The sequence below is a fragment of the Maribacter sp. 6B07 genome, assembly GCF_002700155.1.
Lineage (GTDB): Bacteria > Bacteroidota > Bacteroidia > Flavobacteriales > Flavobacteriaceae > Maribacter > Maribacter dokdonensis.
Map to the genome: position 1 here is coordinate 576,713 of NZ_PDUT01000002.1, position 57,671 is coordinate 634,383.

Sequence of the window (57,671 nt, forward strand, 5' to 3'; positions counted from 1 at the left end):
TTTTGAGCCATTTTTGCTAACGTGTTTGTGTATGGAAAGTTGCGGTTTTGTGTGCGAGGATTTTCCGAAGGAAAATCAGATGTAACAAAACTGCAACTACCTTTGGTTAAGCACTAAACTACGCAATTTTATATACACGGTGTTGCCAGTAGTTTTTATTTCCATTCTAGTTTAAATTTCTTTAATAATGCATCTGTCATAAATTCTTCTTTTAGTTTAATAAAAGAAAATGTCTTGTTACCTAAATCTTTCATTGATGCACCAATTTGATAGAAATTTATATTATCAATTATTATAAATCTATCGTGAAAAGATTTTGAATATCTAATTTCAAGACCTTTGTATTGTTTATTGAATTTGTCTTTTAAAACTTCTAATGATTCTGATTTAGCTTTTGGGTCAGTTAAAATTTTCACTTTAACATTATCATTTTTAGAAGTTAATAATTTGAGAGTAGTTGAGTCAATGTATCCGTCAATTAAGATAATTTCATTTTTAGCTTTCTCAATTAATGTCAATATTTCAAAACTAGCGTCAAACTGCGTTTTTTCGCTAAAAATCTTTTCTTGATAGTCTTTTTCTATTATTGAGTGTTCAATGTCCAAAAGAATGTCAATCAATTGCTGTTTAATTTTAAATAACATACTAGGAAAAGAAGTCAATGAATGAGACCACCAAGCTCGTGTTAATTGCCAATTTTCATTTTCGGTTAAAATGTGCGAAATGTAGTTACCAACGACTTCAAATTGTCCTGGTGTAAATAGAATTTTAAAAGTACTCCCTTTATTTTGTTCTATTATCTGCTCTATTTCAGAGACTGACATAAGAACTGGTCTATAATTTGTTGATTTATTATTAAAATGTTTTGATTCAGGAATTGGAATGTTTCTAATGTCAGTAGTTCCGTTATATTTATTTTTAAATTCAAAAGTCGGTTCTCCCCAAATTAGTCTGTATTCAGGAAGCGTATCATCATTGTATTTTTCGTTAACTTCTCCATCAATGAAGTCTGTTAACTTTTGACTTTTTACTGATTTGTTTAAACTTTTTATTTTACTAATTGCTTTAGAAACTTTGATTTCGTCTTCAGTCAGTAATTCAATCAGATTTTGTAAGTCGTTTTTTATTCCCATTATGGTTTTTTCAAATTACTGGCAACGTGTTTGTATATGGTTTGTTGCGTGGTTAAGCACGTAATTTAGCAAATAAAAACCGAATAGAAAATCCGCGAGGATTTTCGTAAGTAGACTAGAACTAGCAATAAATTATATACGGTGTTACCCAACGTTTTTTAATTCTCCGTACCTTTTATCTATAACTTTTATTAGCTTATTGAAAAAGGCTTGAATTAGTTCAATTATTTCTATTATATAATTTTCACTTTCTATTTCAACAATATTGTCTGTTCCAAATTTTCTCGTTGTCAATCCTTTAGTTCTTTTTATAAAAGTTAATTTATTATCATCGATTTCAGAATTATTGTGAGCAATTTTATTACGAATGTATTTATGCTGTCTTATTAGATTGTATTCCTTCTCCACATCTTTTGATTCTATTTCATAAACCTTAGTGAGATAAATCCAGTATTTATGAATATAATCACTTCCAGTAATGTGTTTTATTTTTACACTAAACTCAAAATTAGTTTCAATTAAGTTTGAAAGAAGTTTTAATTGTCCTTCCAAAACTGAAAAGATTGATAGAAGTGATGCTTTTCTATAATTTTGGGGTATTTGCTTTAGAAACTTTTCTGTGTGTCCATAATAATGTCCATAATATTGTGCTTGTAATGAACCTTCTTGCTCATTGGTTGGCTCGATTTGTAATTCAGAATCATTTTTAATCTTATTTCGAAATTCCTCAATTAAAGTTTTACTGTATTTTTCCGAATTTTCAATTATTTTTTTTTCTGCAATTAACAGATTATCTAAGTCATCATCATAATAATATAAAATTCCCCAATGATTGATTTTGAATTCAGGATTATTTAGGTCTATCATTTTTTCTCAAATGTTGGGTAACGTTCAGTGTATGATACGTAGCGTATAAAAATACACTATATTTCGGTGTAGTACTGAGCCGAATTTTTATATTTTGTTTTAATTTTTCAGTTTAAAGCCAAATTAAGAATTTGGCGGTTTTTGCCAATAAGCACAAACCTTTGAGTTTAGCACTTACTAGCGATGTTTTATACACCGTGTTAGCAACTGCCAGTTTTACACTCTAAATGTTAGTGGATCGATAATTAAATAATTTCCTGTATTCTCTATCCATAATTCAACGCTTTTAAATAATTCCTGAATACATTTAACCCATTTCATAAAATCATCACTATTAATACTCATATAATTAAGTCCATTTTGAATATTATACTTTCGAATCGTTCCAAAATCAATTACAACTCCTTGACTTTCTTTATTCAAGTTTTTAAGTAAAATGTAACCATCCTTAGGGTTTTCAGGATTCATTTCTTTTCCATCGACTATTTTAAATTCGCTGGATTTTTCGCCAGTATTTTCGAAAAGATTATTATGCTGAAAAAGTGTTGCCATCATCTCAAGACTTCTTAAAACTTTAATTAAAGCACTAATATATTTTGGTTCGGCATTTTGAGTAAAAAAAGGTTGGTTCATTATGGTTTCAATTTTGTCCATATAGTCTTTCCAATCTTTTAAGACAGTAAAGCCTAAATGTTTTTTCTCAAATAACACATAATTAATATCATCTTCTGTTAAGTTCAACATTTTCCATATTTCTTCTAAAGAATAATTGTTATCATATCCATAAAATATCTTGAATGAATGATTACATATTGTCAAAATCTCTTTATCTACTTGTTGCTTGATATAATTCCTAATTTCATCTTTTGCTGATTCTTCTTGAATTATTGAGTTTATAGCAGTTTTTAGTGATTTTGTGAGATATTCTCTGTCTTTGGATTTGTTTTGTTGATTCTCAATTTTGTAAGTTAGTGGACGTCTAAATCTTAAATCAAAAGGTAGGTCTTCAATTTTTCCGTACTCAGCATTAAAAACACATATGATGTTTTTCCATCCCAAAGTTTTTGCTGCATAGCCTAGCTCAACAAGAACATTCGGGTTTGGTGTTTTTCTTCCTTCAGATGTTGGGTTTATAAAACTAATGTCAGCAATAAAAATAGATGTGTTGTCTATCTTTGAGAAAATTGTCGAGACAATATCTGGAGTTCCTCCGACATTCATTGTATCTCTATCAATTGCAATATCTAAATGAAGATTATCAGATTTGATATCTCCGATAGCTTTTTTAATACAACCTTCGATGAAGCTTCGATTCTTATTATTAGGGGAATCTGATTGCCAAGAATAGAAGATTGTTTTTTTCATTTATTTTTTTGGTTGTTGCTAACGGTCTCGTATATGAAAAGTAGCGCTGAAAATAAGCGATAACTTTTCGGATTAAACACAAGCCGAATTTTTAAGTTTTACCATTTATTTTATTTTTGGGAAATCGTCAAATTTAAAAATTTGGCGATTTCATAAAAATGCCCAAGCCTTAGTGTTAGCAGGGACTTTCGCTATTTTTTATATACATTGTTAGCAAACGTACTTTATTCAATTCCGTTTTCGGCAAGCAATTTATCTAATGCTTTTCCACCCCAATCTTTGGTCAAATTTTTATTCCGTTTTCTAGTTTTTAGAATTCGCTGGTTGATTTCTTTATTATCGTACTCAATTAACGTTTTGATTAAATCCAAATAAATGTGAGCATTCCAAGCGTCTTCTAATCTCTCAAACAGAGGTTCAATAAAAATATTCTGTTTGTTTACTTTAGATGTATATAATGATAAATTGTGAACGTTTGAATTTAGGATTTGTTCTGCAATTACTTTATTCGCAAGGTCTCTATCATTTGCAATTAAAACATTTAACATTGTTTCATAAATACCTTCCGTAAATTCAACTCCTTTAGCAGAAGGTACAAAATCAGATTTCTGTGGTTGATAGTTTTCTATCATTTCCTTTTTAGTCAGTCCGTAGGCTTTTGAAGGGTTTTCATTAAAAAGATATTTATAAATTTCTGGTGAAATACTGCCTTCATCTTCCCAAATTTTCCAATAAAGTTCATTGTATATCAAGTCTTGAAACTCTTGAATTGCTGCGTAAACAAATCTTATGTGGTATTTTTTTATATTTTGATGTTCAACTTTTGAAAATGGTACTTTAAGTAATTCTACTGCTTTTTTGTTTTTGTAACTAGCAATAGCTTTATATAATTCACGCCATTCGTTACTATAATGAGTATTGTCTAAAGTTTTGTTCAGGTTGGTTTCTAATAATGGAATAAATTCTGGTCTTGGAAACTGACTTATAGCGACATAAGTATGATAATATCCGCTTTCAACTTTGTCATTTTCAGAACGATTATTTTTTATAATTTCAATGTCCTGTTCTTTTTGGTATTTCGCCAATGTAACTAAAGCACTCTGATTTTTCTCTTCTATTACAAGTTCTCTAATTTTTGGATAAAGCTTTTCTGTTGGGGTTGCTCGATTTATTGCAGAATATCTTGATGATAAATAATTTGGTTGATATATGAGTAAACTATCCAATTCTGTTAATTCTGTAGAATTCATTTTTTCTGAATCTAAATCAACATACTGAGGTGTTAATACATCTATAAAGAAGTCTCCAACTTTATCATTGCTAATTATACATCCAAACATCGTACTTATTTCTTCATCATCGTTTATGTGTTCTTTGGCAATGGAAAATAAGTCAACATTTTTTTTATGGGATAACGCCCAAAAAGAATAACTTCTAACAACTCCATTTGGGTGATTTGTCAGTTCAATTAGTTCCTCTTTTGTTGCGTTTTTTTTCAGTTCTTCAAAATTGTCCCATTGTTTAGGACGCATTCCACCAGCTCCGACTGCTGAACTCATTAATTGATTTACTTCCTCAATATTTTTCACAGCCTTAATGGTTCGTTTTGAAATTGAACTTTCATCAAAAGTTGTCTGAGCACACGAAATAAATGTAGTAAAAAGAATTATGATGGTAAGCAGTATCTTCATTTCAGTATGTTTGCTAACGGTTCGGCTATGATACGTTGCGGAAAACGTCCGCAGGACTTTTCCGCCTTGGCCCGAAGTTAATAAATAAGCGCTGGAAATTCCATTTGGAATTTCCGCCCGCAATGGATTATAGGTATTGTTAGCTTTAGTGTTTTTTTAGTTCTTAATACTTTACAAATATGTAAACAACAGAATTATTGGTATTAGAAATGGAAGTCCGCACGAAAACCAAAATCCTATGTTAAAAGTCCGATTTCTATACAGTTCAATATTTTTCGGTTTTATTAGGTCCTCCGAGAATGCTCCAATGTTGTAGAATATATTAGCAATTCCCATCATTATCAAATATCCAATTCCCTGAAAAATAATTGTAAAAAGGGTAATTTCAACGTCTGGAGCTGGAGGAATAACATATTTGACTACCAATGAGTAGACGAAGAATGCAATTAATCCACTTACTATTAGTCCGACGTTGTATTTTAGTCTTTTCTCACTCCACCACTTTTTTCGTTCCTCTTTTCCTTTGTCCCAAGTGGTGTTTTCCATTTTTTTTTCAACATTAAAGCTAACGCCAAAGCTATGAGTAGTGCGGAATTAAGTAGGTACTGTACTTACTTCAAAACACCAAGCCAAAGCATTTTGTTTGCGTTTATTTTTTTTGTTATTAAATGCCAAATCAAACTGATTTGGCGACATTATAAATATAGACAAACCATTTTATTAAATCACAAGCCTAGCATTACACATAGGTATTGTTAGCGGTATTAAGCAACCCGAACCACAGCTGTAAAAGACAGACGAAACTAACGATCCGCGTGGATTTTGCCGCATTTTCCATCCGGCGACCAAACTTGGCGGGCATAAATAAAACAAGTTCAATTTAAAAGAGATTTGGCAAGTAATGTCGAACCAAAAGTCCGTCTGCGTTATGTTTGCGTACAGATTGCGTGCTGGCGGCAAAAGGGCATGCCCCGAAAGCTGCTCTTTTATTCAAACCCGAACCGAACAATCAGGACTTGCTTAAAATACTAAAACCTTGGATTTTTTGCTTTTGCCGATAAACGTATTACTTGCGAAAAAAAATGTCCATTTAGCACGTAAAAAAGCAAAAAAATGGGAAGCCCCGAAGTTGCTCTATTTTTTTTAGAGCTTATTACCGTTAACGTTTATGTATAAGAATAGTTGCGGGTTTGTATGCGAGGATTTTCCGAAGGAAAATCAGACGTTACAAACACGCAACGACCTTTGATTAAGCACTAAACCGCAATTATTTTTATACGGTGTTGTATGCCGTTATTGTTTCAGTCCTTTAAATATTTCGGTTAATACATTAACATCTGACGAATTTTCAACTAATCTGTATTTAGTCGCCTCGTCAAGTTTTTCCCATTCTGGATTTATTTCAATTCCTTTAAATTTCATTAGTTCTTCAGGTGTTCTTGTTATAAAATTGAATTTTAATTTTTTAATTTGTGAATTAGTATTTATTTCATAATTCATAGTCATTGTAGGTTCCAAAATTTTCAAAATTATTCCACTAATTATGGTGGAAATATGTTTATATAAAATTAAGCAAGTTTCATTCTCTGTAAAAGGAAAAGTTATTTCGTTTCCAATAATTTCCAAGTCATATTTAGATAAATTTGCGTGTGCTAAAATGTTCCTTATTTTTCTAATTCCAACTTTTTTGTCGTTTAAGAATTTAAGTTCTAATTCGTTTATAAGGTTTTTCTCTTTTAGTCTTAAATTCAGATTGTAAAAAGTGTCTTCAAAATCATTTAGTGTTGATTTCATTATGTTCTCAAATAAAGCCAAAAGATTAAATAAGGCTAAATGTCCTTTTTGATTTTCAAATAATTCTTCACACGCTATATATTGTCCGCAATAATATTTAGAATAGTAATTTAATAAATGAATTGTTTCATTCTTAAAATCTTCTTTCTTTATTTCCATAATTTTGGTTAATGGCATACAACGTCTCGGCTAAGCGTAGTGCGGTAGTAAGGAAACTTTTTGTTTCCGTCTGCGCACGAAGCTAAAGCTTATTGTTTTGCTTTTTCTTTTCTTGTTCAAAGCTAAATCCATAAGATTTAGCGACTTCATAAATATACACAGACCTTACGGTTTCGCCCTAAAGTCCGCATTACGTTTAGGTATTGTTGTAAACAGTTTTTATTCCATAATCCATTTCATCAACTCTTGTTTGTCTACAATAGACCAACTATGCGGATGTCTATCTCCGTTTTCTCGATAACCTTTATTTACTGATGGCAAGTATTCTACTTGGTTAAATCCTGATTCTTTTAAGTTTTCAAAGAGTCTTTCGATGTAGTAGGAGTTAATCTGGTCATAATCCGCCATTCTATTCTCTTTCCACCAAAGTGTATCTGGCTCAGTATAAAGTCTGATTTTAGTGTTTTTCAAGCCCTTTAGGTTCTCAGTAGTGTTTGTTTCTGATGTATAGGTAGCGTACTCTTGATATTTTGAAATATCATCGTTAGGATTTCCAAATCGATTTTTAAGAGTTTCTATTATCCAAGTACTTTCTGTAACTGATACTTCTGAAAAATTTCGTTTTAGATTCTTTTCAGAACTCTTATAAAGTGCGACCAAATCAATTGGCGAGTCCACCATAAAAACTCCTTTGGGTTTGAACTTAAAGTTTTTATTTTCATTTAGAAATGAACTGATTAACAAAGAGACATTTCCTCCGCTTGAATACCCACCAAGATAAACATCATTTAATGGAAGTTTATTTTCAAGTAATATGTTTTGTAGCTGTTCTGCAAGTTTTTGTTTCTCATCTTTTTCAAGCCATAATTTTTGATTGTAATTCATGTAAATTACTGCAATACTATTTTGCTTTGCAATCTCAATTACTTTGAATTCCCGCTTTGTGTCTTCGGCTTTATGAGGAAAACCAGGAAAAAGTACTAAAACTCCTTTTATGTTTTCAGTCGGTTTACTTAATTCGTAAAAATCGCTGGCTATTTCTACAAACTCTGTTTTTGAAGGAGTATCAGAATTTTCTTTTTTGGCGTTTTTACAAGAGACTAAAACCGCAATTATCAATATTATTCCAAAAATTTTATTCATTGGAGAAATTGTTTACAACGGTCTCGGCTATGAGTAGTTGCGTGGTTTAACACTTAACTTTACAAGTACACACCAAACTGAAAATCCGCGAGGATTTTCAGAAGTAGGCGATAAAAAGCAATTACTTATAGCCATTGTTGTGCAACGTTATTTTTAATCATCTTTTTCCATAGCTCGGACAAATTCATAATATCCACCAACCCAACCGAAATCACCTCCATATTCGCTATCCAGCTTATCTAAAAAAGCTTTAACTGCTTTTCCACTTGCAAGCATTAATGTAGAGTCATTTTGGTCGGTTTTAATAAATAATCTACCATTATTCTGTGAGCAATTAAATCCGCCCATTTGAGTAACTCCGACTATGCTTTCATATAAGCAATAAATTTCTTCGATACTTGTTTCATCAAGATTATCTAACCATTCTTGAAAGTCTGTTGTTGTAGCCATATTTTAATACCATTTGTTTGTCCATTCTGGACGATTATTTTTTGCAAATTCAATTTCTTTTTCTGTTGGTGGGTCACTTAAATCAATGTCTTTAAGTTCAAGTATTTCCATTACAGATTCGTTAATACTCAATGATGTTTTCATTCCGTTCATAATTGAGCTGTTACCAAATTGCCTGTTCATTACTAAAATACCTTTGTCTAATAAGCCTGAAACAGAAGAATTGTCTATAGGCATATCAATTGATTTTTGTCCGATTAAGATGAACTCTCTTAATATGGATTTCTCAAACCTATCCAAGTTTTTTACTCTTTCTGTAAATTTCTTTTTCCATTTTTTTAGTAAAATTTTCCGTTGAATTGATTTGAAAATCCAAATCACAAAATTCACTAAAACAAGTCCAGTTGAAAGGATAAAAACAATTCCTAAAATCCATCCATATTTTTCTTTTGCATTATCAAGAAAGAGTTTTTCATTCAAAAAACTTTGGTCAACAAATAGTATAAATCCTGAAACCACCGATAAAAGAAAGAAAAATTTTGTCGGTAGTTTTGTTAAATCAAATATGGCTTTTAAATATTTTTCCAAGGTCTGTTTTTAATGTTGCACAACGTGTTTGTATATGGTTTGTTGCGTGGTTTAGCACGTAATTTAGCAAATAAAAACCGAATAGAAAATCCGCGAGGATTTTCGTAAGTAGGCTAGAACTAGCAATAAATTATATACGGTGTTACCTGCTGGCTTTTATTATTTCAGTTGTTTGGTCTGTTATACTTTTCGTTTGTAATTCAATGCTAAAAACTTCTAATTCAGTTTTTAAATTCATTTCCATTTCCAGATAGAATTTGGTAAAGAATTGTTTTTCGATGTCATAGTTTATTTGTCCTTTTCCAGTTCCGTCCAATTCCATTTCGTAATCTTTAGTAGCTGATTTTATAGTATAAACTTGGTCAAGGTCAAAATATCCAATTCCGTTTTCTACTTTTCTCAAAGTGTAAATTGAATTAATTTCCATTTCTATTGTAACGTCTGCAATTGGCATTGACATTGGATTTTTTTGCTCAAAACTTTCTCCAACTTTAATTTTTCTGTTAGGATATTTGATTTGATTCATCATTGATTCCATTGCAGGAAGTAATGTTCTCTTTTTTTCTTCTGTCATTGTCGAAGAAGAAATAGAGTCAATTTTAGTCTTTCCGTCAATTGATTTTCCGAAAAACTTTGTTCCGCTTATTAAAGTTGGATTATTGGATTCTAACAATTCTATGTCAATCGGAAATTCGTTTCCTTTGAGTTTCCCTGTTTTAGAAACACTTTTTAAAAGACTTGTATCTTTCGTTATAGTTGGGTTTTCAATTCCGTTATTTTTTAAATTTTGCAGTATTTCGTCAGATGCAATATATTTTACATTGTTTTCTGAAATCTGTTTTTGGGTTAACGTGTAATTGTAATTTGGTAAGTAACCAACTTTAAAATCAATCTCTTCTTGACTTTTGCAAGATGTAATTGATATTGTCAATAAAATAAGTAGGATTGTTTTCTTCATTCGGTTTTTTCAGCTTGCAGGTAACAATTGTGTAAGGTAACAAGTTACTTTATATCTATTTTAGAATCACTAATCTAATGGATTTTTAATTTCTTTAAAAGTATTTGTAGCGACATGAGTGTATATTTCAGTAGTTTTACTAGAGCCATGTCCTAAAAGAACCTGAATTTGCCTTAAGTCAACACCAGATTCTAATAAGTGAGTAGCAAAACTATGTCGTAAAACATGTGGTGTAACGTTTTGAGTGATTTTTGCTTTAATGGCAGCGTTCTTTACTATATTTAATACACTAACGGCAGAATATTTTGAGGCTTTACGACCTTCAAACAAATATTCTTGAGGCTTCCATTCCTTAAAATACATCCTCAATTCTTTAAGTGCATTTTTTGATAAAAGAGTAAGTCGGTCTTTATTGCCTTTAGCTCCTTTAACTCTTATAAGCATTCGTTTGCTATCAATATCATTTATTTTTAGGTTCAAAAGCTCGCTACGGCGCAAACCAGAACCATACAGAAGTTGTACGATACATCTGTGTTTTATGTTGTTGGTATGTTCAATAATAGCTATTACTTCTTCTTTTGAAATGACTTTGGGTAGTTTATGTTCTTTTCGTGGTCGTTCTATTTCATAAAATCTATTTGGCATTCCCAATACGGTTTCGTAGTAAAACTTGATTGAATTGATGACTTGATTTAAATAAGAGTTAGAAACATTTTTACGTATCAGTATCTGTAAATAGGCGCGTATGTCGCTTTCATCTAAGGTTTCTAGTTTTCTCTCTTTATAATGGTTAATAAACATTTCAAAGTAGGTCACATATGTTTTAACTGTACTATTGGCGTACTTTTTCAATTCTAGTTTTAATAAGTACTCTTCAGGGCAAAGTCTATATTCTGGTACATTAGTCCTATTTCTGAACCATTGAACATCTACTGTTTCGTTGTTAGTATTTATAGGTTTATTTGTTAAGAATCGATTATAATTTATCCAAACAATACCTTTGAATGTTGTAAAGATTATACCCAAGTTTGTCTTATTATTAGGTATATATGCCATGTTATATTGTTTGCTCCACTTGGGGTCTGGGAGTCCTTTGATCAAGTTTTGTATCAGTTTATCCGGGCTAAACTTTATACCTATCATCTTTTGATTTTTAATCATTAGATGGTAAAGTGTTATTGATTTTACATAATTCATTTTACAAGATTAACATATCTATAATTTTTAGCGGTATTTTATGCGTATAATATACGTTTACAAATGGATAAGGAAAGAAAATGCTTAATCTGTTCAATACAGATTTCAGGAAGAGTAGATAAATTGTTTTGCTCGTTAAAATGTAAATCTATAAACCAGTATGAAAAACGTCAAAAAAGTGAACAGTTCTTTTTTAAGGTTGATAGTCATTTGAAAGTAAATAGAAAGATTTTAAAGAGTTATAACAAATCCGGCTTAACTACTGTTCGTAGAACTGAATTAATTGATATTGGTTTTAATCCTAAATTCTTTACTCACTACTGGAAAAATAAAAAGGGTGATGTCTATTTTTTTGTCTACGAATATGGATTTCTAAATATTAAAAAAAATGGTGTTAAAAAGTACACTTTAGTAAAGTGGCAGCCATATATGGAGCAATCGTAAGTGTTCTAGTTCTACCTGTAATCTTTTAAATAGACGATGTACTTAGTTTCCATGTCAAAATAGGGAAGAGTACCATCCGGTTTTCTTGGCAAATTAAGAACTCTCTGATAACGTTCATAGCTTTTTTTTAACGCTAAGATATCACCTTTGGTAGCAGGTTTATTATGATTCTTAGTTATCAGACTTTTAACAACATCAGCTGCAAGTACACCAGCCGCTGCATTTCCTATACCTGCAGCGCTCATTTTCTCTATTTTATTTTGTGTTCCGGTTACAGGTAGGCTTGTTGATTGATTCGTTATCTTATTTTTTTGATGATGTGCTTTTGATCTACAATTATCACAACAGTACTTTTGCACATACCTTCTTTTTGGAAGAAAATCTTCATGACAATATTGACAACTATAGTACTTTGTATCCATTATGCGTTAAATATACGTATGTTTGACGTATATTTAATGAATTTTCCGAGATATTTTGATAGGGGTAGCTAATTAACTAACCTTAGTTAATATAGGGTAGTTGTTTCTAATTTGAATTAAAAACAGTTTCTAAAAGAAATTTAATTGAATCTTCATCGGTAATTAAAACCGGCTTTTGCGACCTTGTTTTTTTTAGACCTTTGGGTGTAGGACTAGCTTCAATTGTATCTAACTTTTCTTGGTGTTTAAAGACATTTTTTAATAGCAGAACATTGTCATTCTTAATATAGGTTAGAACTTCAGCGGAATTAAGATTTGGAATTATTTGAATACTGAATTTGTTTTCAATTTGGACTTTGTGATATTGAAAACAATCTGCTTGAAGCTGAAAGTATCCCTTGATTTTTTTATTGGCATCGCAATGAAATGTCACATTTTCATTCATCCATTTAGTAATGAACGTATAAAACCGTAAATGCATTATATAACTTTCTAAAAGCGTTGAAAATTGTAATGAACTCGCATCTTCCTTTTTGTCTATTAACGTTATTGTATTATAATTGAGAATTGACGCCTTTTCTAATAATGGTGTGCAATCTTTTATAGCTAGCACTTTTTCTGCTGCATTATTTTCAGAAAGTAGAACAATGGTATTAAAAAATTCTTCTGTTTTAATATTTCTAAATTCACTTAGTTCACTTAAAGGGATGATACTTTTGGGAATAAAAAATAGAAGAGGGGTATAGAGCTGATTTATTAAACGTTTTAATGTATTGCTTGTATCCATTCTATTCTTTTAAAAGATTGGAGTAATCTTCGGCAAGCTCAGCATCTATATCACGTAAATATTTTTCTAAAGCGGACATTGAACTATGACCCGTTATCAACATTAATTTACTTTTGGCTTCAAATGGTGTAGCATCTTTTAATATTACCCGATATAGTTTTGTGATATACGTATGTCTGAAGCTGTATAATCCGAAATCTTCGTTTAGATTAAAATGTTCTTTCACTTTTTGTTTAAATCGTTTAGAGAAATAATTTCTTCTGTTAGTTTCTTTAGTATCCCAAGCTCCGCCAATTTCGGTAGGGGTAAAAAGTAAATGATCTGGATTCAAATTTGATAAGTCTGGTATTTCATCAAATAGCATTTGGGGTATTATTTTCTTTTTTAACTTACTGTTTTTAGCTTGGAAGGTAAGTGTTCTGTTTACTAAATCTACGTCTTTAATGCGAAGCCTAGATACTTCTATAGGTCTTAGAAAGTTATATGCAACGAATTTGATATATAGTAATAATATCGGGTCTTCTTTCGTCAAATGTTCAAATATACTTTTTTCTACCTCGAGAGAAAATGTTTTATTCCGATTTGGGACAGATTTTAAAACCTTAATCGTTTTTATAAAGTTGAGTTTTATAATTTCATTTTCTTCTAAAGTCTGTAAAAAAGTACCAAGGGTCAATCTGAAATTATTTCTATTTCTTGGGCTTGTATTGATGACTATTTCGTTTAAAAAGTCAAGCAACATTTTTTTAGTTAATTGATGGCAGTATTTGATATTTGGATAATTTTCTGATAGCCATTTTAAAAAGGCTTGACCTTTAAGTCTATAATCTTGAACTGTTCTAGCTTTAACTTGATTTTTCTTCAACTTTAAAACGTAATCGAAGGCATCTTTTAGGGGCATTCCTAAATCCTTTGTTTCCGATTGAGTCGGCAATTCTATATTCGCTTTGTTGTTAGATTTTTTATGTTCGGTTTTAATTTTTTCTATTTTATTGTCTACCCTTACTTGCTTTAAATTCGGTTCATGAATTTTATCGGCCGATTTATTTTCAAATGGACTGTACCCTGCTCTTAATAATTTTAATAGATTTTTACGGTACGAGGTGAGAATTGTTAATCTATCTGCCTTTGTCTTATAATTATTTGCTTTGCCGTAAATATTCTTCATTCGTTCCAACTTATTAGTTTTTGGGTTCCTAAATGAAAAATAGACGTACCATCTTTTTGAAAGATCACCTTTAGCGGTATAAATTTTGGGTGCTGAAAAATTTGGTTTTGTAGACAAATCGTGTTCTAAATCGTGTTCACTTTCGTGTTCAATTGTAATTGCAAGCTGAAATATAGACATAAAAAAACGGTTTAGAGTGAACTAAACCGTTGTTTCCGTACGTTTTACTAGTGTAGCGAGAGGGGGGCACGATCCCCCGACCTCCGGGTTATGAATCCGACGCTCTAACCAACTGAGCTACCTCGCCATATTATTTTTAAACGGCTGCAAATATAGTGGTAATTTATTTGTTCTTCAACAAAACTTCATGAAAAAAATTATACTGATCATTTATTTTTTTATCATTTAGAAATATATATATTGCTCGGCATAAAGTAGCATGACAATGAGCGATAAAATAAAATTTGAAATAGAGTTTGTAATTCAGTCTTCACCACAAATGTTATATCAGTACTTAGCAACGCCTTCAGGACTGTCTGAATGGTTTGCGGATAATGTTAATTCTAGAGGTGAAAAATTTACCTTCATTTGGGACGGGGCAGAAGAAGAGGCTAAACTGTTAAAAAGAAAAACAGATGAGTTTGTACGTTTTGCTTGGGAAGAAGCAGACGATGATAGCTTTTTTGAAATGAAGATAATAGTTGATGAAATAACAAAAGATGTTTCATTGTTTATAACCGACTTTGCCGAAGAAGATGAGATAGACGAGTCTAAAATGCTTTGGACCAATCAAGTATCCGATTTAAAACAGGTATTGGGTTCAGCTTAAAAATATTCTTATTTACAGTATCTTTGAGCCTTAATTTTTTAAGGCTTTTTTTATGTTCAATTTTAATGGCGGACTACTAGAGGATAATTCATCTTTTCTAAATGAAAAGAATAGGGGAGTACAGCTGGGTGATGCCGTTTTTGAAGAGTTAAGGGTGGTGAACGGTGAAATAATTTATCTAGAAGATCATTATTTACGCCTAATGTCGTCCATGAGAATATTGAGAATGGAAATTCCAATGAACTTTACTATGGAGTTCATGGAAGCTGAAATTCTTAAGATATTCTCTGAAAGTGACCTTAAAAAAGCAAAGCGGGTTAAATTCAACGTTTTTAGAAATAGTCAAGAAGATTATTTAGATTCTGATAATAGTATTTCTTATTTTATTAACAGTAGTACATTAGAGAATCCTTTTTTTGTATTGAACAATAGCATTTATGAAGTAGAACTTTTTAAAGACTTTTATAAAAATTCTACGATGCTATCTAACTTAGATACCAACAATAAAATTTTAAGTGTTGTAGCTGCGATTTACGCCCGCGAAAATGATTATCAGGATTGTCTGTTGCTTAATGAGAGAAAGCAGGTTATAGAGGCTATAAATGGCAATATTTTTGTTGTAAAAGGTAGTCAGGTTAAAACTCCGCCCATAACCGATGGTTGTACCAATGGTATTCTTAGAAAAAAATTGGTGGAACTGATTTCTAATTTAAAAGAGTTTGAGTTTGTGGAAGACAGTGTTTCTCCTTTTGAGCTACAAAAAGCAGATGAACTTTTCATAGTCAATGCAATTGACGGAATTATTCCTATAACCAAATACAGAAAGAAGGATTTTGTTAATATCGTTTCTAAAAGTTTATTGGGTAAACTAAATGCTGCGGCAAGAATGTCTTTGAGTCCCGGGAGTTAATTTAAACTGGGGTTCTCTGGAGCATTTGACCATAATAGATAATTACCGCCTAATTGAATCATATTTTCTTTCCAAATGGCTTTTGCGGCCCTTTGAATGATTCTGCTTTCATGTTCATTTTCTACAACTATCCACGATTTTGAGGTAAGCTCTTCGTCCAGTTGTAAAGATGACCAACCCGAGTATCCTAAAAAGAATCGAATATCATCTTCTGATATAATTTCCTTATTGATCAATTCTACAGTGGTTTCAAAATCTCCTCCCCAATATATACCATCAGAAATCTCAACACTGTTGTCAATTAAATGCGGAACCTTGTGTATAAAATAAAGGTTGTCTTGCTCTACGGGACCGCCATTATATACTTGAAAAGGTAATTCTATTTCAGTAACCAATTCATTGATTTGGTACTCTAATGGTTTATTTAAAATAAAACCAACTGAGCCCTCAGTACTGTGTTCTGCTAATAAAACTACAGACCGGTTAAACGAAACATCTCCGGTTAAAGATGGTTCGGCCACTAGTAATTTTCCTTTGGTTGGCTTTAAAGCTATCATAAATTTGATATGATTATATTTCTAAAGTAAGACAAATCCTCTTAAAAATCAAAAACATAGAAATAAAAAAAGCGCCTTTTAAGGCGCTTTTCATAAATTTATCAGTGTAAAATTAGTTTACAGCTTTACCTAAATCAGCACCTGCTTTAAACTTAACTACATTTTTAGCAGCGATTTGGATAGTTTTTCCAGTTGATGGATTTCTACCTTCTCTTGCATTTCTTTTAGATACGGACCAAGAACCGAAACCTACTAAAGAAACTCTATCTCCTTTTTTAAGAGAATTTTCAACATTTCCCAAGAAAGATTCCAATGACTTTTTTGCCGCAGCTTTTGTGATGCCAGCGTCAGCTGCCATTGCATCGATCAATTCTGTTTTGTTCATAATGTGATAATTAATTGTGATTAAATAATTTATACCTACTAACAAATTTATATGGATTTCTGGGCAACGCAAGTAAAACGGGCGGAAATCCCTTATTTTGTTGATAACTCAGCGTGTTTGTTGATAAAGTAGGTTTTTTTCTACGTTTCATTCAGCCCAATAATAACGGGGCTTCAGCCCATTTTTGCATTTTCTTCCAAATTAAGGCCGTTCAACAGGTCTTTTACTTGCATTCTTTTCTTACCCTGTAACTGTATTTCTAGTAGATTTATATATCCCTCTTTAACGGCTACTTTTATCTCTTTCTTATTAGAAACTAGCGTTCCCACTGCAAGGTCATGTGTTTCGTTTTCGGTTTCTACCTTATATATTTTTGTGATGATATTTTGGTCACCATTTGTAAGTGTGGTCCAGGCAGCTGGGTACGGACTTAAACCTCTGATGAAATTATATATGGTAACGGCAGAATTGTTCCAGTTTATTTCACAAGTTTCCCTATGAATTTTATGTGCATCTTTTAAACTTGGTAAATTAGGCTGCGCATGGGTAGTAAAATTCCCTGATTCAATTTGTTCTACGGTTTTTAGTACGGTGTTTGCTCCTAAATGCATTAACCTATCATGTAAATCTTCGGCATTATCGGTTTCTTCAATCACTGCCTCGTCTTGCATAATTATTTCACCAGTGTCAATTTTTTCGTCAATAAAAAATGTGGTAACTCCTGTTTTTGTCTCTCCATTAATAATTGCCCAATTGATAGGGGCCGCACCACGGTATTGTGGCAAAAGTGAAGCATGTAAGTTAAATGTGCCATATTCGGGCATACTCCAAACTACTTTGGGTAACATTCTAAAAGCAACAACAATTTGTAAATTGGAATTTAGCGATTTTAGAGTATTTAAAAAGTCTTCGTCTTTTAGATTAGTAGGTTGTAGTACTTTAAGATTATTTTCAACGGCATATTTTTTAACTGCAGATTGATTAAGTTTTCTTCCTCTGCCCGCAGGTCTGTCCGGTGCTGTAATGACGCCAACAATATTATATTCATTTTTAACCAGTTTATCTAAAATGCCTACGGCAAAGTCCGGTGTTCCCATAAATACAATTCTCAATGCTTCCATATTATAATAGTTGGTATTCGTTAATGTTGTTTAATGTAATATAATTATCCTCCAAGAGCTCTTGTATGGCTGCAATGGTTATCTCTTGAGTGGTATTGAGTTTATTTTGTAATTCTCGTGAACCTGCATTTTTCTCTTTTAATATTTGGATGATTTTTATTTTGGCGTGAACAATAGGTGTGTTTCCTATTGACTGACTAACGCAAACATCACATATTCCGCAGGGTTGTTCTTGTTGTTCTCCAAAATAATGTAAGAGTTGTATGCTTCTACACATAGTATCATTTTCAATGTAAGTAAGCATAGCATCAACTTTTGCTATTTTAAGTTGGTTTTGTTCTTCAATATTTTTTGCAAATACATTTATAGTCCTGTCATCATCTCTTGGTACCAAGAAATACAATTCTAAATCGCTAGATGCGCTTGTGTAATCTATAATCTCATCTTTTGCCAATTGTTCAAAATTTTGATGGATCATTTTTTCTGGTAGAGCTGTTTTTTTGGATAATACATAGGTGTTAATATGTGTGTCAAACTCAAATAACCCACCATAGGTTCGAAGTACAATTTTTATGAAATCACCCAGTTTGTTGTTCTTATCTATATATCGATAAAGGGTGTCCTTGTCCGTTATAAATTTAATGGTAATTTTTTTTGAAAAGTTTTCAGAAAGTGAAATAACCGAATTTCTGTCCAATAACTGTAAGGTATTATAAGTAACAAAGGTATTGAGCTTATAAATGCTACAGAATTTATTGAAATTAAGATGAAATTTTGCTTCGGTGAATTCGCCAAATCCAATTTGAAAGAAAGTATTTAGTTTTTTATAGATCAACTTCACCTGGGCAACACTAGGTAGAATTTCAATAAACTGCCTTTTTACCAGAACTTTATCGGTTGTATTGGTCAGTATTATTGCTTTTGAAAATTCCCCATTTCTACCGGCTCTACCAGCCTCTTGAAAGTAATTTTCTAAACTATCGGGAATTTGATAATGTATAACCAATTCTACGTCTGGTTTGTCTATGCCCATACCAAAGGCATTGGTGGCGACCATAATTTTGTACTTGTTCTTAAGCCAAAAATTCAATCGTTCTGTTTTTTTTACCTGATCTACACCGCCATGGTAAAAAGTAGCACTAAGGTTGTTGTTCACCAAGAACTTAGACAATTCTTCTGCCATTCTTCTACTTCTAACGTAAATTATGGCACTATGCCGTATTTGTTGGCAGTATTGTTTTAAAAACCCTCTTTTATCTTCGGTAAACTGAACTTCTAGCCCAATATTTTTTCTAAAAAATGAATCTTTTATGACTAAAGGGTAAGTAAGTTCTAATGAACTGATAATATCTTCACTTACTCTTTTTGTAGCCGTTGCGGTCAAAGCTACCATTGGAGGAGTAGGGTGTAATTCCCTTAAAATGGAGCAACTTAAATAAGCGGGTCTAAAATCATGTCCCCATTGTGATATACAGTGGGCTTCATCAATAACATACATAGAAACGTTCATGCTTTTGATACGCTCTTGTACTAATTCTTGCTGTAGGCGTTCCGGTGATAGGTATAGGAATTTGTAATTACCATAAATGCAATTGTCCAATAGCTTATCGATCTCGTTGAATTTAAGTCCGCCTTTTAGACCTATGGCTTTAATGCCTAATGATTGAAGATTGTTTACTTGGTTTTCAATTAAAGCGATAAGCGGCGATATTACAATGCAAATGCCTTCTTTTGATAACGCAGGAACCTGAAAACAAATAGATTTTCCACCACCAGTGGGCAATAGACCTAGTACATCTTGACCATTGATTATGGCATTGATGATTTCTTCTTGAGAGCCCCTAAAACTATCAAAACCCCAGTATTTGGATAAGATTTCTTTTGGGGTATTATTCACTAGCGCCGTTTATGTGGTCTATTACAAATTGCAATCTATTTTCAATGGTCCCAAAAGGAACTTCAACAGGTTTGTACCCTAATTGTATGTACGTGTTTTCCAATTGTTCATGAATACCACAGGCTTGCTCAAAATTTTCCATTCTTTCATTATCCTGTACATAGATTTCTTTCCATGGTGGTAGTATTAACACTTCGTCATACCTGTTTTTTGAACATAAATCGGCATAACGTGGCTCAGGAGATTGCCCAAAATAGTTCATATATGCAATAACGTCAGGTAATCCACGATCGTAGAACACGTGTTCTTTATTTATGTTGTTACCGTTCTCAAAATGCTTTAGTCGAGCATTGATCAACTCATCGTTAAAACTCTTGGCATCTTTAACAAAATCAATAGGGTTGACCAATTGATCTTCTAATGAAACATCACCCAATGCATCTAAAGTCATGGTTCTTATAACTTCATGAAAACAATGGTAGCCATCATTTTCCAGGGATGATATCAATACGGTTTTTCCAGTCCCCGGTCCTCCAGTGACAACAATTCTTTTGCTTTTCAAACTCTTATATTATAAACGCAAAAGTACATAAACCGCTAGTATTAAAAAACTGGTGTATTAGACTTATCTTTGCTTAAAATATGAGTTATGGACGAAAAGAATCCAGAGGAATTTTATAAAAAATTAAGAGAGCAGCTTACAGAAACTTCTAAATGGCCGTCTAATTATCTTTACAAGTTCATTGTTGAAACCGCTACAGGTAAAATAGACCAGATCGAAGCAATTTTTGATAATATGGGAGCTGTCATCAACTTAAAGAAATCCAAAAATGGAAAATATACCAGTGTTTCTATTACCGTTAATTTAAACGGACCTGATCAGGTTATAGAAAAATATAAGGAAGTTGGTGAAATAGGAGGGGTAATCTCCTTATAAAATAGCATTTCATCTATAATTTTATTAATTTGGCATCGTTATTAGAACACTTCTCAAACACATTAAGCTAAAATTTTCAATTTGCAATTAGTAGAAAACCTAGAATACAATACGGAGCGTCCTCATTTGATCATACCTGAATACGGTCGTCATTTTCAAAAAATGGTAGATCATGCAGTATCCATTGAAGATCGCGAAGAAAGAAATAAAGTAGCCCAGGCAATTATAAGTGTAATGGGAAATCTGCAACCACATTTACGTGATGTGCCAGATTTTCAACACAAACTTTGGGATCAACTTTTTATCATGTCTGATTTTAAGTTGGATGTGGACTCACCTTTTCCAATTACTTCAAAAGAAGTATTGAAACAACGACCCGATGCATTAGAGTATCCACAGAATTTTCCTAAATACAGGTTTTATGGCAACAACATAAAACGTATGATAGATGTAGCTGTAGAGTGGGAGAAAGGTGATAAACGCTCTGGTTTAGAGTATGCAATTGCCAACCATATGAAAAAATGCTATTTAAACTGGAACAAAGACGTTGTTGACGACAAAGCTATATTTAAGCATTTATTTGAGTTAAGTGATGGTCGTATAGACTTGGCTTCAACAGGTGAAAGCTTAACGGATAGTGGTCAGTTTTTGAAGAATAGAGTTGCCAAAAACCCTAGGTCCAGTTCAAATAAAAAAAATCAAAGAAATAATAACCGCGGTAAAAAACGCTATTAATTTCCACTTCTCTAGATGGGGACATTCAAAATTGAAGGAGGGCACCAGTTATCTGGTGAAATAACACCTCAAGGTGCAAAGAACGAAGCACTTCAAATACTTTGCGCTGTACTACTTACAGATGAAAAAGTAACGATCAACAATATACCGGATATCGTTGATGTAAATAAACTCATTGCACTTTTAGAAGATCTAGGTGTTAAAATTCAGAAGAAAGGCAAAGGCTCCTATACATTTAAGGCAGACGATGTTAATTTAGAATATTTACAATCTGATCAGTTCAAGCAAGATGGTAGAGGTTTAAGAGGATCTATTATGTTGGTAGGTCCATTATTGGCACGTTTTGGAAAAGGATATATTCCTAAACCAGGTGGTGACAAAATTGGACGTAGACGTTTAGATACCCATTTTGAAGGCTTTATTAAGCTTGGTGCAAAATTTCGCTATAATAAGGAGGAATACTTCTATGGTGTTGAAGCTGATAAGCTGAAGGGTACCTATATGTTGTTAGATGAAGCTTCTGTAACCGGAACTGCAAATATTGTAATGGCAGCTGTCTTGGCGGAAGGTCAAACAACTATTTATAATGCAGCATGTGAACCTTATTTACAGCAACTTTGTAAAATGCTAAATAGAATGGGCGCTAAAATTACAGGTGTTGGTTCTAATCTATTGGTTATTGATGGAGTTGAAAAATTAGGAGGTACAGATCACCGTATGTTGCCCGATATGATCGAAATTGGTAGTTGGATCGGTTTGGCGGCAATGACTAAAAGTGAATTGACCATTAAAGATGTAAGTTGGGATGATTTAGGACAAATACCTACGGTATTTGGTAAACTGGGTATCACCTTAGAAAGAAAAGGAGATGATATTTACATTCCTGAGCATAAAGATGGCTACGAAATTCAAAATTATATAGATGGATCTATTTTAACCATTGCAGATGCGCCTTGGCCGGGATTAACTCCGGATTTATTGAGTATTATTTTGGTAGTTGCCACACAATCTAGGGGAGAGGTATTGATTCATCAAAAGATGTTTGAAAGCCGTTTGTTCTTTGTAGATAAGTTATTGGATATGGGGGCAAAGGTTATTCTTTGTGATCCACATAGGGCTACTGTTATTGGTCATGATTTTCAATCTACATTAAAGGCGACCACAATGACCTCGCCAGATATTAGAGCAGGTGTTTCTTTGTTAATTGCAGCATTATCTGCTAAAGGAACATCTACCATTCATAATATTGAACAGATAGATCGTGGTTATGAAAATATAGATGAAAGACTACGCGCTATTGGTGCTAAAATTGTTAGAGTGTAATACTTTAATTATAAAATAAATAAAACTCCATAGTAGATGCTTGTCTATTATGGAGTTTTTTAGTTTTTATACTATTTTTCTATAACTGTCCCATCAGGATATTGAGCAAATCTACCACGATTAACTTCATGGGTATGGTCAGGGTATCTCCATGGCCATCCTCCAAATTGTGTGGTTCTAAATTCATTCATCGCATTTTGTAATTCTTCATCGGTATTCATTACAAACGGACCGTATTTAGCAACAGGTTCTTCAATAGGTTTACCTTGTAGTATAAGTAAATGGGCATCTGCACCAATGGCTTCTATCTTAATTTCTTTAGTGGCATCAACATTTACGCCATGGTTTGGCTCTATGGATTCTCCTGCAAGATTTATGGTGTTGCCATCATAAAAATAAATTGTCCTTTGTGTACCTAATTTTGCTTTTGGCAGTGTAATGGTCCCATTTAATTCAACTGTAATATTCCAAATGGCAACATCATTCTCTGGATCATTTGCCCAAGAGTCAGGTGCTGGATCTGGTGCATTGTTTGCATTAAATTGCCCGGCAATAACTTTTACGCTGGCGTTTTCTAATTTAACAACAGGAATTTGTTCGTGCCATAACATTTTAAAGTGTGGGTCTACAAATTTACTTTTAGCAGGTAAGTTCAGCCAGATTTGAAATAACTCTAAAGGATTTTCTTTTTGAGTGTGTACCAAGGGAAACATTTCTGAATGCTGAACACCTCTACCGGCCGTCATCCACTGTACATCACCTTCACCAAAACGCCCAGCGGCACCAAGTGAATCTGAATGATCACAAAATCCTTTATTAACAATGGTAATCGTTTCAAATCCACGATGTGGATGAGCAGGAAAACCTGGCACCGTTGTACCATGATACATTCTATAGCCATCCTTTATCTCAAAATCATTCCCTAAGGTTCTTCCTTCCAATAAATCATCTGGTCCTAACTCTCCATTGCCTTTTGGATAATGGTCTAAATGATAAACACAAAATAAAAAGGGATCTTGTGTTTGCCATGGAAAGCCTAGTTTGAAAATATTTTTAATTTCCATATTTGTTTTAGTTGTCAATTAAACAATCAGTGAACCGCATTGTTGATTTCTACCCAATTGTTCTCTGGGTCTTTTAAATAAATCTGCCTAACACCATCTGCTCTTAAGGTTACTGAATTCTCTGCCCCTGGCCAGTCATAATACGTAATTTGTTTTTCTTCTAAAGAGGCTATTAACTCATCTAATTTTTGGGTGGCCAAACATAGGTGTACACTTTTGCTGTGCTGCATGGCAACACTATCTTTTCCTATTAAATGTAGCTGAGAATTACCTTGTATAACAAACCACTTAAATCCGCTTGGCGCTGATGGATGCGGTATTTCTTTGAGGTTTAAAACGTTTTTGTAAAAGTCTCCCACCTTGTCCAAATCCTTAACGATTACAGAATAATGGTCATAATTAAAATCAAACGATTGGGCAGAGACAACTGTACTACATATGGTGAATAGTAGTATCGTTATTTTTTTCATTGTTTTGTTGTTTAAGTTTGGTTCAAGTTACTTAAAAATGAAAGAAGCTATCTGTTAAGATAGCTTCTTTTTTCTTTAGAATTATTGACCGTTTAATGGTGGCGGACCATCTATCATAGGTTCATAAACTTCATCACCTTTACGTGTTTTGTATTCTTCTTTTACCTTATTCACCAATTTTGGATTTTGAAAGAGGTCTAGCATAGTCATTGCCATTGCCTTAGATGCATGTATCATTCCTTTATGACCAATAGACATGCCGCCGCAAGCCACTACGGCCCAGGAATGCCACGGTGTGCCGGTAGGAGCTACGGATACCCCTAAATTTATATTTGGTACGTTCCAACTTACATCACCAACATCTGTAGATCCACCACCTGGATTCTTTTCCGTTTCCTTTAATGGATGTACCGATCCGTCTATTCCCACCTCTGGTTTACCTGTTGCTTTTTGTATTGCCTTACCAAAAGCAGTTTCTTCTTCAGTGTAGGTAATAGGACCTAACAATTCCAAATTGGATTGCATAATTTCTCCACCAGACCGGTTTACCAATGTTTCGTAAATACCCGATACCAAAGAAATCTTATAATCTACATTGGCCATAATAGCGGCACCTTCCGCCATTTCTTTTACACGTTCATAAGTGGGTAACATTTTTGATCTTTTGGGATCTCTAACACGTACCCAAAGCTTGGCATAGTCTGGGACTACGTTAACCACTTGACCTCCATCTTGTATATGATAATGTATTCTAGAAGTTGGTAAAATATGTTCTCTATAATAGTTTATCCCAGTGGTATAAAGCTCCAGGGCATCAGAGGCACTTCTTCCATTCCATGGATCGGCAGAAGCGTGAGCTGTTTGACCGTAAAATTCTACGATAAAATCTATTAACGAAAGTCCGCTCTGTACGTCTGCCTCTATTTGAGCAGATGGGTGCCAGCTTACATTGACATCTACATCATCCCAAAGTCCGGCCTTTACCATCCAAACTTTAGCAAAATACTTTTCTTCTGCAGGTGTGCCTAAAAATTTAACCGTTCCTTTTATTTTTCCGGCTTCCATCAATTCTTTAATAGCAATTGCCGAACCCAAACTTGCGGTACCGAACATGTTGTGACCACAACCATGCCCAGCCGCACCTTCTTCATAAGGTTCTTTTACGGGTGATGCCTTTTGAGAAATTCCAGGCAAGGCATCAAACTCTCCCAAAATACTGATTACGGGACTTCCTGATCCGTAAGTAGCTGTAAAAGCGGTTGGGATATCTGCAACGCCTCTTGTAACTTTTAGCCCATTTTTTTCAGCATAATCGGCTAAAATTCGTGAAGATTCACTTTCGTCAAAAGCAGTTTCTGCCAATGCCCAAATAGAATCGCTAATTTTAATTAATTCTTCTTTGTGTTTTTCAACAGAAGTGATGATTTGGTTTTTGTCTTTGCTCATTTTCTGGGCAAAAACTGTTGCACTCAAGCAAAAACAGAGCGCCATTAGAATTGTTTTTTTCATTTTTTCAATTAGATTAAGTAGTTGTTTTGATTAGTCCTTTTAAATATACTCAACTTTAACCTAATTTCTTCTGATGATTTTTTGTATTCTGAATAATTATGAAAATCGTAATTATGATACTGCTTCTTTGTAAGTTTCTAAGCAGCGTTCCCTTGCCATTTTGTGATCTACCATTTTTTCTGGATAATCTTCAGTACCATATTCAGGAATCCATTCCTTTATGTATTTTTTGTCCTTATCAAATTTATCTACCTGTGTCATGGGGTTAAAGATTCTAAAGTAAGGTGCCGCATCTACACCGCTGCCCGCTGCCCACTGCCAATTGCCAATGTTAGAGCTCATCTCATAGTCTAATAATTTTTCCGCAAAATAGGCTTCTCCCCAACGCCAATCTATCAATAAATGCTTACATAGAAAACTAGCAACTAACATTCTTACCCTATTGTGCATGTAACCTGTTTCATTTAACTGCCTCATGCCGGCATCGACCAATAAATATCCTGTCTTGCCTTTTTTCCATTTGTCAAATTCTTTTTCATTATTGCGCCATTCTATTCGGTCATACTTGGCTCTAAAAGCATTGGTGACCGTTTTAGGATAATGGTATAAAATGGACATGAAAAATTCTCTCCAAATTAACTCGCTCCAAAATACTTTGTTTTGTTCGGCTATTGCCTTTTTCATCATTTTACGTACAGATACGGTACCAAAACGTAAATGAGGTCCTAATCTAGATGTTCCTTTATCCTTTGCGGGAAAATTACGAGTGTCTTCGTAATTGTCTATTAGGTTAGGGGTTACATCATAATCTGGGACTTCAATTTTAGATTTTTCAAAACCGATGTCGCTTAATGATAAATTCGGTAATCTAGCGTTCTTTATCAAATTCGATAAATATTGGCTGGTGTAATGAATGTCTAAATCTGTATTGGCAATAAACTGTTCTTGCCACTTATTTTTATATGGTGTGTAAACAACGTAAGGGTCACCATCACTTTTTACAATTTCAGATTTTTCAAAAATCACCTGATCTTTATAGGTCTTAAATTCAATGTCATTCTGCTTTAAAAAATCTGCGATTTTCTTATCTCTGTTCTTTGCGTAAGGTTCATAATCCCTATTGGTAAATACGGTTTTTACATTAAAATTTTCAGTGATTGTTTTAAAGGCATCAATTGGAGAACTGTGATACATTGCAATAGAGCTTTCACATTCTTCTTGTAGTTGCTTACGCATGCGCTGTAGAGTAGCATGAATAAAGGATACCCGAGCATCGTTTTTTGGCAATTTGGATAGTATTTCTTTATCGAAAATGAAAATGGGCAATACTTGATGATTACTTTTCAAAGCTTCTAAAAAACCAACATTATCATCTAATCTTAAATCTCTTCTAAACCAAAACAGTGATACTTCTTGTGACATTTAGTGTATGTTTAATGTTGAGAGTCCGCCATCAACTCCAATTATTTGTCCGGTCATCCAAGCGCTTTTATCACTTAATAAAAATATTGCGGTTTCTGCAATATCCTCTGCATTACCAATTCTGTTTAAAGGGTGGCGCTCGTTCATTAATGCTCTTTTTTTATCATTGTTCAATAGTCTTTTTGCCAAAGGTGTATCTACTAATGATGGGGCAATAACATTCACTCTTATCTTTGGCGCATATTCTGCAGCCAAGGACTTGGCAAATCCCTCAATTGCTCCTTTAGATGCTGCTACACTTGTATGATATGGCATTCCTGTGCCAACGGCAATAGTACTGAAAAAAACGATACTAGATTGTTCGTTCATTCTAGAGACAATGTGTTTCATAACTTTTACTAAGGCAAAGAAATTAAGTTCCATATCATCTTTTATTGTCTCTAAAGACATCATTTTAAACGGCTTTAAGTTGATGCTACCTGGGCAAAATACAAATCCGTCTATTTTTTCTGGTATTGTAGACAAGTCAAGTTCATCTACCGTAACATCAAAAGGAATATGAGTAATATTTTTGTGATGTAGGTTTTCATTTGTTCTTGATGCCACAAATAAATGGTGTGTGTCCTTTAACGTTGTAATTATAGACTGCCCAATACCGTACGAACCGCCTATCAATAGTATATTTTTCATTTAAAAAGATTTAAATTCAAGTTGTGTTGGAATATCTGCTATGGAACCGAATAGTTCTTGTAATTTTTGCTCTCGAAAACTGAATATCTCTTGCAGTTGTTTTTTTACTAAAATAGGATGAGCGATCTGACCTAATATCCCTAATGGTAGTTTATAGTCAATGATATCTTCCATTTCTACACCGTTATCAATTTCTTTTATAAAGTGTTTATGATGCCAAAGTGCATAGGGTCCAAACCTTTGTTCATCAACAAAATAGCTTCCCTGCGCCACATGCGTAATCTCTGTTACCCATTTTGTGGTAAACCCGGGAAATGGAGAAACTTTATATTGAATTATCTGACCGGGAAACATTTCCCTGTCTGCCCCGGTAAGTATATTGAAACCCATATGTTTTGGGGTAATAACTTTTAAGTTTGCAGGGTCTGATAAAAATTGCCAAGCTTCGTGCCTTGTAATAGGTAAAGCCTGTTTAGAATGTAGCTGATATAATTTCATATGCTATATTGAAAATAAAACAAATGTTACTTTGTTTAATTATTTGTAAAAATAGTTAAACAATTTAATATTAACATTTTTATCGGTTCAAAAATTAACTTTATCGATTAAAATAAATTTAGGTTGCTTAAAAACAGCAGATTATCATTATTCTATCTTATTTTGCATCAATGAAAATTTTAAATCTTCTATTGTTTGTCACTTTCACTATCATTTGCAGCGCTATTGGTAATGCACAGCAAAATGTTCAAACCGTGGGTGAACTGCCAAGTGATGTTTTTGAAACTTCTGGTCTTATTTATTACAACGGAAATCTAATTACCCATAATGATTCTGGTAATGAACCAATTTTGTATGAATTGGATACCTTGTCTTTAACCATTCAAAGAAGAGTAATCGTCAATAACGTAACCAATATTGATTGGGAGGCAATTTCTCAAGATGAGGATTATATCTATATAGGTGATTTTGGTAACAATGTTGGTACAAGAACAGATTTGGCAGTGTATAGAATTTCCAAAGATGAATATACTAGCTCAAATACTGTAACGGCCGAGATAATTAATTTCTCTTATGAGAACCAACAAAACTTTGAAAATAATGGCAACAGTGATTGGGATGCAGAAGCGTTTATAGTGCTTGAAGATAATATACTAGTTTTTACAAAGCAGTGGCAAAGTTTAGGGTCAGAGGCTTATCAATTTTCCAAATTACCTGGAAATCATATAGCTATTAGCGTGGGAGCCATTGAGAATATTGGTTTGGTAACCGATGCTACCCATGATATTGAAGCTAATAGGTTAGTATTGATTGGTTATTCATCAATTTTAAGCCCTTTTGTTGGTGTGGTAGAAGATTTAAAAATTGACATGCCTTTTGAAGGATTTACCCAGGAATCTCTTGGACTTAATTTTGTGCAGGCGGAAGGTATAACACAAACAACTTCTGGTAACTATTTTTTCTCTTCTGAATATTATTCTAGACAAACACCCACTATTGAATCTCCGTCAAGGTTATTCTCATTTCAAATACCATCAGTTGATTCTGAAGAAGCTGAGGAACCGGAAACTCCCGATGAACCAGAGAATCCAAATGAGCCGGATAATCCCGATCTGCTAGATGACAATGACGGAAATGAAGAGGATGAAAAATTGATTATTTATAAGGACCGTTCTTCTGATCATTATTACTATTCTATTTCTACCGATAAAAATGTTTACGGGAAAGTAATTTATGATGTTACCGGTAAAGAGGTTTGGCAGAATTCTGAAAATGTAGAAAAAAAGGGTATCATTATCCAGCATTTGGAATCTTCAATATATTACATGGCTATTTTTTTAGAAGACAGTGTTGTTTCTACTCCCTTTGCTGTTTATTAAACTATAGGGTATACTATTTAAGTATTTGTTAACATTTCTACCCTTTCTTTATAGCTAGTTTTGTGATTATAACTAATCACACAAAAAATCATGAACAAAGTAGTACTTTTTTTATTGGCCATTGTTGCCTCTTTAACTGTTGAGGCTCAAATAAATACTCCTGCGGCAAGTCCTGCAGCGAAATTAATTCAGACCGTTGGTTTAACAGAAGTAAGCATTGATTATTCAAGACCATCTATGAGAGGTAGAAAGGTATATGGTAATTTGGTGCCTTTTGACAAATTATGGCGTACAGGTGCAAATGCATACACCAAAGTTTCTTTTGATACCGATGTTACTATTGGAGGTAAAGAGGTTAAAGCGGGCACATATTCAATTTTTACAAAGCCAGGAGCTTCTAATTGGGAAGTTTATATTTATACTGATATTGTTGGTGGTGGAACACCTAGTAAATGGGAGGAGAGTAAAATTGCTGCACAATTAACAACACCTGTATATAATATTGAAATGCCGGTTGAAACTTTTACCATCACCGTTGATGATGTTACCAGTAACGGTGCTAGTATTGGAATAATCTGGGAGAATACCTATGTAGCCATACCTTTTACGGTTCCTACCGATGCTGCCGTTATGAGTAGTATTGATAAAGCCTTGAACGGACCAACTGCTGAGGATTACTATGCTGCCGCTGTTTACTATTCAAGCGAAGGAAAGGATGTTAAAAAAGCAAAAGAATGGATGGACAAAGCTATGTCCATGACCGAGAAACCTGCATTTTGGCAATTAAGACAACAGTCTTTAATTTTGGCTAAGGCAGGAGATAAGAAAGGGGCTATTGAGGCTGCAAAAAAATCTTTGGAGGGTGCAACCGCAGCCGGAAACAATGATTACATTAAAATGAACAATGATTCTATAAAAGAGTGGAGTTCTAAGTAATTACTACAATTTCTAAAATGTAAAAAGTCCGTGCTAAACACGGACTTTTTTTATGGAAATTATTGTCGTTTTATTCAAATACCTTAACACCATCATCTATGGCCAAATGGTAATATTCAGCATCTATACCTGTTTTGTTTTTATAAGACCTAAGCAAATCCTTTATACTTTCATCTAAAGATTTTGTTTCTATAAGGTTTATGGTACAGCCACCAAAACCGCCACCCATCATTCTAGAGCCAAGTACCCCATCTAGTTCCTCACCGATTTTTACCAAGTGGTCTAATTCGCTGGTAGTAATTTCATATTCGGTTGACATGGCCCAATGACCATCTTTTAAAACATTACCGACAGCAATGGCATCACCAGCAGTTAATTCTTGCATCATTTGCAATACACGTTCATTTTCTTCTATGATATACTTTGCCCGTTGAATATCAATTTCATTCACCTTATTTTTTACCTTCACCAGATCATCCTTGCTTATATCCCTTAAAGATTTTACTTGGGGTCTATAGGCTTGAACTTGCTTAACAATGTTCTCACAAGATATACGTCTTTTATTGTATTCAGAATCAACAGCTAAATTATGTTTGATGTTAGAGTTGATCAAGACCCAACTATAACCATCTAAATTAATTGGAATATATTTATGGCTTAGATCATTGCAATCTAAAAAAAATGCATTTCCTTTTTTACCGAAAAGCACGGCATATTGGTCCATAAGCCCGCAATTTAATCCAATCTTATGTTCTGCTTCTTGTGCGATTAGTGCAATATCTTCCCTTGAAATTTCTTTGTCAGATACTTGCGTAATGGCGTAAATAAGTCCACAGCATAGTGCAGCAGAGGAGGACAGACCTGATCCAATTGGTATATCTCCACCAAAAACACAATTCATTCCTTTTAAAGGGTAGTTTTTGACTATTAAAATTTCAATGATAGCTTTAAAGTAGTTTCCCCAAAAAGATTCAAATACTTTGTGCTCACCATTTAATTGAAAAACTATTTTCTCCGGTTGAGTCAAAAACGATTCTATCTGAATATTGTTTTCTTCATTACCGGAAACTGCAAAATATATACCTTTTTCAATAGAGGCGGGTAGCACTAAGCCTTGGTTATAATCTGTATGCTCACCAATTAAATTGATGCGCCCAGGTGCCTTTATTAGAATGGGATTTTTAAGATAATTATCTTCAAAATAGGACTTAACTTTATTATGTATCATTAAGCGGTTGGGTTGTTCTTAAGTTAATGGCTTTTTTAACATTCGGTCAAAAGCTTCAAATATAAAAGATATTACAATAACCAATGCTGCACCACAGAAGTTTAGCCATAAATAACCTAATTTTTCTTGTCCGGACGGGTAAATATGAATTAGGTAATAATAAATAATACAGATAATAATTTGGGTTACCACAGCCGCAAAAAACACAGCGTTACCTTTAATGAATTTGAAGAAAAATGCAATTAGAAAAATTCCTAAAACATTCCCGTAAAAGATACTACCAATAATATTTACCAACTGTATAAGATTATCGAAAAGATTGGCAATACATGCAATCAAAATAGCGACAATACCCCAAATTAGAGTAAAAAATTTAGAAGCTTTGACGTAGTGGGCTTCGGTTAGTTGTGCCGAACTTCTATTTCTCTTATATAAATCTAAAGCCGTAATGGTCCCTAAAGCATTTAATTCCGATGCAGTGGACGACATTGCGGCAGACAGTATTACAGCTAGCAATAACCCAACAAGACCAGTGGGTAGGTTGTTAAGGATAAAGTGTATAAAAACATAATCTTTGTCATTGGTTTCTACAACATCATTAGCTTGACTTATAAGTGATTTTGCGGCTATTCTATTAGTACTGTCTTTTTGGTTTATGCGAATAATCTGCTTTTTAGCTTCTTCAACGGCGGAATATTCTTTTATTTCCAATGCAGCGGAAAACTTGTTTTGGGCTATTCTTTTTTCTGCTTCTAAAGCTATTTGTCCTTCTTGCAGTAGTTTGTAGTCTTCAGCATATTCAGATTCCATAACCGCTTGGGTTGCAGAAGGGTTGAAATTTAAAGGAGACGGATTGTATTGATAGAAGACAAAAACCATTACCCCTACCAATAAAATAAAGAATTGCATGGGTATTTTGAAAATGGCATTGAATACAAGTCCTAACTGACTTTCTCTTATGGATTTACCTGAAAGATATCGTTGAACCTGACTTTGGTCCGTTCCAAAATAGGCTAGAAAAAGAAAGAGTCCGCCTGTGATCCCGCTCCAAAAAGTATATCTGCTAGAGGTATCCAGATCAAAATTCAAAATTTCAAGTTTGTTACTGGCACCTGCAATTTTCATTGCTTTGCTAAATGTAATATCGGTAGGTAAGTAGCCCAATATAAAAAAGAAAGTGATGAACATACCGGTCATAATTATGAACATCTGCTGTTTTTGCGTAACACTAACGGCATTTGTACCACCAGATACGGTGTAGATAATTACCAGGGTTCCAATAATAATGTTCAAGGTTCTTAGGTCCCAACCTAAAACAGCCGATAAAATAATTGAAGGTGCAAATATGGTAATACCTGCAGCTAAACCTCGTTGAATTAAGAATAAAACCGCTGCTAGTGACCTAGTCTTTAGATCGAACCGACCTTCTAAAAATTCATAGGCGGTATACACCTTCATCTTATGGTAAAGAGGCACAAAAACCATGCAAATGATAATCATGGCAAAGGGCAATCCAAAATAGAATTGCACAAACCCCATTCCGTCGTGAAAGGCTTGACCTGGTGTTGAAAGAAATGTTATGGCACTTGCTTGCGTTGCCATAACAGATAAACCTATGGTCCACCATTTAGAGTCGTTTCCGCCACGTACGTAATCATTAACATTCTGGCTTCCTTTGGTTTTCCATACACCATATATTACGATGAATAGAAGTGTACCGGCAAGAATTATCCAATCTAATCCTTCCATATTAATTGAATGAGGTCATTACGTAATAGAAAACAAGTACATAAATAAGGTTTAACACTAAAACAATAGTGTATTCTTTTTTCCAGGTGGTATTTTCATTTCGATCTTTACTCATCCTTTTATTTTCACTTTCGTTTCTACTTTCTCTTTTCCTACGGATAGCATATTAGAAAATAATTTATAGGCACCTGGTACACCTACTGGTAATTCCCTAAAAAAACTAAGTCCAGTATAAATATAATATCCCTTTCCATATGATGAAATCAGTAGACTACCTTTTGAAGCTTCTTCGCCTTCATCGTGCATTTCAAGTATTGGTGTAAACTCTTTACTCCATTTATTGGGAAAATATAATCCTCTTTCTTGTACCCAGCCGTTAAAATCGTTTTCATCAATCTCATTTGGAAAGTGAACCAAAGAATGATCTTTAGCTATAATGTTGACCTCAGAATTTTCATTGGTTACCCTATCTCTTGAAATTTCAATATCATACGGTGCAATATTTTCAAATTGTGCGCCCCATCTACTTGCTGTGTTATACTGCACAATTACCGTACCACCGTTCTTGGCATAATCTAAAATAAACCGTTGTTTAAATTTAAGTTCATCTACAACATTGTAAGCTCTGATACCAAGTACTACAGCGTCATATTTATTTAAAGATTCTTTTGTAATGGTTGATGGGTCAATAAGTTGAACATTGTAGCCAATTTGTTCTAAACTTGTGGGTACTTCATCGCCTGCACCCATAATGTAACCAATATTTTCTCCGGCTTTTTGTATGTTCAGGCGTACCACTTTTGCCTCGGAAGGTAGCAGAACCGTTTGGGTAGGGACATGATCGTATGCAATGGTGACCAATTCCTTTGTGATCTCTTTTCCGTTTACTTTAATGATAGGGGAGATACTACTTTCGTTTTCAGTAGATGGTGGACTTAAAGTGAAATACACCGTTTGTTCATCACCTTTTTTGGCAATGGAAAAGGGTTGTGTGTCAGTATCAAGTTTCCATCCTTTACCGTATTCCAATGCTATAGTTCCTGAAATGCTGTCTTGGTGTGCTTTTATGGTAACCGGAACCTTTTTACTTGACGCATCCGCAAATATCAATACTTTATCGGCAAAGCTTGCAGTGGCTTCCGGTACAATTTCAAAAGGTTGATAAATTTCACCTTTATCGGGTTTGGCATATTTATAAACAACAGGTCTTGTTATTGGTATTAAAGTGCCATTTATGTTCACTAGGAATTTTGCATAAAATGCTCTTGGCGTTTCTGGTTTGCCAATTAAATCGGTATTAGAAACCTTGTACGTGCCTAAAGTACCTTTCTCAATTAACCAATAAGGGCTGGTGTAATCTGTTGCAGAAGGTATGTTCAGGTCCACTTTTTTGGTAACAAGGTTATTATTCTTTAAAGCTTCGTTATCAATAGCTACTTTTTGATCGTTTATAAAGACCGACTTTAATTTTATGTCAATATTACTTCTATTCAGTGCCTGCACATTAACTTCAACTTCTTGTCCAGGGTTGGTATAAGCGGTCTGGGTAAATGCCTCTAAATGCAATCCTGATATGGCGAAAATTATAGCGGTTAATTCTTCGCTTTTAAGTTCTTTCCAGTGTACATCAGATATTCCTTGTAATAAATTGTATGCTTTAAGCAATTCCGGAATATGAACAGTGGGGTCTTTGAAATTGAAATTCTCTTGCACCTTATAAAGGATATCACCTATTGGTTCACCACCATCAACTCTTTTCCAAGTGGTATCAATGCCATCGAATATATTAGATTTATCTTCAGGTAAATCACCTTTCAATAATTCAATGTATTCATCTTCTGAACCTCTTGTGCTTAATCTACCAAACCCTTGGCAAAGATGTTGACTACTTGCCAACGAAGCTATTTCATTATTAGATTTGCCTAACATAGGGTAGTAGGTGCCAACATCCATATGTAGTAAATTGGTTTTATCTGCAGCCTTAAATTTTTCTTGACTACCGTAGAACCACCATGAAGTATTAAAAAATAATCTTTTTGGCTGCCAAGTATCGGTCATTTTTAACTGCTCTGGGTATGCGTTTGCATCATTTGCCAGATCAAAAGCTTCAAAACTTAACATGGCAGATGATGTATGGTGTCCATGTGTGGTGCCAGGTGTTCTATGATCAAACCTATTGATAATTACATCTGGCTTAAACTTTCTAATGGTTCTAACGACATCACCTAGTATAGCTTCTTTGTTCCAGATTTCTAATGTTTCACCGGGTTGTTTTGAATAGCCAAAATCATTTGCTCTACTAAAAAACTGTTCTCCGCCATCTACTCTTCTGGCCGCAAGTAGTTCTTGCGTTCTTAATACCCCCAAAAGTTCACGTAGTTCTGGTCCAATAAGATTTTGACCGCCATCTCCTCTAGTCAATGACAAATATGCTGTTCTAGCTTTTACGTTATTAGCTAAATAAGCTATTAAACGAGTGTTTTCATCATCGGGATGAGCAGCAATAAATAGGGCGGTACCAAGAAAATTGAGTTTTTCAATAGCGTGGTAAATATCTGTTGCTGAACTGTTTTTAGGGGTTTGGGCTTTCAGGGTGCCGAGTACTAATAGGCTGCAGGTAACGAACCCTAATAAATATCGCATTTTCAGTTGGTTTTGGTAGTAATTTCAAATATAATAAGATTAGTACCTAAGCTTACGATTTTACGACTTCTTTAACAAAATCATATGATCTGCTCTTCCTCTTCTTCCATATTCAAAAACTCTCCCTGTTGATAGGTAGAAATAAGAATTACACCTTTTTGAAGTACCAGGTTATTGGGGTAGGTTAATATCTCACCGTTACTTCTTCTTAAATGTAAGTGAAAAGCCCTAATATCTTCTATTACAAATTTATCTAGATCAGCATTATCAGGGTCTAAAAGTTCTTTGTCCAAAATGCGTATGGTGTTACCAATTTTAAATGGAAAGGAGAAGAAAATGATGACACCAGCGGTTATATTGCTCAGAATGGACCATTGCGCGAATAATGCAACACCAATTACTGCAAATACAGAAGATAGCATTACACCTAGATCTTGATAGTTTACGCTCCAAACAAAAGTAAGTGCTACTATTGTAATGATAGTCAATGCAATATTTATGAATTTAATGATCAGGTTGGTTCTTACCGGATTAAAATCACTGATTTTACTCACTTTTCTTACCGCAGTAGTAAAAAGGAATTTTAAAATTAAGATGACTAAAAGTACAATGAGACTATAAATTAGTTCATTGTAGTGCTCATTAATAAATTCTTTCATATGCTATAACCCTAAACTATCGCGCAAAGATAAATCCTTATTCGATTTTTGTTGCCAATAGGGTGTTGTAATCCTGTTAATTCTTGTTGCTTTAGAAGTCAGTACTTTTTTGTTGTCACCAAATCCGTCATGAAAGGTGTCTGTCCAACTTTCTATTAAATATGGAAATTCGTTTTCAAAGTTGATTTTTAAAGTGCGCTCAAGTTCTGGATAGTTAATAGTATATGTATTGGTATTACCTTTTGTGTCTAAAGAGGTAATTGCATTATACGCTTTTAATTCTTTGTGGGTCAACCTTATAAATTCAAGAGAAGGAACTATAGAAACTTCACCAATTGGTAAATTTTTTGGGTCTATTCTTACTTTGTTCCAAATTTCATTTTCAAGAATGGCTTTTTCCATACTGTAATCTTGGTCGCCTTCAGATTCAAAATAAGAATGACTGGTAATTTCAAAATCGTCTCTATTGTTCAATTGCGCATAAACATGTCCGCACCATTCTTGTGATGAGAAAGATACTTTTATAGCGTGTTGATTATCATGTACAGGATAGAAACTACTGGTCATTATAGAGTAGGGGTATATTCCGGTAATGTAATTTTTTGTGGAATTTAACTTAAGAACCGGAATGTTGGTTTTATGGCTATTGTCAGCTTTAACTTGTTGTTCTGGTAGAAATGGTTCGGTTACATAGATCATTACTGCGCTACCTTCCCTGATTTCACCATATCTTGCCTGTTCTAGTTTATAAGATGTAATTTCAGCCGTACCATTATACCAGTATTCTTTGAATTCTTCGGATAACTGTTTTTTAGGTACTTCTACAACGGGTGTAGTTGTTGCCATGGCTAAAGTATCGCTATTCTTTTCCGATTTTTCTTTGCAGCTGGAAAAAATTAAAAGGACCCCGAAAATACTGTAAAATAATGTGGTTGGTTTTAATTGCTTTATACTTTTCATGGTGATAGTTTTTTATGTTACCAATTTTGATAATGTGTCATAAACTAGTTGGGTGGGCAGGCCAACGACACTAGTGTATGAGCCTTTGATTTCTTCAATACCTATTAGCCCTATCCATTCTTGAATTCCGTACGCGCCTGCTTTATCAAATGGTTTATATTTTTCAATATAATGATGAATCTCGGATTTGGATAAATGCTTGAACTTGACTTCGGTAATCGAATGTTGTACAATTTGTCGTTCAACAGTTGTAAAACATACAGAAGAAATAACTTGATGCCAATCTCCGGAGAGCTTGCTTAGCATTTCTTTGGCTTCAGTATCATTTGCTGCTTTTGCCAAAGACTCATTCTTATGCCATACCACCGTATCGGACGTTATCAAAATATCTTCAGATTGAAGCTCATCTTTGAAAGCACTGGCTTTTAATTTAGCCAAGTAATCCGAGATTTCTGCGCCCTGTAATTCTGATGGATACACTTCATCAACAGATTTTATCTGTACTTCAAAATCAAGTTCCATATCCTTGAAAAATTGATGTCTTCTTGGGGAACCTGATGCTAATATTAAGCGATAATCTTTTAACTTTTGTTTCAGCATAATCTAATCGTTTGCTGCGCTAAAATGATTGGTCCAATCTCCACGTACTTTTAAAACTTGCTCAATAACATCTCTTACGCAACCATGTCCACCATTTTTGTGAGATATGTATTTGCTTACATTCTTTACTTCTGCTACGGCGTTTTGCGGGCAGGTGGGTAGTGCAACAGCTTTCATGGGTGGAATATCTGGTATGTCATCTCCCATATATAAAATATTTTCTGCTTCTATATGGTATATGTCCATATACTCATCTAAAGCATCCATTTTATAATGTGCGCCCATATAAATATCCGTAACTCCTAAACCTCCAAGTCTAGTACGTACCCCTTCATTGGTGCCGCCAGTAATAATACAAACATTATAGCCTTTGCTCAAGGCAACTTTAAGAGCATACCCGTCTTTTACACTCATATTGCGTAATAATTCTCCATTGCTGGTAATCATCAGGCTGCCGTCCGTGAATACACCATCGACATCGAAAATAAATGTTGTTATATCTTTTAAATACTCTTTATAGCTCTTTTCCATGTTTTTCTTTAATTGCGTTGCTTAAAAGGGTGTATAATTCCCTTTGTTGTTTGTTTTTTAATAGTTGTAAATGGTTGTGTAATGTTTTTTGATCACCTCTTTTGGCAGGTCCTGTCTGTGCTTGTAAAGGAGATAAATCATTTAATTTAGTGGCAGTTTCTGTGATTAAAGGTTTTAGAAGGTTAAAATCAATTTGATGTTCTTCACAAATTTCAGCTCCTAAGGTATAGAGATAATTGGTGAAATTATTTACGAAAACGGCAGCAACGTGTAGTGTTTTTCGTTGTTGTGAATTTATCTCGACAACGGTATTGCTTAAAGTTTTGCCAAGATCGGTTAATAATTCCATATCAGTTTTAGTATTTGCTTCTATGCAGATAGGTATAGAAGTGAATGAAACTATTTTGCCTTTTGTGAAGGTTTGTAAAGGATAAAATATGCCAGGTCTTTTTACCCCGTTCAAAACAGCAATGGAAGTGGCTCCTGAGGTATGGGCAACGAGTCCGTTTTTATCCTTGAAAAAGCTTGTTACTGTACCAATAGCATCATCGGAAATTGCTAAAAGGTAAATATCCGCATTTGGTATATTGGTAAAGTCCGTATTCACCAATAGTTTATCTTTTACAAATTCTAAGTGAGTGCTGTTTCTACCTACTACTTGTTTAATATTAACACCATCGGTTTGTTGTAGGGCATAATAAAGATTTTGCGCTACATTACCGGTGCCAACTATTACTACGGATATCATGGCGCAAAAGTACAAAGTTTATAGATCTATTGTTGTATTAAAATTAACAGTTTCAAAGACGTTATAAAGTGGTAAAAGTCATTCGTAAATGGTGAAAAGGCCTTATTTTTGCAACTTGAAAATCAACTCCTATCTTCCATGACGGAAATGTTCAAGAAAATATTCTTCTCTACGCGTTTAATGTCCATTTTGTTTATTGTTTTTGCCACGGCTATGGCATTCGGTACTTTTATTGAAAGCTGGTATAGTACAGAAACTGCTAGAATTTGGATTTATAATACCTGGTGGTTTGAGCTTATAATGGTGTTCTTCGTTATCAATTTTATTGGTAATATTTCTAGATACCGTTTATTAAGATGGGAAAAGTGGCCAGTACTAATTTTGCACCTGTCATGGGTCTTGATCATTGTTGGTGCCTTTGTTACGCGTTACATTAGTTTTGAGGGCATGATGCCTATAAGAGAGGGGAATACAGAGAATGTGTTCTACTCAGATAAAACATACTTAACCGTTTATGTTGACGGTGAAATTGATGGTGAACCTCGAAGAAAAATTTTAGAGGACGATTTGATCGTTACTCCCGAAGCAATAAAATCTAACTTACCATGGAGTGCCGATTTCAATGGTGAAGATTTTGAAATTTCCTATGTTGAATTTATAAAGGGAGCTAAACAAGGCTTGTTACCGGACCCAAAAGGAACTAAGTTTTTAAAGATTGTTGAAGCTGGCGATGGTGAAAGACATGATCATTTTTTAGAAGATGGTAAAGTCTCTAGTATTCATAACGTGTTATTTGCCCTGAATAATAAGACAGATGGAGCAATCAATATAATGACGACCGATTCATTATATCAAATTTATGCTCCTTTTGATGGTAATTTTATGCGAATGGCAGACCAATTTCAAGGGGTTTTGGTTAAAGACAGTGTACAACCTTTACAGTTAAGGTCTTTGTATAATACGGCAGGTATGCAATTTGTAATACCTGATTCTATTACCCAAGGCTCATATGGTATTGTTGAAATTCCAGAAGATGAGAAAACAAAAATGGATCAAGATGCCATTGTTTTTGATGTATCGGCCAATGGAGAAACAAAACAAATAAAATTGCTAGGTAGCAAAGGGCCATCTGATTTTAGTGAGAAGGTTAATGTAGGCGGACTCAATTTTTCCATTAGATATGGATCTAAGGTACATGAATTGCCATTCGGTATTAAATTGAACGATTTTATCGCCGAAAAATATCCTGGTACAGAAAAAGGTTATGCCTCTTTTATGAGTAGGGTGACTATTGAAGATGAAAGACCTTTTGATTACGATATTTTTATGAACCATGTATTGGATCATGAAGGTTATCGCTTTTTTCAATCTGGTTTTGATCCTGATGAAAAAGGGACTACATTATCTGTAAATCATGACTTTTGGGGAACTTGGATCACCTACATTGGTTATTTTCTTTTGTATATAGGATTAATGGGAATTATGTTCTTTGGTAAAACTCGTTTTCAAGATTTAGCAGATTCTTTGGATAAGCTTAAAATTAAAAAGAAAAAAATGTTTGGTGTTGTTACCCTTTTAATGACATTATCATTCTCCTCTTTTGCTCAAGAACAACATACACCAGAAGAGGGTCACCAACAGACGCCAAGCAAAATGCAGATCGATTCTTTGCTTGAAGCCAGTATGGTCAGTAAGGCCCATGCCGATAAGTTTGGTAAATTGGTAATACAAGATGAAGGTGGGCGTATGAAGCCTATCAATACATTTTCATCTGAACTCCTTCGTAAGCTAAGCTTAAAAGATTCTTACTTAGGGTATACTTCCGATCAAATTTTACTTTCAATGATGATGAATCCGGCGGTTTGGTACAATACCGAATTTATTGCCTTGGATAAGAAATCGCAAAACGATAGTATTAGAAAAATTATAGGTATTCCTTCTGGTCAGAAATACGTTAAGGCAACTGATTTCTTTGATAAAAAAGGACAGTACAAATTAGAACCTTTTTTAAGAGAAGCTACAGCTACCAACAATCCAAACAAATTTCAACAAGATTTTAAGGATGCCAATATCCGATTAAGTCTATTGAATCAGGCTTTAGGACAAGACATTGTTAAGATTTTTCCATTGTTGGACGATGAAAATAATAAATGGATTTCAGCTGTTGAATATAGGGGTGGGCAGTATGAGATTAGAGATTCGTTGTACGCGAATTTTGTAAAAAATGCAATGCCTTATTATTTAATGACGCTAGGTAAAGCGCAACAAAGTGGCGACTATGCTTCTGCTGATAAATTATTGGCTGCATTTCATCAAAATCAGCTTAACCATGGAAGTGAAGTGTTGCCATCTCAACAGAAGATAGATACAGAGGTAATCTACAACAAGCTGAATATTTTTAATAGGTTGTACCAATATTATGCCTTAGTAGGTCTTTTAATGTTCTTTGTTCTAATATTTCAAATTTTTAAAGATCGTTCCATTTGGAGAGTGGCAATTTATTTTTTCAAAGGAACTATCATGTTGTTGTTCATTTGGCATACCGCTGGTCTAATATTACGTTGGTATATCTCCGGGCATGCACCTTGGAGTAACGCTTATGAAAGTATTCTATATGTAGCCTGGGCAACAATGGGTATTGGCTGGGCGTTGGGCCGTAAAAGTGACATGACTTTTGCGGCATCTGCATTTGTTACTTCAATGTTATTGTGGATAGCGCACCAAAGTTGGATCGATCCATCTATTGCCAACTTACAGCCAGTTTTGGACAGTTATTGGTTAATGATCCATGTTGCGGTAATTGTGGGTAGTTATGGTCCTTTGACTGTAGGTATGATTTTAGGTCTGGTATCCTTGATCTTAATGATTTTGACTACCAAAAAGAATAAAGAACGTATGGCAATCAATATTAAAGAATTGACCATTATTAATGAACTTGCTTTAACCACAGGTCTTGTGATGCTTACCATAGGAAACTTTTTAGGTGGTCAATGGGCCAATGAAAGTTGGGGGCGTTATTGGGGTTGGGATCCAAAGGAAACTTGGGCATTGATTTCCATAATGATCTACGCCTTTGTAATACACACCAGATTAGTGCCGGGTCTTAGAGGTAAATGGACATTTAACTTTATGAGCGTTGTTGCCTTTGGTAGTATTATGATGACATATTTTGGTGTAAATTTTTACTTGGTAGGTCTACATAGTTATGCAAGTGGAGCACAGGTTATTACGCCAACATTTATATATTATTTAGTTGCTGGAGTTTTAGTATTGGGCGGAATTAGCTTTTGGAGATATAAAGTTAATTATATTAAATAAAAATAAGTATAGTATAAAAAGCCTCATGGAAATTTCCATGAGGCTTTTTGTTTTTAGTTACTTGTTAATTTTAATTTTTATTATCCAATAAATCCATTAATTCTTCGGCTGCTACCTTTCCTTTTTCTTTTAAAAAATCTCTAGGCGTATTATCGCCTAATTCAAAAACTATGGCCGGCATATGGTGGTTAACGTAAAAGTAATTTCTAGATACCATTGTTGGTTTTATTTCTGTTGATGGTTTTACATTGGTATGCTTCTGTGGTAGTCTATTGGTTATATTATTTATCCAGTCGAATACAATTTTGCCTTTATTACCCGTAATCGTAGAATCTATTGGATAGTAAATATCGTCCCAGGTGGAATGAAAATCTGCACCAAAAACAAATTCATAACCCTCAGATTCCTTTTTTTCAAGAAAGTCCCTTACGCTTTGTGTTTCGGGTTGATTGAAATCTTGCCAATCTCGGTTTAAATCAATTCCGCCCATATTGTGTCTCCAATGGCCATTGTCTACCCCATCAGGATTCATTAACGGAACTACGAACAAGTCATAGTTATCTCTAAATTTTAGGGCCTTTGGTGAATCTCCGCTCAAAGTTTCAATAAATGATTTCATGGCAAGAAAACCGGTAACCTCTGGCGGATGTTGTCTAGAAATGACCATAACGGCTTTTTTGTGGTCCCCAGTGCTCACTTCCATCAAATTCATTGCTCTTTGTTCTTTGCTTTTGCCAATTTCGTAGGTTGAAATAAAGTCTTTGGTAGCTAATGAATCAATCCAACTTTTAACCCTAGTGGATCCGTAAAGTTCTTGTGCTGTAATATAAATAGGGGATTTATCTATATTTACTTTTATCTCTACCATTTCCGGTACTGCCTTTATGCCAAATGAACCAGAACCTTGGTTGATACTGGTAAAATTGGTGCTGTCCAATGGTGTAAAATGCAATCCATCTGTACTAATTTTAGGGTAGTATCTACTACGTGAATTTTGATAGGTCATTTTTATGGTTATGGTCTTTGGAGTGTTAGACCACACTTTAAAAGCATACCACGGGCTCACATTAACAGGTGTATTCTCTGCAGTAATCAAAGTGGTGTAGTGATCGTTGCCATCAAAAGTAACTCCGTTTAATCTTCCGCTTTCAAAGTCATTGCTAAAGAATACAGTTTCATTATCAAAGGTCCATACGCCTTTCCATTGCTTTTGTACTGGTTTGGATAGGGTAGATACCACAGCACTTTTACCTTGTCCTTGATATCCCTTGGCAATAGGTTCTTGATTTTTACAGGATAAAATCAACATACAGATCACTACGGTAATTATTGTTTTTTTCATAATTCTTTGGTATTCTTTAAACTTAGTCTAATTATTTTGAAGACTAACCCACATTATTCATTATAAATCTATCAACAAAAAAGAAAAATGAACTCATGGAATACAGTTTAATTACAACTTTTCAATAATTCTTAATACTAGCATCCTTCTATTAAATTTTAATGAATATAAGTTGTTGATGAATGATTGTAACGGGCGAATAATGTTGCTTGGTTTTTTGTTTTATCTAATCAGGTAGGGTATGAGTTAAGGGTGTCATTACGTTCAATTTCCTTACCTTTATTTTTTATAATTTTTGCATATGAATTCGAAGATAAAAGGACTAAATACTATTTGTACCCATGTGGGTGAATTAGAAGATAAGCAGCACAAAGGCGCAGTTTCTCCACTATATATGAGTACTTCTTACGCCTATGAAGATGTTGATGTAAAACGCTATCCAAGATATTTTAATACACCCAACCAAGAAGGTCTTTGTAAAAAGATCGCAGCGTTAGAACATGCAGAATCGGCATTGATATTTGGTAGTGGAATGGCAGCTGTAAGCACCTCTCTATTAGCATTTTTGGGTGCTGGTGATCATGTAGTGCTACAACAGACGCTTTATGGGGGAACGTATAATTTAATTAACGAAGAGTTTTCTAAATACGGTATTGAATACTCTTTTACATCAGGATGGAACGCCGAAGCTTTTGAGGCAGAAATAAAGGCAAATACCAAAGTTATTTATATAGAAACGCCATCTAATCCTTTATTGACCATAACAGATTTAGAGGCAATAGCGGCCATGGCTAAAAAACATGGTTTAATAACCATGATTGATAATACTTTTGCTAGTCCGGTAAATCAAAACCCTATTGATTTTGGAATTGATATCGTAATTCATAGTGCAACCAAATATATGGGTGGGCATTCGGATATTTGTGCAGGGGCAGTCGCCTCAACAACAGAAAATATGGACCGCATTTTTCAATTGGCGAAGAATTTTGGAGGAAGTTTAAGTGATTATACGGTATGGTTGCTAGAAAGAAGTATGAAAACCATGGGCATACGCGTTAAAGCGCAAAATGAAAATGCTTTGGCAATGGCAATTTTTTTAGACGGATTGGAAGAGGTTGAAAAAGTATATTATCCTGGTTTACCAACACATATAGATCACGATATTGCCAAAAAACAAATGAAAGGATATGGTGGTATGTTATCATTTGAATTGAATGAAAAATTAGATTCTTCAAAGTTCCAAAAAGCTTTGAACCTTATAAAACCATCAATGAGTTTGGCAGGTGTAGAAAGCACTGTATTATCCCCAACACAAACATCACACGCCTTAATGAGTGCAGAAGTAAGGGCTGAACAAGGTATTTCTGACGGATTAATTCGTTTTTCGTTAGGAATTGAGGAAATAGAAGACTTAAAGAAAGATATTCAACAAGCATTGAATTCCATTAAATAAATTAATAATTAGTAGTACTAAGAAAGAATATAAGATGAAATTGGATATTTTGGTTTTTGGAGCACACCCTGATGATGCTGAACTTGGGGCAGGAGGTACCATTGCAAAAGAAATAGCACTTGGAAAAAAAGTAGGTATAGTAGATTTAACACGTGGTGAATTGGGCACAAGAGGTTCTGCTGAGATACGTGATAAGGAATCTGCCGCTGCTGCAAAAGTTTTAGGTGTAGCTGTGCGAGAAAATTTAAAGTTTAGAGATGGTTTTTTCGTTAATGATGAGGAGCATCAACTGGAAGTCATAAAAATGATACGTAAATACCAGCCTAATACCGTTTTATGCAATGCTATTGATGATAGACATATAGACCATGGTAAAGGAAGTAAGTTGGTCAGTGACGCCTGTTTTTTAAGTGGGTTAAGAAGAATAGAAACAACAGTAGGGGAGGAAAACCAAAAAGAATGGAGACCTAAACAAGTTTACCATTATATACAATGGAAGAATATTGCACCAGATTTTGTGGTGGATATTAGTAACTATATGGAAGAAAAAACCAATTCAATTCTGGCATATGCCTCTCAATTTCACGACCCTAATAGTAATGAGCCAGAAACGCCAATAAGTAGCAAAACTTTTATACAAAGCGTTAAGTATAGGGCAGAAGACTTAGGCAGATTGGTCGGTGTCGATTATGCAGAAGGATTTACAGTAGAAAGATTGGTAGCTGTAGATTCTCTTGATAACTTGATTTAAGCAGACTCTTTATATTGTTTTTGCGGTTGTTGAACCCTTGGGATGGTAAAGTAAAAGCTTGAGCCTTTGCCCAAAGCACTGTGTACCCAAATTTTACCATTGTTTTTTTCAACCATTTCTTTACAAAGGGAAAGTCCAAGTCCGGTGCCTTTTTCATCATTTGTACCATAAGTGGTGTGGTTGGAATCTTTTTCGAACAATTTACTGATGATATCTTCGCTCATGCCCATACCATTATCCATTACATAAATTTCACAGGTCTTGATTTTTTGAATGGCGCCTATTACAATTTGCCCGTTGTTAGGAGTAAACTTAAGGGCATTGCTCAATAAGTTTCTAATAATAATGTCTATTTGGTTGGGATCACACCAAATTTGACAATTGGGTTCAATTCTATTAACTATTGAAATAGATTTAGATTCGGCAATTTCGGATAACAAGGCTACATTTTCTTCTACTATGCTATCTAATTGTGTGGTAGCATGTTTGGTGACAGAACCGTTCATTTGCGTTTGACCCCAAGAAAGTAAGTTGTTTAGAGTAAACGAAATAGTATCAATATCTACCTTTAGCTTGGGTACAAAATTCAAGAATTCTTCCTTGGTCATTTCCCCTTCTTTGAATAATTTCAAAAGACCTTGAAAAGCACCAATTGGTCCTCTAAGGTCGTGACCAATTATAGAGAATAATTTGTTTTTGGTTTGGTTTAACTCATTTAAATAGGCTTGTTTCTCTTCTAAATCAGATTTTTTATTTCTTAACTCAAGATTTAATTTTTTCTGCTGTTGTTCATTTCTATGAATTATGAACATAATAATGGCAAAAATGATAAGAATTATAATGGCTACGTATACAAATATCTTCTGCTTTGCCAATGCTTTTTCATTATCATCGATCAACTGTTGTTTTTGTTGATCATATTCCATTTTTGTTTTAAGCATATTCAATGCTTTTTCATTTCCGGTTTGCGTTAATGATTCATAGGTTACCTGATAAATTTCATGATACCATAATGATTTTTCAAAATCTTTTTTCTTCTTATGTAATTGTGCTAATTTCTTAGCGCTGTTCTTAATTCCGATTCTAAGCCCAATCTTTTTTGATAGATCAAAAGCATTTAAGGCATAAGCCTCGGCAATACTATCTTTACTTTGGTTCATGTAAGCCTCGGTCATACCAATTAAGAGGTCTATTTTGGCACGGTCATCCTCTATTTCTTTATGTAATAATTCGCTTTGTTTATACCAATAAAGCGCCCAAGTATTCTTGTTCTTTTTTAAATATATTTTGCCTTTAATTTCATAACAGAACGCAAGCCATTCTAAAATCTTTTCTTTTTCAAAAGTTGCAATACTTATGTTGATATTATACATGGCATATTCAAGCTCATTCATATCTGCATAAGTAGATGCGATATTGCTTAAGGTCTCGGCCATAAAAACCGGGTTACCTACTTCTTCATGTATTGCTTTTGATTTTTGTAAAAAAACCATTGCTTGTTCATAATCTTTTTGTTCAAGGTATAAATGCGCAATGTTGTCATTTACAATGGAAATGGAATTTTTGTCATTGTTTTTTTCGGCTATTTCAATGGTTGCCAAGTACCATTTTAAAGCTTTTGAATAATCTCCTTTGTAACCATATTCTTTGGCCAAATCATTTAATGTTCGAATGATTAAAATAGAATTGTCATTACTTTTTTTGGCAAGCTGATAGGCTTTTTCAAAATACGTAATTGCTTGGTCTATTTTGCCTTTATCAGAATAGTAACCTCCAATGGCATGAAGTGAACTTATCTCACCATTTACATATTTAGATTTTTTACTTAAATCAAGACTTTGTTTACTTAAAATTAGAAGACTGTCAAGATTATGATACCGATGTTCAGTGGCAAGATTTATTAAATTATGAATATATAATGTATCTCTGGTATCGAAAACATTAGAATTTCTAAATTCCTTTATTTCTTGTAGTAGCGTATCTCTTTTAGTATTTTGTGCTAAGACTTTAGGAGCTATAATGTAGGAAAATAAGAACACACCAAGCCAACCCTTTAATAGGTTGTATTTTAAATTTGAGGTTATTCTGCTAAAATTCATGGTAATCCCTATAACTTGGCTTAAAATTAAGTTAGTAGGTTAGGGATATAGAATAAATGTTGTGAAATGCGCTTTATTGTGTGTTTTAACGTCTTAAACGTGTAGTTGGTCGATGATTTCTTAAATCAAGGATGAATTATTAACCCAAAATATGATCTTGTTATTGATGTTCTGTAAATAAATTTTAATGTACCTAGAAGTTTCTTTCTATTTGATATCTATGGGAAGCTCAACAATAAACTGGCTGCCTTTGTTAGGTTCGCTTTTCACCATTATCTCTCCATTATTTTTAATAACCATGGCTTTTACAAGCCTTAGACCTAAGCCGGTACCTTTTTCTGAGTTTGTACCATAACTAGAGAAATTTTCAGAAGAACTAAAAAGCTTTTGAACATCGGTCTCTGTCATACCAACACCTGTGTCAGACACTTCAATAACCAAGTTCTTATTTTTTATTTTGGTGGAAATCGTAATCATGCCATTATTTGGGGTAAACTTAATGGCATTGTTAATTAGATTTCTGAAAATGATATTAAATTGTTGTAAATCGGCAAAGACACTATGGTTAGCAGCTACTTGATTATTTACAACTATGGATTTCTTTTTAATTTCATTTCTATATAGTTGTAGAATTATATCTAGTTCTTCTTTAACTAATATACTTTTGATATTCACGGTGCTACCTTGCATTTGTGTTTTTCCCCAGTGTAAAAGATTGTCCATAGTAAACTGCACTTGTTCTATATCTTCTTTTAACTGCGGAGCAAATTTCTCAAAGTATTCTTTTCCTTCCGGGTCTTCTAGGTAAAGACCTAATATTTCATTTAAGGAAATGATTGGACTCCTTAAATCGTGTCCAACTATTGAGAATAATCGATCCTGATTGTGATTTATTTGTTTAAGCGCTTTTTGATTCTCATTTAATACTTCTGCCTGTTTGGCCAGTTTTTTATTTAATATTTTTTCTCGTCTATTGGCATTTAAAATAATGAATACTATAATAATTAATGTAAGTAGTGCAGCTAATGCCCATTTAATGTATTTGCGCTGTTGACTAAGCGCCAGCTCACTTTGGGCTTTAAGGGCTTCGGTTTCCTTTTCATAATTTAATCTAGCATTTAGCATAGTTAAATTTCGTGTATTCTTTTTCTTGAAATTATCATATGATAATTTTTCGGTCATCTCTAAATACTTCAAAGATTCAGCAACATCATTTTGCTGTTTTTTAATTTGATATAGAATACGATATGCTTGTTCTAAGCCACTATCGTGATTAGATGATTTATATAATGCTATACTTTCTAAGATGTTTTCTTCTGCCAAGGGTAAGTTGTCCTTGCTTAGATAGGTGCCGGCTATACCGTATATAATATCGGCTTTGCTTTTTACGTCATTAAAGTTTTTATGCAATACCAATGCTTTTTCATAATAATCTAAAGCGGTGTCAAAGTTATTTTTTGCTTGATTATAATACCCTAGTGTATATTGTGTCCATGCCAGCCATGTTTTATTGGTTTGACTCTCAAATAACTCTAAACATTTATCTAGGTGAATTTTTGCTTCGTCTAAATTGTTTGTTTTAATATTTAAATATGCTAGATTACTTAATAGCATTACATCTTTAGTAGGATCTTTTAAATTATGGGTCACTTCTAATGCCTTGTCGTAATATGCCAAAGCTTCGTTATAATTTTCCAATTTGCTGAAAATTGTGCCTAAATTCATGTTCATTCTAAACAGAAAAAACAAATCGTTTTGTTTTTCTGCAATTGAAAGTGCATGTAAAAAATTAGCATATGTGGCAGGGTAATCTTGCTTGAAAAAATTAGCCTGTCCTTGTACATTGTAGACCTTCATTTCAGTTTTTGGGTAAGTCGATAATAAGGGACTTTCAATGACCTGTAATGTATATTCTATTGATTTATTGGTATCCCCAGTATAAAGAAATAAAGTAGCTAAATTGGTCAAAGCTTCTAGCTCTCCTTGTTTGTAGTTGTTCTTTAAACTTAATTCAAGTGCCTTTTCAGAATAAACGAGCATGGAGTCTTGCTTAATTAACCTTGAATAATAGGATAAGTGATTTAGGTTATCAATATATGCGGTATTGTCTTCAGTAAAGTCTGGACTTTCTGTTAATTCAGAAATTTTTGATTTATAAAATTGAACACTATCAATTTGAGAAAAAGAGGTAGAATAACTTAGGCATATTAATGCAATGAGTAAAAAATTATATTTATAATTTGATTTAGAACGCATTAGGGGCTAAGTAGGTTGTTTTATTTAAAACTTCAAGTTATAAATAAATTAATTAAACGTTTATTAAAATTATTTATTTCTTCAAATTTCAATTTATTATTTGTTAGAACTAAAGAAAAAAATTATCTTTGCACTCGCTTACAAATGGTGGTTGTAGCTCAGCTGGTTAGAGCATCGGTTTGTGGTACCGAGGGTCGCCGGTTCGAACCCGGTCTTCCACCCTAAAGCAAATAGAAAGTCTTGGATTTATTCCAAGACTTTTTTGTTTTCAAGATATTGGCTGTCAGTTTTTTATGAAAAAAAATAAGCCTGGCACTTTGTGCCAGGCTTATTGAATTTAAATAGGCTGATGCTTAATCTACCTTTAATTTTTGCTCTCTATTGGCTATTTCCCAAGCAGTGTAAAATACTAACCTAGTTCTGTTCTCCAATAGATCATAATTGATCTTATCTGGTGTATCACTTGGTTTGTGATAGTCAGCATGCGTACCATTAAAATAAAATATGATGGGAATATTATTTTTAGCAAAATTGTAGTGGTCACTTCTATAGTAAAAACGATTAGGGTCGTTTTCGTCATTATAGGTATAGTCCAATTCAATATTCATGAATTTTTTATTCACTTCTTCTGATAGGTTGTGTAATTCAATACTAAGCTTATCAGAACCTATTAAGTAAATATAATTTCTGTCTCCTTCACGTTTTGGGTCAATTCTACCAATCATGTCAATATTTAAATTGGCTACGGTTTGCTCTAGGGGCACAATAGGTTCAACATCAGTGTAATATTGAGATCCCAATAATCCTTTTTCTTCGCCGGTGACATGTAAGAATACTATAGACCTTTTTGGTCCCTTGCCTGCATCGGCTGCATTTTTGAAGGCTTCTGCAATTTCCAATAGGGCAACAGTACCCGATCCGTCGTCATCTGCTCCATTATTTATTTGACCATCACCACTTATGCCTATATGGTCTAAATGAGAAGATATCACTAAAAATTCATTTGGTTTTTCTGAACCTTTTATGATGGCAACAACATTCTCTGAAGAGACCTTGTCATTAGAACTTTCAAAATTCAAAGTCAATTTTTCAGTTAAAACTTTAGAATCGTTTTCTTTTTCTATTGTCGGTAAAATACTTTCTGCAAGGGTTTGGTCTATAAACAAACTGTAAAACTCAGGGGCGTCATTATTTACAACTTCCATTCTACCACTGTTGTTTTGCCTCATAGATTCAAATCTGCGTTTAAATCTGCTGAAATTGTCCTTATCGTAATATAATACTCCCTTGGCACCCTTGTCAACTGCAATTTGTATACGCTTGGTCAATGACTCTGACATATTGCTCCAAATAGATTTTTCTGAAGTGCCTGAAATAACGTAAGTACCATCTTCTTTTATGGGTTCACCAGATTTTAATAGTACAATTTTATCTGTAACATCTACATTGTCATAACTAGAGTATACCGTATCATCAATACCATAACCTATATAAACAATTTCATCATTTGAAGAATTTGCGGCAGCAAAAGTAAGTACGTGTTCTCCTATGATAAAATCCGTATTGTTCAAGCTTAGTTTACCTATAGGTAGTTTACTTATCTCTAAAGGTACTTCTTGAAAATAGTTGCCATCTTCTTTTGCTGCAGGAATACCTAACTTTTCATATTCGGCCTTTAAGTAGGCTATTGCTTTTTTCTGACCTGGTTGTCCGGTTTCCCTACCTTCAAACTCATCCGATGCATAGATATATAAATGATCTTTAAGTTCAGCTTCGGTAATTGTTTCTGCATAAGTAATTTCAGAGGAAATTTGTGGTTCTTCAGTAGCGTTTTCTTTAATCGTTTTTTGAGAAGAATTACAAGATAAGGCCGTTGCGACCAATAAGAATAGTGTTTTTTTCATTTTATAGTGATCAAAATTTATCAAAAATAATTAAATCTTAGTTGGTTTCAATTGTTGTAATCAACAATAAAATTACCTGCTTATTAAAAGCTTTAATTTTTTAAAGCTTCAGAGATAGCCGCTTCAACTAATGGCTCCATAACCATATAGCCTTCAGCTGTTGGGTGTACTTCATCTCTGGCATATTTTTTTGGAAGTCCATTACGCTCATCAACCATTTTTGAAAAATAATCTAAATAGATATGTCCATGCGTATTGGCATATTCTTTTATCATCTCATTAAGCTTAATAATTTTTCCAGCAGGTTCTAAACCTGGCTTCCAAGGATAATCGTAGGCCGGTAGGGTAGAGGAAAGAATTACCTTAATATTATTTGCATGCGCCATTTCTGCCATGCCTTTAATATTGTCCATAATCATTTTTAGGGTAGATGGTCCTGTATTACCTGCTATATCATTGGTGCCTGCCAATATTGTTACCACTTTTGGTTTAAGATCAATGACATCTTGTCTAAATCGTATTAACATTTGTGGCGTGGTTTGACCACTGATACCGCGATTAATATAGGGCTTGCCCTTAAAAAACTCCGGACGCGTTTTTAGCCAACCTATTGTAATGGAATTGCCCATAAACACCACCCGATTTTCGTTTTCTTTGGCTTGTTCTATTGTATCATTAGCAACTTCAAAATGATTTAGATCAGGCCAATCTTGGGCATTGACAGAGGTTAATCCTAAAATAGATAACATACACGTATATATTATTGTTTTTATTCTATTCATCTTTATTATGATTGTTGAATTTGTTCTTTTTCTTCTGCTTTTAATGGGATGTTGTTTATAATATTAGCCTTATTTGGTCTTTGCGCAGCCAAATAGGCCAATAAGCACACAGAAATGACCAATGGAAGGGCATTGGCGGAATTGTAATATGCAAACAATCCTATGAAGGCAGGGATTTCAATAAGGGCATATTTGATATGTAAAGCAGATTGATACTTTTTTAGCTTTTCTTCTAAACGACTTTCTGATTTAATATTGGAAGTCATTTTTTTGAAGACCCATTGACTGCCAAAATACCCCAACATTGCAAATACGGGTACCATGTATAAAAAGACCCCTTGCCCTGCAGTACTTGTATTAAAAGAATTGATCTGTAAAAATACCCAAAGGGTAAAAATGCTTAAGCCTATTAATAGGAATAGGTGCATTATTGTAAGACTTTTGATAAAACTTTTTATTTCCATATTCTAATTTAAAATCCTAAGATAATATAAAATTGACCTATGATGAATTTGACGGGTTATTACTTGTCATTATTTAACCTAAGGCATCTATTAGAATTTTTATCTTTGCGCAGTATGAAAAAGATACTAACTATTTCTCTTCTGCTATTTTTAGCTGTTAAAGCTTACGGTCAAATTGAGCAAGATAAGGTTCTTCACTACTTAGGAGGTAATTTATATGGTCTTGTGGGGGCAGGGGTTGCGAATGAAATTTCAGATGGAGACAGAACGTGGACTTTTGTTGGTGCAGTTGGTGGAAGTTTGCTTATTGGTTTGGCCAAAGAGGCTATTGATCAAAATCAATATGGAGGATGGAGCAATGAAGATTTGTTAGCTACCGTATTAGGAGGTGTAACAATTGGTGCTACAATTGATATTTTCAAAAAAAGAAAACAACGTAAAAGGGAACAATTATTTAAAGATGCTACAAAAACTGTAGATTACCGTCATCAAATGAAATTCCCAATAAAAACAACAGAGATCAACTCGCTATTTGTATTGGGAATGTCCAGTACTGTTCTAGAAAGGTAGTTTTCTAATACTTTGCACTTTTTCCTGTTGCAATAGTACGATTTATGAAATCACGAATATCATCATTTGCAGTTTTTAAATCTTCTCTTCGTAGGTACATCATATGACCTGAACGATATCCTTTAAAACTAAATCTATCTTTCATGCGTCCGCTTGGGTCTACTTGCCACATGGTATATTTTGCATTGAAGTAGGTGGTAGCTCCATCATAATAGCCAGATTGTACCAAAACATTTAAATATGGGTTTTGTGCCATTGCTTGTCTTAAATTATCTCTGGTGTTGTCATCGTCATTGTTCCAAGGGTGTACCGGACCGAACATATTATATTTTACATCGGTCTTAAAATTTAACTCTTCCTGTAAGTAATAGTTAATGGCAGGGGTAAAGCTATGTAGCCAAGATGTTAATTCAGAATTATAGTCTGGCTTTGTTCCAGATAGTTGTTTATCTATTCCTAAATATCTTGAATCTAAGCGTCCTACGGTATGCCCGCTTTTATCTTTTAAAAGATTTTTCCAAAAGAAAGAAGTAGGTACGGAAAGGTTGTGGTCAAGAATGTCTTTTTTGTTCAATCCTGAGTAATAAGCCATTTTATCTGCTACAGCCTCTTTTTCGGAAGCCTCTAAAAATCCTCCTTTAGCCAATGCCGGTATTAGCTTATCAATTGTATATGCTTCAGACTCCGGTAAAATTTCTAAAAGATCCTTACTCTGTAAGGCTGGTGGTAAAGCTTTGTGATGCCATGCCGCCGCAGTATAATAAGGTAGGTTTATTGCTTCGGCAACGGGTCCGGAATTGCGTATCACTTTATAATCAGCCGGTGAAACCATTATGACACCGTTTAAATACATCCATTGTTGATTTTGTAAAGCCAAAGAAAGACCCATAACACGTGTGCCCCCATAACTTTCCCCGATTATATATTTTGGCGAGCGCCATCTGTTGTTTCTGGTTACAAAGGTGTTCAGCCATTCTGCCAAATATTTAATATCGGCATTTATGCCAAAGAATTTGTCGCGGTCTACTTCTTTTCCGCTTGCAGGGATAGTTCTGCTATAACCTGTGTTTACAGGATTTACATAAACGATATCCGCAATATCTAAAACTGAATGCGGATTGTCATTTACACCATAAGGTTGAACAGGATATCCTTCATCATCAATTTTTAAAACCTTTGGTCCGGTATACGCTAAATGCATCCATACCGAACCTGATCCTGGACCTCCATTAAATGAAATCAATAGCGGTCTAGCAGCACGATCCTTGATGTTGTTTCTAGTATAATAGGTATAATGCAAAGAGGCTATAGGTTTTGCATTTTCATCCCACACAGGTTGGGTCCCGGTCTGTGCGGTGTACGAAAAACTAGCGCCATTAATGGTAGCGTTATGTTGTGTTGTGATAACGGTGTCTACGGGTAATTCCCTAGACTGGCCAAAGGCAAATGCAGTGACCAAACAAAAGGTAAATTGTACTATTTTTTTCATGGTTTGATAAGGTTCTGTTGTAAAACGAAAATAAGCATAATTGTGCTATTTTATTCGTTGTTCGGATCGATTGAGTTTTAAATGTCAAATCCTTAATTATGATGGTTTTAAAAATGATATGTTTAAAATTTTTTAGCTGTTATTCATAATGTTAATACAACCTAATTAATTATGGAATTACCTGATAATTATTTACTTTTCTAATTCATACAACTAATACTCATGAAACAACTTACAAGACGATCATTTAATGGTTTGGCTACTAAAGGCCTGTTAGGATCCGCTTTTTTAGCCAATATGCCGTTGGCAAATGCCTTTACAACTAATAAAAACAGTAAAAAGTTGGGTGTAGCCTTGGTTGGTTTAGGGAGCTACAGTACTTATCAATTAGCACCTTCTTTATTGGATACGGAGCATTGTTATTTGGCAGGAATTGTAACCGGTACCAAAGAAAAGGAATCTGTTTGGCAAGAGAAATACAATATACCCAAAGAGAATATTTATAATTATGAGAATTTTGATACCATTGCGGATAATGACAGTATAGATGTTATTTATGTAGTATTACCCAACAGTATGCATGCGGAATTTTGTATTCGTGCGGCAAAGGCAGGTAAACATGTTATCTGTGAAAAACCAATGGCGGTAAGTGTTGCGGAATGTGATGCAATTATAAATGCGTGCAATGAACATAAGGTTAAGCTTTCTGTTGGTTATAGAATGCAAAGCGACCCTTATACCCATGAAGTCAAAAAATACGTTGGGGAAAAAACTTTTGGCGATGTTTTGTTTGTTTCATCTGATGCAGGATATGTCTCTAACGGTAATCCAGATCAATGGCGATTAAATAAAAAATTATCTGGTGGCGGAGCGCTCATGAACATGGGTGTGTATGCTATACAAACCAGTATTTATGGTACAGGTCAAAACCCTATTTCAGTTTCTGCACAAGAATTTAGTACTAGACCTGATTATTTTAAGGATACCGATGAGACCATTACAGCTCAGTTTAAATTTGAGAATGGTGCTGTTGCACATATGATGACTTCGCATAATGCAAATGGTAATAGATTAAAATGTCATTGTAGTAAAGGTTGGTTTGAGTTAGATCCAGCCCATAGTTACGGGCCAATAAGTGGAAGAACTTCTAATGGTGATGTCTTAAAGTTTCCACATAAAAGACAACAGGCTTTACAGATGGATGATTTTGCAAAGCATATTTTGTTGGACAGTAAAAATGTGGCTCCTGGTGAAATGGGAAAAAGAGATATGATAATTGTAGAGGCTATTTACAAAT

At 33.9% G+C, this 57,671-nt stretch carries 53 protein-coding genes and 2 tRNA genes (1 of these 55 cut by a window edge); 14 read left to right on the plus strand and 41 right to left on the minus strand.

Annotated elements, in window-relative coordinates; genetic code table 11:
* Positions 1 to 155: 155 nt before the first annotated feature.
* The 11 genes from CSC80_RS12220 to xerA all read right to left on the minus strand — a co-directional run bounded on the left by CSC80_RS12220 (position 156) and on the right by xerA (position 11,291).
* Positions 156 to 1,133 (minus strand): hypothetical protein, encoded by a 978-nt coding sequence (locus CSC80_RS12220; protein WP_099192182.1) that lies wholly within the window; start codon positions 1,131 to 1,133, stop codon positions 156 to 158.
* A gap of 144 nt (positions 1,134 to 1,277) precedes the next feature.
* Complete coding sequence (locus CSC80_RS12225) at positions 1,278 to 2,000, minus strand: hypothetical protein (RefSeq protein WP_099192184.1); 723 nt, start codon at positions 1,998 to 2,000, stop codon at positions 1,278 to 1,280.
* Positions 2,001 to 2,216: 216 nt separating this feature from the next.
* A complete protein-coding gene (locus tag CSC80_RS12230; protein ID WP_099192186.1) occupies positions 2,217 to 3,365 on the minus strand; it encodes a hypothetical protein in 1,149 nt (382 codons plus the stop codon).
* 224 nt (positions 3,366 to 3,589) lie between these two features.
* Positions 3,590 to 5,056, minus strand: a complete 1,467-nt coding sequence (locus tag CSC80_RS12235; RefSeq protein ID WP_099192187.1) for a hypothetical protein — start codon at positions 5,054 to 5,056, stop codon at positions 3,590 to 3,592.
* 171 nt (positions 5,057 to 5,227) lie between these two features.
* Positions 5,228 to 5,602 (minus strand): hypothetical protein, encoded by a 375-nt coding sequence (locus tag CSC80_RS12240; RefSeq protein WP_099192188.1) that lies wholly within the window; start codon positions 5,600 to 5,602, stop codon positions 5,228 to 5,230.
* Positions 5,603 to 6,349: 747 nt separating this feature from the next.
* A complete protein-coding gene (locus CSC80_RS12245; protein ID WP_143751749.1) occupies positions 6,350 to 7,009 on the minus strand; it encodes a hypothetical protein in 660 nt (219 codons plus the stop codon).
* A 219-nt stretch (positions 7,010 to 7,228) separates the two neighbouring features.
* On the minus strand, positions 7,229 to 8,152 hold the full coding sequence (locus CSC80_RS12250) for a hypothetical protein (protein ID WP_099192192.1): 924 nt from the start codon (positions 8,150 to 8,152) through the stop codon (positions 7,229 to 7,231).
* Positions 8,153 to 8,305: 153 nt separating this feature from the next.
* Positions 8,306 to 8,602, minus strand: a complete 297-nt coding sequence (locus tag CSC80_RS12255) for a hypothetical protein (protein WP_099192194.1) — start codon at positions 8,600 to 8,602, stop codon at positions 8,306 to 8,308.
* 3 nt (positions 8,603 to 8,605) lie between these two features.
* Positions 8,606 to 9,190 (minus strand): super-infection exclusion protein B, encoded by a 585-nt coding sequence (locus tag CSC80_RS12260; protein ID WP_099192196.1) that lies wholly within the window; start codon positions 9,188 to 9,190, stop codon positions 8,606 to 8,608.
* A 142-nt stretch (positions 9,191 to 9,332) separates the two neighbouring features.
* On the minus strand, positions 9,333 to 10,148 hold the full coding sequence (locus CSC80_RS12265; protein ID WP_099192198.1) for a hypothetical protein: 816 nt from the start codon (positions 10,146 to 10,148) through the stop codon (positions 9,333 to 9,335).
* Between the two features lie 69 nt (positions 10,149 to 10,217).
* Complete coding sequence (gene xerA, locus CSC80_RS12270) at positions 10,218 to 11,291, minus strand: site-specific tyrosine recombinase/integron integrase (protein ID WP_099192330.1); 1,074 nt, start codon at positions 11,289 to 11,291, stop codon at positions 10,218 to 10,220.
* Positions 11,292 to 11,408: 117 nt separating this feature from the next.
* Here xerA and CSC80_RS12275 point away from each other — a divergent pair, with 117 nt between their 5' ends.
* Positions 11,409 to 11,789: a hypothetical protein gene (locus tag CSC80_RS12275; protein ID WP_099192200.1), complete on the plus strand. Its 381-nt coding sequence runs from the start codon at positions 11,409 to 11,411 to the stop codon at positions 11,787 to 11,789.
* A gap of 11 nt (positions 11,790 to 11,800) precedes the next feature.
* Here CSC80_RS12275 and CSC80_RS12280 read toward each other — a convergent pair whose 3' ends face one another.
* The 4 genes from CSC80_RS12280 to CSC80_RS12295 form a co-directional block, all read right to left on the minus strand.
* The gene (locus CSC80_RS12280; RefSeq protein WP_099192201.1) at positions 11,801 to 12,211 is read right to left on the minus strand and encodes a hypothetical protein; all 411 of its coding nucleotides are present in this window, start codon (positions 12,209 to 12,211) and stop codon (positions 11,801 to 11,803) included.
* Between the two features lie 106 nt (positions 12,212 to 12,317).
* The gene (locus tag CSC80_RS12285; RefSeq protein ID WP_099192203.1) at positions 12,318 to 12,998 is read right to left on the minus strand and encodes a hypothetical protein; all 681 of its coding nucleotides are present in this window, start codon (positions 12,996 to 12,998) and stop codon (positions 12,318 to 12,320) included.
* Between the two features lies 1 nt (position 12,999).
* Positions 13,000 to 14,346, minus strand: a complete 1,347-nt coding sequence (locus CSC80_RS12290) for a site-specific integrase (RefSeq protein WP_099192204.1) — start codon at positions 14,344 to 14,346, stop codon at positions 13,000 to 13,002.
* A 53-nt stretch (positions 14,347 to 14,399) separates the two neighbouring features.
* Positions 14,400 to 14,473 (minus strand) — tRNA-Met (locus CSC80_RS12295).
* A gap of 138 nt (positions 14,474 to 14,611) precedes the next feature.
* Between CSC80_RS12295 and CSC80_RS12300 the strand changes: the two genes are divergently transcribed.
* Entirely contained in the window at positions 14,612 to 14,995 is a 384-nt protein-coding gene (locus CSC80_RS12300) for an START-like domain-containing protein (RefSeq protein WP_058104221.1), read from the plus strand.
* A 52-nt stretch (positions 14,996 to 15,047) separates the two neighbouring features.
* The gene (locus tag CSC80_RS12305) at positions 15,048 to 15,905 is read left to right on the plus strand and encodes an aminotransferase class IV (RefSeq protein WP_099192206.1); all 858 of its coding nucleotides are present in this window, start codon (positions 15,048 to 15,050) and stop codon (positions 15,903 to 15,905) included.
* On the opposite strand, the gene CSC80_RS12310 is transcribed toward CSC80_RS12305, so the two are convergent.
* The 5 genes from CSC80_RS12310 to CSC80_RS12330 form a co-directional block, all read right to left on the minus strand.
* Positions 15,902 to 16,462, minus strand: a complete 561-nt coding sequence (locus CSC80_RS12310; RefSeq protein WP_058102541.1) for a YqgE/AlgH family protein — start codon at positions 16,460 to 16,462, stop codon at positions 15,902 to 15,904. The genes CSC80_RS12305 and CSC80_RS12310 overlap by 4 nt on opposite strands.
* A 112-nt stretch (positions 16,463 to 16,574) precedes the next feature.
* The gene (locus tag CSC80_RS12315) at positions 16,575 to 16,850 is read right to left on the minus strand and encodes an HU family DNA-binding protein (protein ID WP_257786218.1); all 276 of its coding nucleotides are present in this window, start codon (positions 16,848 to 16,850) and stop codon (positions 16,575 to 16,577) included.
* 170 nt (positions 16,851 to 17,020) lie between these two features.
* Positions 17,021 to 17,968, minus strand: coding sequence for a methionyl-tRNA formyltransferase (fmt, locus tag CSC80_RS12320; RefSeq protein ID WP_099192208.1), 948 nt, complete (start codon positions 17,966 to 17,968; stop codon positions 17,021 to 17,023).
* A 1-nt stretch (position 17,969) separates the two neighbouring features.
* The gene (locus CSC80_RS12325) at positions 17,970 to 19,865 is read right to left on the minus strand and encodes a RecQ family ATP-dependent DNA helicase (RefSeq protein WP_099192210.1); all 1,896 of its coding nucleotides are present in this window, start codon (positions 19,863 to 19,865) and stop codon (positions 17,970 to 17,972) included.
* Positions 19,858 to 20,427 (minus strand): ATP-binding protein, encoded by a 570-nt coding sequence (locus CSC80_RS12330; RefSeq protein WP_099192211.1) that lies wholly within the window; start codon positions 20,425 to 20,427, stop codon positions 19,858 to 19,860. Before CSC80_RS12330 ends, CSC80_RS12325 begins: the two co-directional genes overlap by 8 nt.
* 87 nt (positions 20,428 to 20,514) lie before the next feature.
* On the opposite strand from CSC80_RS12330, the gene CSC80_RS12335 reads away from it, so the two are divergent.
* The 3 genes from CSC80_RS12335 to murA all read left to right on the plus strand — a co-directional run bounded on the left by CSC80_RS12335 (position 20,515) and on the right by murA (position 22,860).
* Positions 20,515 to 20,802, plus strand: a complete 288-nt coding sequence (locus CSC80_RS12335; protein ID WP_058102546.1) for a DUF493 family protein — start codon at positions 20,515 to 20,517, stop codon at positions 20,800 to 20,802.
* An 81-nt stretch (positions 20,803 to 20,883) separates the two neighbouring features.
* Positions 20,884 to 21,537 (plus strand): DUF4290 domain-containing protein, encoded by a 654-nt coding sequence (locus CSC80_RS12340; RefSeq protein ID WP_058102547.1) that lies wholly within the window; start codon positions 20,884 to 20,886, stop codon positions 21,535 to 21,537.
* A 15-nt stretch (positions 21,538 to 21,552) separates the two neighbouring features.
* Positions 21,553 to 22,860, plus strand: a complete 1,308-nt coding sequence (gene murA, locus CSC80_RS12345) for a UDP-N-acetylglucosamine 1-carboxyvinyltransferase (RefSeq protein ID WP_099192214.1) — start codon at positions 21,553 to 21,555, stop codon at positions 22,858 to 22,860.
* A 71-nt stretch (positions 22,861 to 22,931) separates the two neighbouring features.
* On the opposite strand, the gene CSC80_RS12350 is transcribed toward murA, so the two are convergent.
* From CSC80_RS12350 to CSC80_RS12375, 6 genes are all read right to left on the minus strand, one after another.
* Positions 22,932 to 23,924: a pirin family protein gene (locus CSC80_RS12350; protein ID WP_099192216.1), complete on the minus strand. Its 993-nt coding sequence runs from the start codon at positions 23,922 to 23,924 to the stop codon at positions 22,932 to 22,934.
* A gap of 26 nt (positions 23,925 to 23,950) precedes the next feature.
* Positions 23,951 to 24,394, minus strand: a complete 444-nt coding sequence (locus CSC80_RS12355) for a VOC family protein (RefSeq protein WP_091604687.1) — start codon at positions 24,392 to 24,394, stop codon at positions 23,951 to 23,953.
* A gap of 81 nt (positions 24,395 to 24,475) precedes the next feature.
* Positions 24,476 to 25,903 carry an amidohydrolase gene (locus CSC80_RS12360; RefSeq protein WP_071342064.1) on the minus strand — a complete coding sequence of 476 codons (1,428 nt, stop codon included), beginning with the start codon at positions 25,901 to 25,903 and terminating at the stop codon, positions 24,476 to 24,478.
* Positions 25,904 to 26,014: 111 nt separating this feature from the next.
* Positions 26,015 to 27,325, minus strand: a complete 1,311-nt coding sequence (locus CSC80_RS12365) for a deoxyribodipyrimidine photo-lyase (protein ID WP_099192217.1) — start codon at positions 27,323 to 27,325, stop codon at positions 26,015 to 26,017.
* On the minus strand, positions 27,326 to 28,015 hold the full coding sequence (locus CSC80_RS12370; RefSeq protein WP_099192219.1) for an SDR family oxidoreductase: 690 nt from the start codon (positions 28,013 to 28,015) through the stop codon (positions 27,326 to 27,328).
* Entirely contained in the window at positions 28,016 to 28,513 is a 498-nt protein-coding gene (locus CSC80_RS12375; RefSeq protein WP_074673633.1) for an SRPBCC family protein, read from the minus strand.
* Between the two features lie 170 nt (positions 28,514 to 28,683).
* Between CSC80_RS12375 and CSC80_RS12380 the strand changes: the two genes are divergently transcribed.
* Entirely contained in the window at positions 28,684 to 29,892 is a 1,209-nt protein-coding gene (locus tag CSC80_RS12380; protein WP_099192221.1) for a secretion protein, read from the plus strand.
* A 90-nt stretch (positions 29,893 to 29,982) separates the two neighbouring features.
* Positions 29,983 to 30,828 carry a DUF2911 domain-containing protein gene (locus tag CSC80_RS12385; protein ID WP_099192223.1) on the plus strand — a complete coding sequence of 282 codons (846 nt, stop codon included), beginning with the start codon at positions 29,983 to 29,985 and terminating at the stop codon, positions 30,826 to 30,828.
* Between the two features lie 70 nt (positions 30,829 to 30,898).
* Here CSC80_RS12385 and galK read toward each other — a convergent pair whose 3' ends face one another.
* From galK to CSC80_RS12425, 8 genes are all read right to left on the minus strand, one after another.
* Positions 30,899 to 32,056 (minus strand): galactokinase, encoded by a 1,158-nt coding sequence (gene galK, locus CSC80_RS12390; protein ID WP_099192225.1) that lies wholly within the window; start codon positions 32,054 to 32,056, stop codon positions 30,899 to 30,901.
* An 18-nt stretch (positions 32,057 to 32,074) separates the two neighbouring features.
* A complete protein-coding gene (locus tag CSC80_RS12395) occupies positions 32,075 to 33,805 on the minus strand; it encodes a sodium:solute symporter (RefSeq protein ID WP_074673637.1) in 1,731 nt (576 codons plus the stop codon).
* A gap of 111 nt (positions 33,806 to 33,916) precedes the next feature.
* Positions 33,917 to 36,448, minus strand: coding sequence for a PIG-L family deacetylase (locus CSC80_RS12400; RefSeq protein ID WP_099192227.1), 2,532 nt, complete (start codon positions 36,446 to 36,448; stop codon positions 33,917 to 33,919).
* A gap of 80 nt (positions 36,449 to 36,528) precedes the next feature.
* Positions 36,529 to 37,107 carry a mechanosensitive ion channel domain-containing protein gene (locus tag CSC80_RS12405; protein ID WP_099192229.1) on the minus strand — a complete coding sequence of 193 codons (579 nt, stop codon included), beginning with the start codon at positions 37,105 to 37,107 and terminating at the stop codon, positions 36,529 to 36,531.
* 3 nt (positions 37,108 to 37,110) lie between these two features.
* Positions 37,111 to 38,067, minus strand: a complete 957-nt coding sequence (locus tag CSC80_RS12410) for a septum formation inhibitor Maf (RefSeq protein ID WP_099192231.1) — start codon at positions 38,065 to 38,067, stop codon at positions 37,111 to 37,113.
* A gap of 12 nt (positions 38,068 to 38,079) precedes the next feature.
* The gene (locus tag CSC80_RS12415; RefSeq protein ID WP_091604664.1) at positions 38,080 to 38,667 is read right to left on the minus strand and encodes a Maf family nucleotide pyrophosphatase; all 588 of its coding nucleotides are present in this window, start codon (positions 38,665 to 38,667) and stop codon (positions 38,080 to 38,082) included.
* 3 nt (positions 38,668 to 38,670) lie between these two features.
* Positions 38,671 to 39,198 carry an HAD-IIIA family hydrolase gene (locus tag CSC80_RS12420; RefSeq protein ID WP_099192233.1) on the minus strand — a complete coding sequence of 176 codons (528 nt, stop codon included), beginning with the start codon at positions 39,196 to 39,198 and terminating at the stop codon, positions 38,671 to 38,673.
* Positions 39,182 to 39,946 carry a Rossmann-like and DUF2520 domain-containing protein gene (locus tag CSC80_RS12425; RefSeq protein ID WP_091604661.1) on the minus strand — a complete coding sequence of 255 codons (765 nt, stop codon included), beginning with the start codon at positions 39,944 to 39,946 and terminating at the stop codon, positions 39,182 to 39,184. Before CSC80_RS12425 ends, CSC80_RS12420 begins: the two co-directional genes overlap by 17 nt.
* A gap of 138 nt (positions 39,947 to 40,084) precedes the next feature.
* On the opposite strand from CSC80_RS12425, the gene ccsA reads away from it, so the two are divergent.
* Positions 40,085 to 43,264, plus strand: coding sequence for a cytochrome c biogenesis protein CcsA (gene ccsA, locus CSC80_RS12430; protein WP_091604658.1), 3,180 nt, complete (start codon positions 40,085 to 40,087; stop codon positions 43,262 to 43,264).
* A gap of 70 nt (positions 43,265 to 43,334) precedes the next feature.
* On the opposite strand, the gene CSC80_RS12435 is transcribed toward ccsA, so the two are convergent.
* Positions 43,335 to 44,606 (minus strand): M14 family metallopeptidase, encoded by a 1,272-nt coding sequence (locus CSC80_RS12435; protein ID WP_099192235.1) that lies wholly within the window; start codon positions 44,604 to 44,606, stop codon positions 43,335 to 43,337.
* Positions 44,607 to 44,907: 301 nt separating this feature from the next.
* Here CSC80_RS12435 and CSC80_RS12440 point away from each other — a divergent pair, with 301 nt between their 5' ends.
* Positions 44,908 to 46,059 (plus strand): PLP-dependent aspartate aminotransferase family protein, encoded by a 1,152-nt coding sequence (locus CSC80_RS12440; protein ID WP_099192237.1) that lies wholly within the window; start codon positions 44,908 to 44,910, stop codon positions 46,057 to 46,059.
* A 34-nt stretch (positions 46,060 to 46,093) separates the two neighbouring features.
* The gene (gene bshB1, locus CSC80_RS12445; RefSeq protein ID WP_099192239.1) at positions 46,094 to 46,810 is read left to right on the plus strand and encodes a bacillithiol biosynthesis deacetylase BshB1; all 717 of its coding nucleotides are present in this window, start codon (positions 46,094 to 46,096) and stop codon (positions 46,808 to 46,810) included.
* Here the strand turns inward: bshB1 and CSC80_RS12450 are convergent.
* Complete coding sequence (locus CSC80_RS12450) at positions 46,807 to 48,909, minus strand: tetratricopeptide repeat-containing sensor histidine kinase (RefSeq protein WP_099192241.1); 2,103 nt, start codon at positions 48,907 to 48,909, stop codon at positions 46,807 to 46,809. The genes bshB1 and CSC80_RS12450 overlap by 4 nt on opposite strands.
* 207 nt (positions 48,910 to 49,116) lie before the next feature.
* On the minus strand, positions 49,117 to 51,165 hold the full coding sequence (locus CSC80_RS12455; protein WP_099192243.1) for a tetratricopeptide repeat protein: 2,049 nt from the start codon (positions 51,163 to 51,165) through the stop codon (positions 49,117 to 49,119).
* 146 nt (positions 51,166 to 51,311) lie between these two features.
* Here CSC80_RS12455 and CSC80_RS12460 point away from each other — a divergent pair.
* Positions 51,312 to 51,387, plus strand: a tRNA-His gene (locus tag CSC80_RS12460).
* A gap of 131 nt (positions 51,388 to 51,518) precedes the next feature.
* Here the strand turns inward: CSC80_RS12460 and CSC80_RS12465 are convergent.
* The 3 genes from CSC80_RS12465 to CSC80_RS12475 form a co-directional block, all read right to left on the minus strand.
* Entirely contained in the window at positions 51,519 to 53,069 is a 1,551-nt protein-coding gene (locus CSC80_RS12465) for a M28 family metallopeptidase (protein ID WP_099192245.1), read from the minus strand.
* Positions 53,070 to 53,161: 92 nt separating this feature from the next.
* Positions 53,162 to 53,818: an SGNH/GDSL hydrolase family protein gene (locus CSC80_RS12470; RefSeq protein WP_236973384.1), complete on the minus strand. Its 657-nt coding sequence runs from the start codon at positions 53,816 to 53,818 to the stop codon at positions 53,162 to 53,164.
* Positions 53,819 to 53,856: 38 nt separating this feature from the next.
* The gene (locus tag CSC80_RS12475) at positions 53,857 to 54,315 is read right to left on the minus strand and encodes a hypothetical protein (RefSeq protein ID WP_099192249.1); all 459 of its coding nucleotides are present in this window, start codon (positions 54,313 to 54,315) and stop codon (positions 53,857 to 53,859) included.
* 114 nt (positions 54,316 to 54,429) lie between these two features.
* Here CSC80_RS12475 and CSC80_RS12480 point away from each other — a divergent pair, with 114 nt between their 5' ends.
* Positions 54,430 to 54,885 (plus strand): hypothetical protein, encoded by a 456-nt coding sequence (locus CSC80_RS12480; RefSeq protein ID WP_180268617.1) that lies wholly within the window; start codon positions 54,430 to 54,432, stop codon positions 54,883 to 54,885.
* Between the two features lie 4 nt (positions 54,886 to 54,889).
* On the opposite strand, the gene CSC80_RS12485 is transcribed toward CSC80_RS12480, so the two are convergent.
* Positions 54,890 to 56,374 carry a carboxypeptidase gene (locus CSC80_RS12485; RefSeq protein ID WP_071342087.1) on the minus strand — a complete coding sequence of 495 codons (1,485 nt, stop codon included), beginning with the start codon at positions 56,372 to 56,374 and terminating at the stop codon, positions 54,890 to 54,892.
* Positions 56,375 to 56,596: 222 nt separating this feature from the next.
* Between CSC80_RS12485 and CSC80_RS12490 the strand changes: the two genes are divergently transcribed.
* Positions 56,597 to 57,671 carry the 5' portion of a Gfo/Idh/MocA family oxidoreductase gene (locus CSC80_RS12490; RefSeq protein WP_099192251.1) on the plus strand. 62 nt of this gene lie beyond the right edge of the window, so only the first 1,075 of its 1,137 coding nucleotides appear in the window; it begins with the start codon at positions 56,597 to 56,599; the stop codon falls past the right edge of the window.

What these genes read in the sequence shown, in the direction of transcription:
- CSC80_RS12265 (WP_099192198.1), bottom strand. Translation starts at nt 10,148, where the DNA reads ATGAAGAAAACAATCCTACTTATTTTATTGACAATATCAATTACATCT.
- CSC80_RS12300 (WP_058104221.1), top strand. Translation starts at nt 14,612, where the DNA reads ATGAGCGATAAAATAAAATTTGAAATAGAGTTTGTAATTCAGTCTTCA.
- CSC80_RS12465 (WP_099192245.1), bottom strand. Translation starts at nt 53,069, where the DNA reads ATGAAAAAAACACTATTCTTATTGGTCGCAACGGCCTTATCTTGTAAT.
- CSC80_RS12415 (WP_091604664.1), bottom strand. Translation starts at nt 38,667, where the DNA reads ATGCTGAAACAAAAGTTAAAAGATTATCGCTTAATATTAGCATCAGGT.
- CSC80_RS12310 (WP_058102541.1), bottom strand. Translation starts at nt 16,462, where the DNA reads ATGATAGCTTTAAAGCCAACCAAAGGAAAATTACTAGTGGCCGAACCA.
- CSC80_RS12235 (WP_099192187.1), bottom strand. Translation starts at nt 5,056, where the DNA reads ATGAAGATACTGCTTACCATCATAATTCTTTTTACTACATTTATTTCG.
- CSC80_RS12380 (WP_099192221.1), top strand. Translation starts at nt 28,684, where the DNA reads ATGAAAATTTTAAATCTTCTATTGTTTGTCACTTTCACTATCATTTGC.
- CSC80_RS12385 (WP_099192223.1), top strand. Translation starts at nt 29,983, where the DNA reads ATGAACAAAGTAGTACTTTTTTTATTGGCCATTGTTGCCTCTTTAACT.
- CSC80_RS12450 (WP_099192241.1), bottom strand. Translation starts at nt 48,909, where the DNA reads ATGAATTTTAGCAGAATAACCTCAAATTTAAAATACAACCTATTAAAG.
- CSC80_RS12480 (WP_180268617.1), top strand. Translation starts at nt 54,430, where the DNA reads ATGAAAAAGATACTAACTATTTCTCTTCTGCTATTTTTAGCTGTTAAA.
- galK (WP_099192225.1), bottom strand. Translation starts at nt 32,056, where the DNA reads ATGATACATAATAAAGTTAAGTCCTATTTTGAAGATAATTATCTTAAA.
- xerA (WP_099192330.1), bottom strand. Translation starts at nt 11,291, where the DNA reads ATGATAGGTATAAAGTTTAGCCCGGATAAACTGATACAAAACTTGATC.
- CSC80_RS12485 (WP_071342087.1), bottom strand. Translation starts at nt 56,374, where the DNA reads ATGAAAAAAATAGTACAATTTACCTTTTGTTTGGTCACTGCATTTGCC.
- CSC80_RS12355 (WP_091604687.1), bottom strand. Translation starts at nt 24,394, where the DNA reads ATGAAAAAAATAACGATACTACTATTCACCATATGTAGTACAGTTGTC.
- CSC80_RS12475 (WP_099192249.1), bottom strand. Translation starts at nt 54,315, where the DNA reads ATGGAAATAAAAAGTTTTATCAAAAGTCTTACAATAATGCACCTATTC.
- CSC80_RS12405 (WP_099192229.1), bottom strand. Translation starts at nt 37,107, where the DNA reads ATGAAAGAATTTATTAATGAGCACTACAATGAACTAATTTATAGTCTC.
- CSC80_RS12360 (WP_071342064.1), bottom strand. Translation starts at nt 25,903, where the DNA reads ATGAAAAAAACAATTCTAATGGCGCTCTGTTTTTGCTTGAGTGCAACA.
- CSC80_RS12395 (WP_074673637.1), bottom strand. Translation starts at nt 33,805, where the DNA reads ATGGAAGGATTAGATTGGATAATTCTTGCCGGTACACTTCTATTCATC.
- CSC80_RS12365 (WP_099192217.1), bottom strand. Translation starts at nt 27,325, where the DNA reads ATGTCACAAGAAGTATCACTGTTTTGGTTTAGAAGAGATTTAAGATTA.
- CSC80_RS12220 (WP_099192182.1), bottom strand. Translation starts at nt 1,133, where the DNA reads ATGGGAATAAAAAACGACTTACAAAATCTGATTGAATTACTGACTGAA.
- CSC80_RS12370 (WP_099192219.1), bottom strand. Translation starts at nt 28,015, where the DNA reads ATGAAAAATATACTATTGATAGGCGGTTCGTACGGTATTGGGCAGTCT.
- CSC80_RS12400 (WP_099192227.1), bottom strand. Translation starts at nt 36,448, where the DNA reads ATGCGATATTTATTAGGGTTCGTTACCTGCAGCCTATTAGTACTCGGC.
- CSC80_RS12280 (WP_099192201.1), bottom strand. Translation starts at nt 12,211, where the DNA reads ATGGATACAAAGTACTATAGTTGTCAATATTGTCATGAAGATTTTCTT.
- CSC80_RS12230 (WP_099192186.1), bottom strand. Translation starts at nt 3,365, where the DNA reads ATGAAAAAAACAATCTTCTATTCTTGGCAATCAGATTCCCCTAATAAT.
- bshB1 (WP_099192239.1), top strand. Translation starts at nt 46,094, where the DNA reads ATGAAATTGGATATTTTGGTTTTTGGAGCACACCCTGATGATGCTGAA.
- CSC80_RS12410 (WP_099192231.1), bottom strand. Translation starts at nt 38,067, where the DNA reads ATGAAAAGTATAAAGCAATTAAAACCAACCACATTATTTTACAGTATT.
- CSC80_RS12470 (WP_236973384.1), bottom strand. Translation starts at nt 53,818, where the DNA reads ATGTTATCTATTTTAGGATTAACCTCTGTCAATGCCCAAGATTGGCCT.
- CSC80_RS12455 (WP_099192243.1), bottom strand. Translation starts at nt 51,165, where the DNA reads ATGCGTTCTAAATCAAATTATAAATATAATTTTTTACTCATTGCATTA.
- ccsA (WP_091604658.1), top strand. Translation starts at nt 40,085, where the DNA reads ATGACGGAAATGTTCAAGAAAATATTCTTCTCTACGCGTTTAATGTCC.
- CSC80_RS12240 (WP_099192188.1), bottom strand. Translation starts at nt 5,602, where the DNA reads ATGGAAAACACCACTTGGGACAAAGGAAAAGAGGAACGAAAAAAGTGG.
- CSC80_RS12225 (WP_099192184.1), bottom strand. Translation starts at nt 2,000, where the DNA reads ATGATAGACCTAAATAATCCTGAATTCAAAATCAATCATTGGGGAATT.
- CSC80_RS12335 (WP_058102546.1), top strand. Translation starts at nt 20,515, where the DNA reads ATGGACGAAAAGAATCCAGAGGAATTTTATAAAAAATTAAGAGAGCAG.
- CSC80_RS12420 (WP_099192233.1), bottom strand. Translation starts at nt 39,198, where the DNA reads ATGGAAAAGAGCTATAAAGAGTATTTAAAAGATATAACAACATTTATT.
- CSC80_RS12245 (WP_143751749.1), bottom strand. Translation starts at nt 7,009, where the DNA reads ATGGAAATAAAGAAAGAAGATTTTAAGAATGAAACAATTCATTTATTA.
- CSC80_RS12275 (WP_099192200.1), top strand. Translation starts at nt 11,409, where the DNA reads ATGGATAAGGAAAGAAAATGCTTAATCTGTTCAATACAGATTTCAGGA.
- murA (WP_099192214.1), top strand. Translation starts at nt 21,553, where the DNA reads ATGGGGACATTCAAAATTGAAGGAGGGCACCAGTTATCTGGTGAAATA.
- CSC80_RS12250 (WP_099192192.1), bottom strand. Translation starts at nt 8,152, where the DNA reads ATGAATAAAATTTTTGGAATAATATTGATAATTGCGGTTTTAGTCTCT.
- CSC80_RS12285 (WP_099192203.1), bottom strand. Translation starts at nt 12,998, where the DNA reads ATGGATACAAGCAATACATTAAAACGTTTAATAAATCAGCTCTATACC.
- CSC80_RS12440 (WP_099192237.1), top strand. Translation starts at nt 44,908, where the DNA reads ATGAATTCGAAGATAAAAGGACTAAATACTATTTGTACCCATGTGGGT.
- CSC80_RS12350 (WP_099192216.1), bottom strand. Translation starts at nt 23,924, where the DNA reads ATGGAAATTAAAAATATTTTCAAACTAGGCTTTCCATGGCAAACACAA.
- fmt (WP_099192208.1), bottom strand. Translation starts at nt 17,968, where the DNA reads ATGGAAGCATTGAGAATTGTATTTATGGGAACACCGGACTTTGCCGTA.
- CSC80_RS12435 (WP_099192235.1), bottom strand. Translation starts at nt 44,606, where the DNA reads ATGAAAAAAACAATAATTACCGTAGTGATCTGTATGTTGATTTTATCC.
- CSC80_RS12375 (WP_074673633.1), bottom strand. Translation starts at nt 28,513, where the DNA reads ATGAAATTATATCAGCTACATTCTAAACAGGCTTTACCTATTACAAGG.
- CSC80_RS12290 (WP_099192204.1), bottom strand. Translation starts at nt 14,346, where the DNA reads ATGTCTATATTTCAGCTTGCAATTACAATTGAACACGAAAGTGAACAC.
- CSC80_RS12305 (WP_099192206.1), top strand. Translation starts at nt 15,048, where the DNA reads ATGTTCAATTTTAATGGCGGACTACTAGAGGATAATTCATCTTTTCTA.
- CSC80_RS12425 (WP_091604661.1), bottom strand. Translation starts at nt 39,946, where the DNA reads ATGATATCCGTAGTAATAGTTGGCACCGGTAATGTAGCGCAAAATCTT.
- CSC80_RS12255 (WP_099192194.1), bottom strand. Translation starts at nt 8,602, where the DNA reads ATGGCTACAACAACAGACTTTCAAGAATGGTTAGATAATCTTGATGAA.